At 69.8% G+C, this 56,415-nt stretch carries 53 protein-coding genes and 2 pseudogenes (1 of these 55 only partly in view); 35 read left to right on the top strand and 20 right to left on the bottom strand.

Annotated elements, in window-relative coordinates; all coding sequences use genetic code 11:
• A protein-coding gene (locus Acor_RS44375; RefSeq protein ID WP_246238699.1) for a hypothetical protein crosses the window boundary here: on the bottom strand, window positions 1-219 show its 5' portion. It extends 690 nt beyond the left edge of the window; 219 of the gene's 909 nt are visible here — the first part of the coding sequence; its start codon is at window positions 217-219; its stop codon lies off the left edge, out of view.
• Between the two features lie 7 nt (window positions 220-226).
• On the opposite strand from Acor_RS44375, the gene Acor_RS44370 reads away from it, so the two are divergent.
• Genes Acor_RS44370 through Acor_RS17145 form a run of 3 tightly spaced genes read left to right on the top strand, consistent with a single transcriptional unit; the run spans window position 227 to window position 1,253 of the window.
• A complete protein-coding gene (locus tag Acor_RS44370) occupies window positions 227-382 on the top strand; it encodes an LPXTG cell wall anchor domain-containing protein (RefSeq protein WP_246238698.1) in 156 nt (51 codons plus the stop codon).
• A 2-nt stretch (window positions 383-384) separates the two neighbouring features.
• Entirely contained in the window at window positions 385-1,080 is a 696-nt protein-coding gene (locus Acor_RS17150) for a class E sortase (RefSeq protein ID WP_155337666.1), read from the top strand.
• Entirely contained in the window at window positions 1,077-1,253 is a 177-nt protein-coding gene (locus tag Acor_RS17145) for a hypothetical protein (RefSeq protein ID WP_155337665.1), read from the top strand. The genes Acor_RS17150 and Acor_RS17145 overlap by 4 nt, the downstream gene beginning before the upstream one ends.
• Here Acor_RS17145 and Acor_RS17140 read toward each other — a convergent pair.
• Complete coding sequence (locus Acor_RS17140; RefSeq protein WP_155337664.1) at window positions 1,236-2,402, bottom strand: glycosyltransferase family 4 protein; 1,167 nt, start codon at window positions 2,400-2,402, stop codon at window positions 1,236-1,238. The genes Acor_RS17145 and Acor_RS17140 overlap by 18 nt on opposite strands.
• A gap of 277 nt (window positions 2,403-2,679) precedes the next feature.
• On the opposite strand from Acor_RS17140, the gene Acor_RS42240 reads away from it, so the two are divergent.
• From Acor_RS42240 to Acor_RS17110, 6 genes are read left to right on the top strand one after another with little or no spacing between them, the layout of a single operon-like run.
• Window positions 2,680-3,933, top strand: coding sequence for an Ig-like domain-containing protein (locus Acor_RS42240; RefSeq protein ID WP_170316968.1), 1,254 nt, complete (start codon window positions 2,680-2,682; stop codon window positions 3,931-3,933).
• A complete protein-coding gene (locus Acor_RS17130; RefSeq protein WP_170316967.1) occupies window positions 3,912-4,856 on the top strand; it encodes a sulfotransferase in 945 nt (314 codons plus the stop codon). The genes Acor_RS42240 and Acor_RS17130 overlap by 22 nt, the downstream gene beginning before the upstream one ends.
• Window positions 4,853-6,268, top strand: a complete 1,416-nt coding sequence (locus tag Acor_RS17125; RefSeq protein WP_155337662.1) for a hypothetical protein — start codon at window positions 4,853-4,855, stop codon at window positions 6,266-6,268. Before Acor_RS17130 ends, Acor_RS17125 begins: the two co-directional genes overlap by 4 nt.
• Window positions 6,265-7,650: an O-antigen ligase family protein gene (locus Acor_RS17120; protein WP_155337661.1), complete on the top strand. Its 1,386-nt coding sequence runs from the start codon at window positions 6,265-6,267 to the stop codon at window positions 7,648-7,650. The genes Acor_RS17125 and Acor_RS17120 overlap by 4 nt, the downstream gene beginning before the upstream one ends.
• The gene (locus Acor_RS17115) at window positions 7,647-8,906 is read left to right on the top strand and encodes a glycosyltransferase (protein WP_155337660.1); all 1,260 of its coding nucleotides are present in this window, start codon (window positions 7,647-7,649) and stop codon (window positions 8,904-8,906) included. The genes Acor_RS17120 and Acor_RS17115 overlap by 4 nt, the downstream gene beginning before the upstream one ends.
• Window positions 8,903-9,586 carry a class I SAM-dependent methyltransferase gene (locus Acor_RS17110; protein WP_218034338.1) on the top strand — a complete coding sequence of 228 codons (684 nt, stop codon included), beginning with the start codon at window positions 8,903-8,905 and terminating at the stop codon, window positions 9,584-9,586. Before Acor_RS17115 ends, Acor_RS17110 begins: the two co-directional genes overlap by 4 nt.
• Here the strand turns inward: Acor_RS17110 and Acor_RS17105 are convergent.
• Window positions 9,583-9,969, bottom strand: a complete 387-nt coding sequence (locus Acor_RS17105) for a cupredoxin domain-containing protein (RefSeq protein WP_155337659.1) — start codon at window positions 9,967-9,969, stop codon at window positions 9,583-9,585. The two genes, Acor_RS17110 and Acor_RS17105, sit on opposite strands and share 4 nt — an antisense overlap.
• Before the next feature lie 216 nt (window positions 9,970-10,185).
• Between Acor_RS17105 and Acor_RS17100 the strand changes: the two genes are divergently transcribed.
• On the top strand, window positions 10,186-11,373 hold the full coding sequence (locus tag Acor_RS17100) for a substrate-binding domain-containing protein (protein ID WP_155337658.1): 1,188 nt from the start codon (window positions 10,186-10,188) through the stop codon (window positions 11,371-11,373).
• A 71-nt stretch (window positions 11,374-11,444) separates the two neighbouring features.
• The gene (locus Acor_RS17095; protein ID WP_155337657.1) at window positions 11,445-12,311 is read left to right on the top strand and encodes a sulfotransferase family protein; all 867 of its coding nucleotides are present in this window, start codon (window positions 11,445-11,447) and stop codon (window positions 12,309-12,311) included.
• On the opposite strand, the gene Acor_RS45450 is transcribed toward Acor_RS17095, so the two are convergent.
• The 4 genes from Acor_RS45450 to Acor_RS17075 are packed head-to-tail and all read right to left on the bottom strand — an operon-like array spanning window position 12,253 to window position 19,125.
• A complete protein-coding gene (locus Acor_RS45450) occupies window positions 12,253-12,891 on the bottom strand; it encodes an acyltransferase (protein WP_281353233.1) in 639 nt (212 codons plus the stop codon). The two genes, Acor_RS17095 and Acor_RS45450, sit on opposite strands and share 59 nt — an antisense overlap.
• A gap of 2 nt (window positions 12,892-12,893) precedes the next feature.
• On the bottom strand, window positions 12,894-15,092 hold the full coding sequence (locus Acor_RS17085) for an MATE family efflux transporter (protein WP_155337656.1): 2,199 nt from the start codon (window positions 15,090-15,092) through the stop codon (window positions 12,894-12,896).
• Window positions 15,093-15,103: 11 nt separating this feature from the next.
• A complete protein-coding gene (locus tag Acor_RS17080) occupies window positions 15,104-16,531 on the bottom strand; it encodes a sortase domain-containing protein (protein ID WP_155337655.1) in 1,428 nt (475 codons plus the stop codon).
• Entirely contained in the window at window positions 16,528-19,125 is a 2,598-nt protein-coding gene (locus Acor_RS17075) for a hypothetical protein (protein WP_155337654.1), read from the bottom strand. The genes Acor_RS17080 and Acor_RS17075 overlap by 4 nt, the downstream gene beginning before the upstream one ends.
• A gap of 264 nt (window positions 19,126-19,389) precedes the next feature.
• Here Acor_RS17075 and pstC point away from each other — a divergent pair, with 264 nt between their 5' ends.
• From pstC to Acor_RS17050, 5 genes are read left to right on the top strand one after another with little or no spacing between them, the layout of a single operon-like run.
• Window positions 19,390-20,394, top strand: coding sequence for a phosphate ABC transporter permease subunit PstC (gene pstC, locus Acor_RS17070; protein ID WP_218034337.1), 1,005 nt, complete (start codon window positions 19,390-19,392; stop codon window positions 20,392-20,394).
• A gap of 1 nt (window position 20,395) precedes the next feature.
• Window positions 20,396-21,535 (top strand): phosphate ABC transporter permease PstA, encoded by a 1,140-nt coding sequence (gene pstA, locus Acor_RS17065; protein ID WP_155337652.1) that lies wholly within the window; start codon window positions 20,396-20,398, stop codon window positions 21,533-21,535.
• 50 nt (window positions 21,536-21,585) lie between these two features.
• Window positions 21,586-22,344, top strand: a complete 759-nt coding sequence (locus Acor_RS17060; RefSeq protein ID WP_281353234.1) for a phosphate ABC transporter ATP-binding protein — start codon at window positions 21,586-21,588, stop codon at window positions 22,342-22,344.
• A complete protein-coding gene (locus Acor_RS17055; RefSeq protein ID WP_155337651.1) occupies window positions 22,341-24,248 on the top strand; it encodes a phosphate ABC transporter substrate-binding protein PstS in 1,908 nt (635 codons plus the stop codon). Before Acor_RS17060 ends, Acor_RS17055 begins: the two co-directional genes overlap by 4 nt.
• Window positions 24,249-24,264: 16 nt before the next feature.
• Window positions 24,265-26,634 carry an Ig-like domain-containing protein gene (locus Acor_RS17050; RefSeq protein WP_155337650.1) on the top strand — a complete coding sequence of 790 codons (2,370 nt, stop codon included), beginning with the start codon at window positions 24,265-24,267 and terminating at the stop codon, window positions 26,632-26,634.
• Here Acor_RS17050 and Acor_RS17045 read toward each other — a convergent pair.
• A complete protein-coding gene (locus Acor_RS17045; protein WP_155337649.1) occupies window positions 26,612-27,472 on the bottom strand; it encodes a class I SAM-dependent methyltransferase in 861 nt (286 codons plus the stop codon). The genes Acor_RS17050 and Acor_RS17045 overlap by 23 nt on opposite strands.
• Before the next feature lie 196 nt (window positions 27,473-27,668).
• Between Acor_RS17045 and Acor_RS17040 the strand changes: the two genes are divergently transcribed.
• Entirely contained in the window at window positions 27,669-28,910 is a 1,242-nt protein-coding gene (locus Acor_RS17040) for a phytase (RefSeq protein WP_170316966.1), read from the top strand.
• Between the two features lie 32 nt (window positions 28,911-28,942).
• Here Acor_RS17040 and Acor_RS17035 read toward each other — a convergent pair whose 3' ends face one another.
• From Acor_RS17035 to Acor_RS17025, 3 genes are read right to left on the bottom strand one after another with little or no spacing between them, the layout of a single operon-like run.
• Window positions 28,943-29,596, bottom strand: a complete 654-nt coding sequence (locus tag Acor_RS17035; RefSeq protein ID WP_155337647.1) for a TetR/AcrR family transcriptional regulator — start codon at window positions 29,594-29,596, stop codon at window positions 28,943-28,945.
• A 10-nt stretch (window positions 29,597-29,606) separates the two neighbouring features.
• On the bottom strand, window positions 29,607-31,265 hold the full coding sequence (locus Acor_RS17030; protein WP_155337646.1) for a sugar phosphate isomerase/epimerase and 4-hydroxyphenylpyruvate domain-containing protein: 1,659 nt from the start codon (window positions 31,263-31,265) through the stop codon (window positions 29,607-29,609).
• A 1-nt stretch (window position 31,266) separates the two neighbouring features.
• Window positions 31,267-32,109: a shikimate dehydrogenase gene (locus Acor_RS17025; protein WP_155337645.1), complete on the bottom strand. Its 843-nt coding sequence runs from the start codon at window positions 32,107-32,109 to the stop codon at window positions 31,267-31,269.
• A 204-nt stretch (window positions 32,110-32,313) separates the two neighbouring features.
• Between Acor_RS17025 and Acor_RS17020 the strand changes: the two genes are divergently transcribed.
• The gene (locus Acor_RS17020) at window positions 32,314-33,657 is read left to right on the top strand and encodes an MFS transporter (protein WP_218034336.1); all 1,344 of its coding nucleotides are present in this window, start codon (window positions 32,314-32,316) and stop codon (window positions 33,655-33,657) included.
• 143 nt (window positions 33,658-33,800) lie between these two features.
• Here Acor_RS17020 and Acor_RS17015 read toward each other — a convergent pair whose 3' ends face one another.
• A complete protein-coding gene (locus Acor_RS17015) occupies window positions 33,801-34,418 on the bottom strand; it encodes a TetR/AcrR family transcriptional regulator (RefSeq protein WP_155337643.1) in 618 nt (205 codons plus the stop codon).
• A gap of 68 nt (window positions 34,419-34,486) precedes the next feature.
• Between Acor_RS17015 and Acor_RS17010 the strand changes: the two genes are divergently transcribed.
• On the top strand, window positions 34,487-34,879 hold the full coding sequence (locus Acor_RS17010; protein ID WP_155337642.1) for a nuclear transport factor 2 family protein: 393 nt from the start codon (window positions 34,487-34,489) through the stop codon (window positions 34,877-34,879).
• Window positions 34,876-35,085, top strand: a complete 210-nt coding sequence (locus Acor_RS17005; RefSeq protein WP_155337641.1) for a heavy-metal-associated domain-containing protein — start codon at window positions 34,876-34,878, stop codon at window positions 35,083-35,085. Before Acor_RS17010 ends, Acor_RS17005 begins: the two co-directional genes overlap by 4 nt.
• A 703-nt stretch (window positions 35,086-35,788) precedes the next feature.
• Here the strand turns inward: Acor_RS17005 and Acor_RS43295 are convergent.
• From Acor_RS43295 to Acor_RS16985, 4 genes and pseudogenes are all read right to left on the bottom strand, one after another.
• Window positions 35,789-36,461, bottom strand: a pseudogene (locus tag Acor_RS43295) (DNA-processing protein DprA).
• Between the two features lie 370 nt (window positions 36,462-36,831).
• Entirely contained in the window at window positions 36,832-37,677 is an 846-nt protein-coding gene (locus Acor_RS16995) for a hypothetical protein (protein ID WP_155337640.1), read from the bottom strand.
• 23 nt (window positions 37,678-37,700) lie between these two features.
• Complete coding sequence (locus Acor_RS16990; protein WP_170316965.1) at window positions 37,701-38,213, bottom strand: SigE family RNA polymerase sigma factor; 513 nt, start codon at window positions 38,211-38,213, stop codon at window positions 37,701-37,703.
• Between the two features lie 107 nt (window positions 38,214-38,320).
• Window positions 38,321-39,775 (bottom strand): amidohydrolase family protein, encoded by a 1,455-nt coding sequence (locus tag Acor_RS16985; protein WP_155337638.1) that lies wholly within the window; start codon window positions 39,773-39,775, stop codon window positions 38,321-38,323.
• Window positions 39,776-39,905: 130 nt separating this feature from the next.
• On the opposite strand from Acor_RS16985, the gene Acor_RS16980 reads away from it, so the two are divergent.
• From Acor_RS16980 to Acor_RS42230, 8 genes are all read left to right on the top strand, one after another.
• Window positions 39,906-40,706, top strand: coding sequence for an IclR family transcriptional regulator domain-containing protein (locus Acor_RS16980; protein ID WP_155337637.1), 801 nt, complete (start codon window positions 39,906-39,908; stop codon window positions 40,704-40,706).
• 85 nt (window positions 40,707-40,791) lie between these two features.
• The gene (locus Acor_RS16975; RefSeq protein ID WP_155337745.1) at window positions 40,792-41,940 is read left to right on the top strand and encodes a CaiB/BaiF CoA transferase family protein; all 1,149 of its coding nucleotides are present in this window, start codon (window positions 40,792-40,794) and stop codon (window positions 41,938-41,940) included.
• Entirely contained in the window at window positions 41,937-42,722 is a 786-nt protein-coding gene (locus tag Acor_RS16970) for a citryl-CoA lyase (RefSeq protein ID WP_155337636.1), read from the top strand. The genes Acor_RS16975 and Acor_RS16970 overlap by 4 nt, the downstream gene beginning before the upstream one ends.
• A gap of 9 nt (window positions 42,723-42,731) precedes the next feature.
• On the top strand, window positions 42,732-43,595 hold the full coding sequence (locus Acor_RS16965; protein WP_155337635.1) for a DODA-type extradiol aromatic ring-opening family dioxygenase: 864 nt from the start codon (window positions 42,732-42,734) through the stop codon (window positions 43,593-43,595).
• The gene (locus Acor_RS16960; protein ID WP_155337634.1) at window positions 43,592-43,954 is read left to right on the top strand and encodes a hypothetical protein; all 363 of its coding nucleotides are present in this window, start codon (window positions 43,592-43,594) and stop codon (window positions 43,952-43,954) included. The genes Acor_RS16965 and Acor_RS16960 overlap by 4 nt, the downstream gene beginning before the upstream one ends.
• Window positions 43,955-44,650: 696 nt before the next feature.
• Window positions 44,651-45,367, top strand: a complete 717-nt coding sequence (locus Acor_RS16955; protein ID WP_246238697.1) for a quinone oxidoreductase family protein — start codon at window positions 44,651-44,653, stop codon at window positions 45,365-45,367.
• A 312-nt stretch (window positions 45,368-45,679) separates the two neighbouring features.
• A complete protein-coding gene (locus Acor_RS16950; protein WP_155337632.1) occupies window positions 45,680-47,266 on the top strand; it encodes a P-loop NTPase family protein in 1,587 nt (528 codons plus the stop codon).
• Between the two features lie 96 nt (window positions 47,267-47,362).
• Entirely contained in the window at window positions 47,363-47,524 is a 162-nt protein-coding gene (locus Acor_RS42230; protein WP_170316964.1) for a hypothetical protein, read from the top strand.
• A gap of 47 nt (window positions 47,525-47,571) precedes the next feature.
• Here Acor_RS42230 and Acor_RS16940 read toward each other — a convergent pair whose 3' ends face one another.
• Entirely contained in the window at window positions 47,572-48,312 is a 741-nt protein-coding gene (locus Acor_RS16940; protein ID WP_246238696.1) for an isocitrate lyase/PEP mutase family protein, read from the bottom strand.
• Window positions 48,313-48,766: 454 nt separating this feature from the next.
• Window positions 48,767-49,360 (bottom strand): helix-turn-helix transcriptional regulator, encoded by a 594-nt coding sequence (locus Acor_RS16935; protein ID WP_155337630.1) that lies wholly within the window; start codon window positions 49,358-49,360, stop codon window positions 48,767-48,769.
• Between the two features lie 113 nt (window positions 49,361-49,473).
• On the opposite strand from Acor_RS16935, the gene Acor_RS16930 reads away from it, so the two are divergent.
• The 5 genes from Acor_RS16930 (at window position 49,474) to Acor_RS16910 (ending at window position 52,845) form a co-directional block, all read left to right on the top strand.
• Window positions 49,474-50,583 carry an NAD(P)/FAD-dependent oxidoreductase gene (locus Acor_RS16930; RefSeq protein ID WP_155337629.1) on the top strand — a complete coding sequence of 370 codons (1,110 nt, stop codon included), beginning with the start codon at window positions 49,474-49,476 and terminating at the stop codon, window positions 50,581-50,583.
• Between the two features lie 27 nt (window positions 50,584-50,610).
• Entirely contained in the window at window positions 50,611-51,129 is a 519-nt protein-coding gene (locus Acor_RS16925) for an SAM-dependent methyltransferase (RefSeq protein WP_218034333.1), read from the top strand.
• Between the two features lie 150 nt (window positions 51,130-51,279).
• Window positions 51,280-51,609 (top strand): ArsR/SmtB family transcription factor, encoded by a 330-nt coding sequence (locus Acor_RS16920; RefSeq protein WP_155337628.1) that lies wholly within the window; start codon window positions 51,280-51,282, stop codon window positions 51,607-51,609.
• Window positions 51,606-52,052: an SRPBCC family protein gene (locus tag Acor_RS16915; RefSeq protein ID WP_155337627.1), complete on the top strand. Its 447-nt coding sequence runs from the start codon at window positions 51,606-51,608 to the stop codon at window positions 52,050-52,052. The genes Acor_RS16920 and Acor_RS16915 overlap by 4 nt, the downstream gene beginning before the upstream one ends.
• Before the next feature lie 10 nt (window positions 52,053-52,062).
• A complete protein-coding gene (locus Acor_RS16910) occupies window positions 52,063-52,845 on the top strand; it encodes an alpha/beta fold hydrolase (protein WP_155337626.1) in 783 nt (260 codons plus the stop codon).
• Window positions 52,846-52,885: 40 nt separating this feature from the next.
• Here the strand turns inward: Acor_RS16910 and Acor_RS16905 are convergent, their stop codons facing one another.
• Window positions 52,886-54,079 carry an AraC family transcriptional regulator gene (locus Acor_RS16905; protein ID WP_218034332.1) on the bottom strand — a complete coding sequence of 398 codons (1,194 nt, stop codon included), beginning with the start codon at window positions 54,077-54,079 and terminating at the stop codon, window positions 52,886-52,888.
• A gap of 128 nt (window positions 54,080-54,207) precedes the next feature.
• Here Acor_RS16905 and Acor_RS16900 point away from each other — a divergent pair, with 128 nt between their 5' ends.
• Complete coding sequence (locus tag Acor_RS16900) at window positions 54,208-55,323, top strand: Gfo/Idh/MocA family protein (protein ID WP_155337625.1); 1,116 nt, start codon at window positions 54,208-54,210, stop codon at window positions 55,321-55,323.
• Window positions 55,316-56,164, top strand: a complete 849-nt coding sequence (locus tag Acor_RS16895) for a DUF6807 domain-containing protein (protein WP_155337624.1) — start codon at window positions 55,316-55,318, stop codon at window positions 56,162-56,164. Before Acor_RS16900 ends, Acor_RS16895 begins: the two co-directional genes overlap by 8 nt.
• Here the strand turns inward: Acor_RS16895 and Acor_RS42225 are convergent.
• A pseudogene (locus Acor_RS42225) lies at window positions 56,156-56,415 on the bottom strand (hypothetical protein); the annotation flags it as partial. The gene Acor_RS16895 and the pseudogene Acor_RS42225 overlap by 9 nt on opposite strands.

Genomic DNA, 56,415 nt, shown 5'->3' with positions numbered 1-56,415 from the left:
TGCTTCAGCCAGTGCGAGCGCTTCAGTTAGTGCCTCGGCCAGTGCGAGCCCGTCCGCGAGCGCCAGCCCGTCGCCCAGCGCCTCGCCCTGTGTCTCGCCGTCTCCGTCGCGCTCGAACTCGCCTTCCCCCTCCCAGTCCAATACCTCGACCGGCACCCCGACCCCGTCGGCCACCCCCACCCCGAGCAGGTCCACGCACACCTCGACGGAGACGGTCACCGCCCCGGTGGCCGCCGGCGACGACGAGGAGCTGCCCAAGACCGGTGACGGGTTCGTCGCCCCGCTGACCCTGCTGGGCGCCATCCTGGTCCTGTTCGGCGTGTTCACCCTGCGGGTGTCCAGGCGAGGCGGCTACGCCGGGTACGCCACGGGCGAGCTCTGACCGTGATCACCGGCCAGACGGCCTTGCCGTACCAGCAGGAGGACGACCTCTGGGAGCCGCCGTCCAGGCGGCTCGCCAGGGGGGCCGGCGAGCTGATGGTCACGCTCGGCGTGATCGCCCTGCTCTTCGCCCTGTACGCGGTCTACGGCAAGGCGTGGCAGATCGAGGCGGAGCAGCGCCTGGTCGAGGAACGCCTGGACCACGCGTGGGCGGCCGCGGGCGAGCCGGCCGCCCCGGTTCCCGGGCAGCCGCTGGCCCGCCTGCACATCCCGAAACTGGATAGGAAGTGGGCCGTCGTCGAAGGGGTGACCTCGGCCGACCTGAGCAAAGGTCCCGGCCACTACCCGAAGACGGCCCGGCCGGGCGAGATCGGCAACATGGCCGTGGCCGGGCACCGCATCATGTCGGTCTTCTGGGACCTGGACCGGCTCAAGGCCGGGGACGTGATCGTCGCGGAGACCAGAAACGCCTGGTTCGTGTACCGGGTGACCGAGCACCGGGAGGTGCTGCCGACCGCGGTCGAGGTCGTGGCCCCCACCCCGAACCAGCCCGGCGTGCCTCCGGAGCGGGCGATGCTCACCCTGACCACATGTAACCCGAAGCTGCAGAACTGGCAGCGCCTGGTGGTCTTCGCCGAACTCGCCCGGTCGCAGGCGAAGTCGGACGGGCGGCCACCCGAACTGGGGGCGAAGAAGTGATCTATCCCTGGATCTGGGCCAAACTGCCCGGCGGCCGGTTCACGCGGGCCGCCTGCGCGGTCCTGCTGCTCCTGGCCGCCGTGGGCATCCTCTGGTATGTCGTTTTCCCGCTGGCCGACGCGCTGCTCGGCCTCGACGACGTGACCATGGAACCGTCAGCGGGCCAGCCGTAGGTAGAGCTCCTCGGTCAGGTCGGTGGCCCGATCCCAGGAGTAGCGCCGCAGGATGTCGTCCCGGCGGACCAGCGCTGCGGCGCGCTCTTTTTCCTGGTCGGCCAGCACGTGCGTGAGCGCCGCCAGCAGCCCGGCCGGGTCGCCGGGGCGGAAGATCCGGCCGCCGGGGCCCTCGGCCGCGATGATCTCGCGGTGGCAGCCCAGGCCGCTGGCGATCAGGGGGAGACCGTGCGAAGCGGCCTCCAGCAGCGCCAGCGGCAGGCCCTCCAGGTGCGAAGGCTGCACGTAGGCCCCGGCGTGCTGGTAGAGCGCGGCCAGGTCGTCGCCGTACACGTAGCCGAGCAGGTGGATGCGCGGGTCGCGGGCGGCCAGCTCGCGCAGGCCGGTGACGTAGTCGTCGGTGTAGGCGGAACCGCCGGCGACGGCCAGCTGAACATCGCCCGGCAGCCGGCTGAACGTGCGGAGCAGCAGGTCGACGGCCTTCTCCGGAACCAACCGGCCGACGAACAGGACGTAGCCGCCAGGCCGCAGGCCGCGGGCCAGCACGGGTTCCGGGCTGAGACCGTCGGGCGGGCGCTCGACGCCGTTGGCGATGTAGGTGGCCGACTCGCCGTACGCGTCGCTGATCTCGCGGGAGACGCCGATCACGGCGTTCGGCACCCGCTGGCTGACCCACCGACCGGCGCGCAGCACCCGCTGCGCGAGCCCGCCCCACTTCGCCCGGAGATCGTCCCAGCCGTGGATCGTCTGCACGACCCGGGACCTGGTCAGGTAGCGCGGAACCGGCGCGAACAGGCCGGGGCCGAGGGCGTGGTAGTGCACGATGTCGTGGCGTCCCGCGGCGGTCATGGTGGACGTGAGGCTGTGGGTCAGGGCGTCCAGGTGCTTGGTGCCCAGGGTGGGCAGATGGCGCAGGCGCATGCCGTCGAGGCGGTCGTGGCGCTCGTCGGTGTAATTGGTGCGGCAGAACACGGTGATCTCGTGGCCGCGGGCGGCCAGTCGCCGGCCGATCTGGGCCACGTGGTGTTCGATCCCGCCGTAGGTGGCGGGCAGGCCGCGCTGGCCGATCATCGCGACGCGGAGCGCGCGTCCGGCGCGCCCGGCGGTGATCGTTGACGTTGTTGATGTTGAGGTCTTTACGGCACTCATGGACGCCCCTATATGACAACGCAAAGAACGCGCTTCCGGGCTGGACGCTAAGGAATTGCCGTTCGAGCGGAAAGGGGTGGCGGGGGTATTCCCGCACTCTTAACCACCGGTTGGCCTCTTTGTCCCGCTCGCTGGGCGGGACCCCATCCGTTTGCCGCGAGTTCATCTTCGGGATCGGCCGCGTTGGTGCTATGCACACTGATTCATAAGGTAATTCGCCGGTATAAATATCAGACCAATCGGATATAGCTATATTTCATGACCTGGCGGGGGTCTGATGAAACCGTCCACGAAAACCCCTCTCTTCGTCACCGGGTTCCTGCTGGCATCGGTGATCATGACTCAGCCCGCCGTCGCGGCGGCCCCGGCCGTGCTGATGAGCGCGCCGGTCGTCGGCGCCTCGGTCAAGCCAGGCCCGGTCGCGCTGCGCGGCACGGCCACGGACGACGTCGCCGTCACCGAACTCTGGCTCGGCATCCAGGACCGGTCCACGCTGCTGTGGTGGCACCCGGACGGAACCTGGGGCGCGTTCGCCCGGGTGCCGGTGACGATCACCCCGGGCGCCGCCGCCGCATGGGCGTACGACTGGACGGCTCTGGCCGCGGGCGAGTACGGCGTGACCGTCTTCGCCAAGGACGCCGACGGCGCGATCTCCTCCGCCTGGCGCTCGTTCACGGTCGACAACCTCGCCCCGGACGCGGATTTCACCCAGCCGCCCATCAACGACGAGGTCTACGGCCTCCGCCCGCTCACCTTCAGCGGCTGGGCCTCGGACGACCGCAAGATCGGCGAGGTCGGCTTCGCGGTGAGCGACCGCACCACCGGCCAGTGGTACCGGCCGGACGGCACTTTCGGGGACTACCAGCGCTACCCGACCCAGAGCACCTCGACCGGTGAGAAGACCGCCAACTGGCAGTTCACCTGGACTCCGCCCCGGGCCGGGCAGTTCTCGCTGCAGGTCGTAGTGCTGGACAAGGCGGGCAACCCCGACGCGGCCATTCCGTTCCGGCGGATCAATGTGGACAACACCGAGCCGGACACCGTGCTCACCGTCCCCGCGACCGCCGTGACCACGCCACCGAACACCCCGGTCACCTTCAGCGGCACCGCCACCGACGACTACGGCGTGACCGGCCTCTGGCTGGCCGTCCAGGACCAGGCCACCCGCTCCTGGCTGCGGCCGGACGGAACGTGGGGCGCGTTCGCCCGGGTCCAGATCCCGGTGGACCGCGTCGGCTCCCCGACCACCCCATGGTCGTACGTCTTCCGCCCGCCCGCCACGGGGGCGTTCGTGGTGCAGCTCGCCGCGATCGACCGGGTCGGCCTGGTCGACCAGGACAAGCCGTTCCGGGTGGTCACCGCCGCGGTGCCGCCGAGCCCCAGCCCCAGTCCCAGCCCGAGTCCCAGTCCCAGCCCGCGCCCGTCGAGCCCCAGGCCGACACCGAAGCCCACCCCCACGCCCACCAAGATCAACAAGCCGGTATGCGCCTGGGAGTACCACCGATCGAGATGGCAGTGGGTGTGCAAGTAACCCCCGCTCCGGTCATCGTTCTGCACATCGCCGGAACCGGGCGAAGCGGCAGCACCCTGTTCGGAAGCCTGCTCGGTCAGCTCGGCGACTGCTTCGACGTCGGCGAGCTCGGCTACCTGTGGGACCGCGGCCTGCGCCAGGACGGCAGGTGCGGCTGCGGCAGCCCGGTCAGGACCTGCCCGGTCTGGCAGCCGATCCTCCGGGAGGTCTTCGGCCCGGCCGGCCCGAGCGAGGCGGAGGTGGCGCGGCTGGCGGTGCTGCATCGCGCCACCGCCAGGGGCCGCGACGTGGCCACGCTCTGGCTGCGCGGCCGCATCCAGTCGGAATCCCCCGAATACCGGGACATCCTGGCCCGGCTGATCCGGGCCGCCGCGTCCGTCTCCGGCCGCCGCGTGGTCGTCGACTCCACCAAACCCGTCTCGTACGGCCGCCTCCTCGACGACCTCCCCGGCATCGAACTACGCGTGATTCACCTGGTCCGCGACCCCAGAGCCGTGGCCTGGTCCTGGCTCCGCCACAAGCCCGGCACCGGCGCCGACACCATGAGCACCCGCCCGGCGCTGACCACGGCGATCATGTGGAACCTGGGCAACCTGGCGGCCATGGGCAGTTGGGCCGGCGACCCCCGCCGCTACCTGCTGATCCGCTACGAGGACCTGATCGGCGACCCGGCCCGCTGGTTGCGCGCCGCCGCCGCGCTGGCCGGAGTCGACGCCGACGAACTGCCGCTGGTCGGCGATTCGACGGTCAAGATGAGCCCCACCCACACCGTGGCCGGCAACGTCGCCCGGCACCAGTCGGGCGAGATCGAACTCCGCCTGGACACCGAATGGTCCAGGGCGCTGCCCCGGGCCCAGCGGGTCCTGGTCGAATGCGCCACCTATCCACTCCGTAACAGGTACGGCTACGGGAGGGCCCGGTGACCCGGATCACCCGCGCGCTCGCCGCGATCCTGCTCTGCGCGGCCTGCTCGACGGCCCCGGAACCGCCCGCCGACCCGGCCCCGCCGGTCGTTGAGCGGGGCAATCCGTTCGGCCTCAAGTGGGACGGCTACCAGCACCCGCCCGAATACGACGCCGACATCGGCGCGTACGCGGGCGGCGGCACCTTCCACGACATCGTCTGGTGCGCGGTCGAACCGGCGCGGGGCGCCCAGAACTGGGCGCTGGACGACCGCGTGGTCACCGACCTGATCGCGGTCGACTACCAGGTGATGCTCCGGATCAGGATCGGCGCCTGCTGGGCCACCGGCGACCCCGCCGACCCCAAACCCCGGGCCGCCGCGTCCCGCCCGCCCGCCGACCTGGCCGGCTACCAGCGGTTCGTCGAGGATCTGGTGCACCGGTACGCCGCCATGGGCGTACACCAGTACGCGATCGAGAACGAGATCGACGCGGAGAACTTCTGGTCGGCCGACCCGGCCGCCTACGGCGAGGTCGGCCGCGCCGGCGCGGCGGCCGTCCGGCGCGCGGACCCGACGGCGGTCGTCACCGACCCCGGGCTGTCCAGCTCCAGCTACGGCATCGCGGTGGCGCACGCCTACGACCTGGGCACCCGCCCGGCCGACGCGCTGAGGATCTACGCCGACTACTACGTCAGGCGGGGCACCAGGCGGTTTCCCCCGGCCGCCGACACGGCCGCCCTGCGCGCCGCCTTCGAAACCCCGGCCGGGCGGCGCGCGATCGCGGCGCACCAGGCCGTGCACGCGCTCGACAAGGACGGCGTCTTCGACGTCTACCAGCTGCACTACTACGACCCGTGGTCGCTGCTGCCGGAGATCCTCGACTACATCGAGCACGACCTGGCCGACACCGTCAGGGTGGAGGCGTGGGAGGTCGGCACGTTCTGGCCCGGCGAGGACTACGACGAGGACACGCACGGCGCGGAGACCGCCAAGCTGGTCGTCACGCTGCTGGCGGCCGGGGTGCGCCGGATCGTCTACCTGCCCCTCTACTACCGTCCCGGCACGATCGCGCCCCGCGAGACCTGGCGCGGCCTGTACGGCGCCGACGACAGGCCACGCCCGGCCAAGACGGTGTTCGACCAGCTCAGGCAGCGCGCGTCCGGGGGCGGATGGCTGCCGCTGGTTCGGCGCGGGGTGTCCGGCGGCGCGGTCGACCTGGGCGACCGCACCGCCTTCGTGGTGTGGAGCGCCGACGGCGCCGTGGTGCCGCTCGCGTTCGGCGAGCCGGTCGGCGCGGCCGAAGTCGTCGCGCTGCCCTCGGGGGAGCCCAGGATCTGGGGGTCGGGACCGCTCCAAGTAGGCCCAGACCCGCTGCTCGTCACCCTGCCCACCCCGTTCGACCGCGTCAAGCGGTGGCTGGAGTCCCCATGAGTCACACCCTGGCCGGGTCCGCGCGCGCGGGCGCCGGCTGGATCGCCGCCTTCGCCGCGGCGGCCGTGCTGGCCGCCTACAGCGGGATCACGTTCGCCCTGGGGGAGCCGAGGGCGACCGTGGTCATCCCGGTGGCCGTCGCGCTCAGCCTGGCGCTCGGCGTGATCGCGCTGACCAGGTTCTTCGTCTTCGTGCTGATCGTGCTCGGGGCGCGGGCCAGCCTGGACGCCACCAAGCTGGCCGGGTCGATCAGCGCCTCCGGCGGCGGGGAGACGGCGGCCAGCTGGCTCGATCCCTCGTCGATGCTGGGCGCGCTCTTCATCGTGGCGGGGCTGGCCTGGCTGATCGCGCAGGGTCCGCGGACGGGCGCCGCGCCCCGGCGGTTCCTGCTGGCCGCGGCCGTCGCGTTCCTGGTGGCCTGCGTGCTGAGCATGCTCGGGTCGCTGTACCTGGGCACCAGCGCGGGGGAGGTGGTCAGGATCGGCGCCGTGCTCGTCATGATCTTCGTGGTGGAGCGGCTGGTCGACCAGGATCCGACCCGCGTCCCGCAGCTGCTGATCGCGGTCTTCGCCGCCGCCTTGCTGCCGTCGCTGGTCACCATTCAGCAGCTGCTGACCGGCTCTGGGCTGGTCGAACTGAACGGGTCGCTCCGGCCGCACGGCACCTTCTGGCATCCCAACGCGCTCGGCATGTTCTGCTACGTGCTGATCGTCGCGGGGGTGGCGCTGTTCCCGCACGTCGAGAACCGCGCCAAGATCGCGATCGGGTCGGTGCTCGCGCTGACCGGGATCGCGTTGCTGGGCAGCGGCGCGCGGGGCGCCATGATCGCGGCGCTGGCCGGTCTGGTGGTGGTCGGGCTGCTGCAGAACCGGCGGCTGCTGGTCGGGCTGGGCGCGCTGGTGGTGGCGATCGTGGTGGCGGTGCCGGCCGTGGTGGACCGGTTCGCCGATCTCGCCGAGATCCGGACCGAGGGCGGTCTGGAGGCCAACTCGCTGGTCTGGCGGTTCGACCACTGGGGTCAGGCGCTGGAGTTGCTCGGGCTCAATCCGGTCACCGGGACCGGGCTGGGGACGACCCGGCTGATCATCTACAAGGAAGTGCACAACGACTATCTGCGCGCCCTGGTGGAGAGCGGCCTGCTCGGCCTGCTCACCTACCTGGGGTTGCTGGCCGCGCTGGTGGTCACCGCCGTCCTCGCGCTGCGGGCCACCGGGCCGGTACGCGGCCTGGAGCGCGGTTGCGCGGTGGCGTTCGCCGGTTGCGTGGCCGCGCTGCTGGTCTCCGCCGTCTCGGACAACGCGATGACGTCGGTTGTGGTCATGTGGTATTTCGCGGTGTTCGCCGGGATAGCGCTCCGGCTTGGAGTGGGAGCGTCCCGATGAGGATCCTGCACGTCAACAAGTTCCTGTACCGCCGCGGCGGGGCCGAGTCGTACATGCTGGACCTGGCCGAGCTGCAGGCCCTGCGGGGTGACCAGGTGGCGTTCTTCGGCATGGCCCACCCGGAGAACATCCCCACCGGCTACGACCGACATTTCCCGAAATTTATTGACATGAATCCGATGCCGCGCGGGCCGATCTCCCAGGCGCGCGGGGTCGGCCGGATGATGTGGTCGACCAGCGCGCGGCGCGGCATGACCAGACTGATCCAGGAGTTCCAGCCGGACGTCGCGCACCTGCACAACATCTACCACCAGCTCTCCCCCTCGGTGGTGGCCGCGCTCCGCGACGCCGGGGTGCCGATGGTGATGACCCTGCACGACTACAAGCTGGCCTGCCCGTCCTACTCCTTCCTCGACCACGGCCAGATCTGCACCGCCTGCGTGGACGGCGGCCTGGGCGAGCCGATCCGCCGCCGGTGCAAGGACAACTCGCTGGCCGCCAGCCTGGCCCTGGCCACCGAGACCTGGCTGCACCGCAGATTCGGCGCGTACGACCCGGTCAGCGTCTTCATCAGCCCAAGCAAGTTCCTGGCCAAGCAGCTGACCAGGGCGGGGATCTACCCCGACCGGCTCCAGGTGCTCGACAACTTCGGCGATCCGGCCTCCACCGCGGCCAAGACCGAGCCGGGCGGGCCGCTCGTCTACGCCGGACGCCTGCACCAGGGCAAGGGCGTGGACACGGCGATCCGCGCGGTCGGCCTGCTCGGCGCGCAGGGCCGCCTGATCATCGCGGGCGACGGACCGGAACGGGCGGCCCTGGAGGCCCTGGCCGAACAGGTCGCCCCCGGCCGGATCACCTTCGTCGGGCGGCTGCCCCGCGCGGAGGTGCTCGACCTGATGCGCTCGGCCACCGCGCTGGTGCTGCCCTCGCGCTGGTACGAGAACCAGCCGATGACGATCCTGGAGGCGTTCTCCTGCGGGGTCCCGGTGATCGGCACCTCGATGGGCGGCATCCCCGAGCTGGTCACCGACGGCGCGACCGGCCGCCTGATCACCGCCGACGTGCCGATGGAGCTGGCCTCGGCCGCGCTCGCCCTGCTCCGCGATCCGATGAACGCGATGGCGATGGGCCAGGCCGCGCGGTCGCTGGCCATCCAGCGGTTCGTGCCGGAGGGCCACACCAACCGGCTGCGCGAGTTCTACGCCGAGGCGACCCGGCAGACCAGGAAGTCCAGGGAGAGCAGGAAGGCGTCATGACCACCGACCAGCACCAGCAGCCGGACCTGGGCCGCCGGATCAGGCAGCGTTTCATCGGGCGTCCCGACTCGGTCAACACGAAGCTGCGGACGCGCCGTTTTCACCTGTTGCTTGAGCGGTTCCCTGATCTGCCCGACATGGAGGTCATCGACCTGGGTGGGTCGGTGCGCACCTGGACCAGGGCGCCCGCCCGGCCGGCCCACGTGCACCTGCTCAACATCGAGCCGCCGGTGGACGAGCCGCCCGACTGGATCACCGTTCAGCTCGGCGACGCCTGCGAACTGCCGTCGAACCTGGTCAGCCGCCGCTTCGACCTGGTGTTCTCGAACTCGGTGATCGAGCATGTGGGCGGTCACGAGCCGCGCCGCCGGTTCGCGGCCAGTGTGCACCGGCTGTCGGAGCGGCACTGGGTGCAGGCGCCGTACCAGTATTTTCCGCTGGAGCCGCACTGGCTGTTCCCGATGTTCCAGTTCCTGCCGCTGCCGGTGCAGACCGCGATCGCCGCCCGGTGGCCTCTGTCGTGGGGAGCACGGCCGAGGAACCGGGCGGAGGCGCTGCCGAAAGTGCTGGAGATCGAGCTGATGACCCGCACGCTGATGCGTTATTACTTTCCCGACTCCGAGCATCTCTCCGAACGCCTCTTCGGGCTGCGGAAATCACTCATCGCCGTGCGGGATTAGCTGGCCGGCTCCTGCGGGAGGACCTCGACGACACCGGCGGGGTCCGCGTTATCGGCGAATGTGTAGGCGAAAGTCCCGGCGGTCGTGAATGTGTGGGTGAATACGTCGCCGGGCTTCAGCGCGCCCGAGGGCGGGGTGCCGTCGATCAGCCGCACGGTCACCGGGGCCTCCGAGTCGTTCCGCCACGCGACCGATTCGCCGACGCCGGACACGAGCATCTTCGGGATCGCTCCGGTGCTGGTTATCCGTACTTCGTGACCGAAAGCGGTGTCGGCTGTCACGGCGGGGGCGGGGGTGGCAGGGGCGGTGACGGCGGGCGTGGGTGCGGCGGAGCAGGCGGTCGTGACGGCGAGAGCCGTACCGAGGGCCAGGAGCTTTCTCATGGCATGGCAGTGTCCGCAGTCCAGATGCATGCGGGGCCGACGTGAAATGCCGTAAGGGTAAACAGAATACGAAGAGCAATAGCCAGCCGGATTCCCCGAAATGTCGCCTTTAGGCAGGGTATTCGTTTCCCTTTCCGTCGTTCCGGGTTTGTTGGCGGAGGGCGGATGCCTGGCAATATCGCCGGTGTCAGTAAGCCCAAGAGGATAGAGGGTTCCATGTCCACCGAAATCCAGTCAGGCGCCAAGGGGCGGCTGCGCCGCCTGGCACGGCGCTTCGGCGTCGCCGCCGTGGCCGCGGTCACCGTGACGGCGCTCGCCACCCCCGCCTGGGCGCTTCCCGACTTCGCCGACGGCAAGATGAACAGCGTCATCCGGGGCGCGGGTTCCGACACGACCTATTTCGCCATGCAGGCCATGGACGCGGTGTTCAACAGCTCGCCCGGCTGTGACCTCGTGGTGCCGCCCGCGGTGCCGCAGTTCACCTGCCTGCCCGACTCGCCCACCACCGTGCTGACCGAGAACTATGACCACGAGGTCGGCCTGAGCCAGTTCCCGCAGGGGTCCGGGGCCGGCCTGCGTCAGCTCTGCCAGCAGAACGACGGCCTGGCCGGCGTCTCCCCGCTGAGCTACGCGCGTTCCTCCTCCGCGGTCAGCAGCATCCCCTCCCAGTGCAACGCCGGCGACCAGCTTCGCTACGTCGGCTGGGCCAAGGACGCCATCGGCATCGCCAAGTGGCTCGGCGGCGCCTCCGGCCCGGTGACCAACCTGACCCACGCGCAGCTTCAGGAGATCTTCCGGGACGTCTCCGGTGACGGTTGCGCGGAGGACTGGGGCGACTTCGGCGGCACCGCCGGCACCCCGATCATCGTGCACGGCATCCAGACCAGCTCCGGCACCTACGCCACCATCACCTCCTTCCTCGGCGGCGACGTGAACGCCTGCGTCGCGGCCACCGGTGGCCAGGTGCTCTTCGAGAACGACTGCACCGAGATCAACGCCCTGAGCGCGGCCGCCAAGGGCGCCTCGCTCTGGCCGCTCTCGTTCGGCAAGTACAGCACCGGTGCCGCCAACTGCACCGACGCCGCCACCGACCTGATCAGCGTCGGCGGCATCGCGGCGGCTCCGACCACCATCCAGAACGGCACCTACCAGTACAACCGCACGCTGTACAACGTGTACCGTCGCGGCGGCCCCGGCTGGATCGAGGGCTACATCGGCGAGAACGGCTACATCTGCAAGCCGAACGCCACGCACAGCAAGAAGACCGGCGACACCAACCCCGGCATCGCCAACCCCAACGTCGACCGTAACTGGGGCCTCGCCGTCGACAAGGTCATCACCGACGCCGGTTTCGTCAAGGTCAACCCGACCGGCAACAAGTGCAACTTCGTGAACTTCAACTAAGCCATCCTCCCAAGCCGGACCCGGTGAGCGTCGCCGGGTCCGGCTGCCCCCTTTTCCCCAGGAGATCGTCGATGCTGAGCTTCGTGGTGGGCACCGGGCGCTGCGGATCCACACTGGTGCACGAGGTGCTGGCCCGCCATCCCGACGTCGGCTTCGTCTCCAACCTGGACGACAGGTACGCCCGCTGCCCCGGCCCGATCCGGCGGCGCGGCGGCCTGATCTACCGCAGGACCCCACCGTGGCTGAACGCCAAAGGACGGCCCCGGTTCGCTCCCTCCGAGGGATACCTGGCACTGGCCAGGGAAGTCGGCCCGCTGCTCGTGGACCCCGAGCGGGACCTGCGCGCCGACGACGTCACCCCATGGCTGGCCGCCCGCCTCCGCGCGTTCTTCGACGGCCGCGCCGCCGCCGAGGGCAGGCCGCACTATCTGCACAAGTTCACCGGCTGGCCGCGTACCGGCCTGCTGCGGGAGGTCTTTCCGGCCGCGAAGGTCGTGCACATCGTCAGGGACGGCCGGGCCGTGGCCAACTCGTTCCTCCAGATGCCCTGGTGGCGCGGCCACCTGGGCCCGTCCGGCTGGCACTTCGGGCCACTGCCCCCCGAGTACGCCCAGGAGTGGGAGAACGCGGACCGCTCTCAGGTGCTCCTGGCCGGCCTGGCCTGGAAACTCCTGCTGGACGCCTACGACCGGGCCCGCACCGGCGACTGGCTGGAAATCCGGTACGAGGACGTGCTGGCTGGCCCCAGAAAGCACTTCGAGATCATGCTCGACTTCCTCGGCCTGCCCTGGACGCCCGCCTTCGAGCGCGGCTTCGCCCGCCACGCCTTCACCGGCTCCCGCGCCGACGCCTACCGGCGTGACCTCACCGCCGCCCAGCTCAGCCTGCTGACCGGCTCGCTCCGGGAGCAGCTGGAAGCGCGGGGCTACCCGCTCTGACCCGCAACACTCTGGCGGGCACGCCGCCCACCACGGTCTGCGGCGGCACGTCACGGGTGACCACCGCCCCGGCGGCGACGATCGCCCCCCGGCCGACGGTCACGCCGCGCAGCACGGTCGCGCCGTGGCCGATCCACACGTCGTCCTCGATCACCACGGCGGCCGTCTCGATGCCCTGCCCGATCATGGGCGCGTCCAGGCCGGCCGCACGATGGTCGGTGTCCCGGATGGACACCGCCTGCGCGATCATCACGTTCGCGCCCACCACCACGGACTCGTTGACGCCGATCACCGACAGGCTCCCGACGAAGGAGTTCGCGCCCAGGACGAACCGCCCGCCGCCCTGAACGATCACCGATCCCTCCAGGTGGGCGCGCGGCCCCAGCTCGATCCTGAGCATGTCGTCCCTGTTCCGGCCGTCCCTGAACCAGAACGGCCGCAGCTTGACCGGCCCCCAGACGCTGCTGGTCGGGTGCATGCGCACGAACGGCGCGTACCGCACCCGGAACAGCAGCGTCCAGCAGCCGATGCCGACCAGCCGCCAGGCCCGGTACCAGCGCCGCACCAGCGCCCGATACATGATCAGACCCGCTCGGGCAGCTTCTCGAACTCGGCGGGCGGGACGTACTGCTCGCGCCGTCGCGGCCGCAGCATCTCGCGCAGGCCGACGGCGACGATGGCCAGCAGCACCCCGATGCCCGCGCCCATGGCGGCGGCGCGCAGCATGACCGGGCCCTTCGCGAGCGCCTCGGCCTCGGTGGTGAGCGGCACGATCGACGCCCGCGCCTGGGTCAGCCGGGAGTCCACCTCACGGAACTTGGCGGTGGTGTCGATCAGCGAGCGGTTCGCCTGGTCGGCCCGGTTCTGCAACATCATGAACGGCACGACCTGCGCGGAGATGGTCTTCTGCTCGGCCTCCCGCTCGCGCAGCGCCCGCGCGATCACGCCGCGCCTGCGGTTCCCCGACGGCGCGATCAGCTCGGTCTTCAGCCGGGTGATCTCGCCGAGCAGCACCCGGTACCGGTCGGGCACCAGGCCGTTGGCGGCCATCGCGTCCGAGACCGCCTTGGCCCGCTCGTCGGCGGCGGCCTGGGCGCCCTCGACGTTGCTGCGGGCCCGCTCGATGTTGGGGCCGAGCAGCTCGTTGGCGGCGGTGACGGCCGCCGCGGTGGTCACCTTGGGGGCGGTCGCCGCGTCGTCGCCGGTGAACACGACCTGGACCACGTTGCCGCGCTCCTTGTCCTCGGACGGGCGTTCCGTGCTGAGCCCGGCCCGGATGACGGCCGCGTCCACGCCGGTGTCCCTGGCGACCGCGTTGACCACCGCGGGCGAGTTGATCAGGCTGCGGAAGCTGGCCACGCTCTGCTCGGCGGTGGCCGCGCTGGCCGCGTCGGAGGGCGCCGGGATCTGCAGTTCTGTGATGTGCCGGTAGCCGGTCGGCTGGAGCGCCGCCCAGCCGAGCCCGCCGCCCGCCGCGATCAGCGGCACCAGGATGAGCGGCGCGAGGATCCCGCGGTGCCGCCGGCCGTACTCGTTGAGTTCCATTGAGGTTCCTTGAAGAGAGGGTGGGATGTGCAGCAGGGTCCGGAACTGGGCGATCCACAGGATCAGCCCGACGAGGTGGGCGAGCCCCAGGCCCAGGACGGCTCCCGCCGCCCCCGCCAGGTGGGCTCCCGCCACGCTCGAAGCGATGTAGAGCGGCACCAGCAGCAGCCGCACCGCGGCGCTGCGCCGGGCGTCGCCGAGCGCGCGCAGGCCGACCACCGGCCCGGTGATGGCGGCGATGCCGGTGTAGAGCAGCGCCTGCGCGAGCAGCACCTCTTCGGCCAGCGTCCAGCTCTGCCCGACCAGCGCCCGGCCCCAGTCGTCAGGGACCAGCAGGATGACCGCCGAATAGGCGAGTGAGAGCAGCACCAGCAGCCCCGACTGGGCGAGCACCGCCGCCCGCAGCGCCGCCGCCGATTTCCGGTACGCGCCGACCGCCTGCGGGATCGCGACCAGATAACCGGCCTGCAGCACCACGTTCAGCCCGCCGAAGAGCACCTCGGCCGCCCGGATCGCGGCCAGCGCGGGCAGCCCGCCCACCCAGCCGACCGCCAGCAGAGTCAGGTTCCGCCCACCCGCGCGGGCCGCGAAGTCGACCACGTAACTGGGCAGCAGATCCCGGTGCTCCCGCACCCACCGCCCGGCCTGCCACGGCGACGGCGCCAGCCCGGCCTGTACAGCTCCCGCCACGCACGCCACCACCGCCGACAACCCCCAGGCGGCCACGAACCCCCCGACAGACCCCCCGCCGGACAGCAGCACCCACCCCACGCAGACCACCTGCGCGACCGCCCACACCAGGTCGTTGACGATCGCCTGCCCCGGCCGCTCCGCCGCCAGGAAGACGAACCGCCAGGCGTCCTTCAGCAGCAGCGCGGGCAGGAACACCCCGAGCGGCGCCACCGCCTCCGCGATCGCCCCGCCGACGGCGAACGCCACCACCACCAGGCCCGCGCCCCCCAGCACCCCGATGATGATCGCCAGCCCGGTGGACCGCCGCGCGCCCTCCCGGTGCGACCCCACCGGCACATGGCTGTACCGGACCAGCAGCGGCTCACTGGCCACCGCCCTGGACAGCCCCACCGCGACCAGATAGAGCGTGTACGCCACCGCGAACGCCCCCAGCGTCCACGGATCCACCTCGCGGGCCACCACGACGGTGAGCGCGACGTTGGTGGCGCTCGCGACCGCCTGGTCGGCGAACCCCGCCAGCGACTTCAGCCCGTTCCTCGCCATCTCGACACGTCTCAGTACGTCGAGGGGATCAGCCGGGCCAGCGCCTCGAACCAGAGCAGTCCTGCGGCCAGCAGCGGCGGGGTCGTGATCAGGTAGGTGGCGGTGCGCCGCCACCGGCGGTAGAGCTGGATCGTGCCCGCGAGCAGTGCGAACAGCGCCAGCCCCCAGCCGATGGCGGGCCACCAGGCGGTGCCGTCCCGTCCCAGCCCGAGTTCGTCGGACTTGGGCTGGGAGGGGTCCGCCGTCTTGAGCGAGGCGGGCTGGCCGTCCAGCCGGGAGACCACGGCCAGCCGGCCGCCCTGCCCGCCGTCCGCCGCGGTGGTGAGCAGCGTCAGCCGGTTGACGAAGGTCTCCTGGCCGAGGAAGTCGTCCTTGCCGGTCCCGGCCTCCTCGACCAGTTCGACGGTGAAGGTGAACCGGCCTTCCTGGGTGGTCGCCACGATCTTGTCGCCGGGGGTCATCTCGGCGAGCCGGCTGAACGGGCTGCCGTAGAGGTTGCGATGCCCGGCCAGTACGGCGTTGCCCGACTGGCCCGGCATCGGGGCCGGCCGGTAGTGCCCCACCGCCTTCTGCAGTTCGGCGGTGCCGGTGCCCTGCACGACCACCTCACGCAGGCCGAGCTTCTCGATCTCCAGCAGGGCGATGGGCTTGCCGCGCGGCGGGAGCGCCGAGAGGTCCTTGTCGGTGGCCTGGGGGGCGGCGGCGATCGTGGCGGCGGCGGTGAAGTCCTCGTTGAGCTGGTCGAGCATGATGCGCTGGTTGCGTTCGTACATCAGGTGGCCGAACCAGGACGCGTACACGGAGAACGCGATCAGCAGCACGCCCATGATGGTGATCGCGCTGATCGCGGCCCGGCCCATGCGTTTGACCTCGTCGGGGAGGCCGCCGAGGGTTTCGGAGAGGCCGCGCCGCCGCCTGACGGGCGGGGCCGGCATGGGCATCGCCATCGGATGAGGCATCTGATGGGTCATCGTCGGGGCCGTCATCGGGTGTTGCATGAACGGTTGCGTGGCCGTCGGCGCGAACTGACCGGGCGGGGCCAGCGGCGTGGGGCCCATGGCCCCGGGCGGGGTCCAGGGCGCCGGGCCCATCGCGCCGGGTTGGACCCAGGGCGCGGTGCCCATGACCGGATATTGCGGTGGATACGCGGGCGGATAGGGATATGGCGCGGCACCCGGGTATGCGCCCAGGCGGATCAGCGCGCTGTCGTAGCGGATGCGCAGGCCGGTGGCGTGCGCGCGGAGCGCCTCGTCGTCCCGGGGGGCGGCGAGTTCCAGCTGGCCCAGCAGGACCGACGCGGAACCGGCGATGACCAGCGCGTTGGCGTGCTCATGCGGAGCCCGGCCGCTGGCCGCCAGCGCGACGCTGGCCTCCAGGCGTTCGATCGTGCGGGCCGCAGTCTCGACCGCGACCAGCAGCGCGGGGTCGTTCGTGGTCATGCCGGCGTGCCCGTCCCGCCCGGCTGCGGCCGGGGCTGAGCCAGCGGCTTGGGCTTGAGCTCGCGGCGAGCCTGGAGCACCTGCCAGTACTGGTAGCCGCGCCACGATCCGCCGACCATGACCCCGAGCAGGCCGAGCACCAGCAGCACGCTCAGCGGCACGACGGACGCGCCCGCCGGGATCCGGCCGCCGCGCACCGCGTTCGCGTCCTCGCTGAGGTTGACCGGCTCCGAGGACGGCGTCACCGTGGGCAGCACCGCGGCGGGGTCGCTGGGAGCGGGATCCACGGGAACGTCGCCGGGATCTTGGGCGACCGGCTCCTGACCGCCGGTGTCGCCGTCGCTGCCACCACCAGCATCGTCCCCGCCACTGCTGCCGCCGTCATCGCTGCCGCCGCGGTTGGACGCGGCGTCGTCCCGCGCGCCCAGATCGGGGGAGGCTGGCGGGGTCGGCTTGGGCGTCGGGCTCGGCGTCACGGTGACGCGCACGGTCACCGGCGGCTGCCCGTCGAGGATGTCGGCGTCGTCCGCGGGCGGCTGCCGCTCACCGGTCTCGATGTAGTTGCGGGGCCCGGTGTCCTCCGGGTCCCCGTCGCTGTTGCTGTTGTCGTCGCCGTTGTCGGCCGGGGGCGTCGGGCTGCCCGAGGAGGTCGGCGTCGGCGACGGCGAAGGGGTCACGTCGGTGGCCGATTCCAGCTCCCCGGCGATGGCGATCGTCTGCGCCTTGAGCGCTTCCGGCAGCTTGGTCCCGCCGAGTTCGGCCACCCTCGCCTGGGCCACGTCCCCGACCACGTACCGGAGGAACCCGGCGATGGCCCGGCGCTTGCCCTCGGGCAGCACGTTGCCGCCGTCGCTCCCGTTCGCGGGGACCGCCAGGTAGTGCACCATCGGCATCGGGTACGCGCCCACCGCGGCCGGCGCGTCGAACTTGGGCGCCCGCGTGCCGTCCGGCCGTTCCGTCATCAGCCCGAAGCCGGCCAGGATCGAGGTCGTGTTCGGCGCCACGTACGCGCTGGCCGCGTTGCGCAGCGGGGACACGCCGAGCGGGAAGCCGCGTTCGGCCAGCGCGCCCACCTCGGTGATGTCCAGGTAGCCGAGGCCGCCGGTCTCGCCGCGGACCCGGGCGGCGTTGGGGTCGTCGTCCTTGACCGTGCCGTACCGGCTGGCGACGCGCTCGCCGGCTTCCCAGCCGAAGATGTAGCCGCTGTATCCGGGGTAGAGCGGGACCAGGCGGGTGCTGCCGGGCGGGGTTTCGAAGAGCTTGCCGTACTGGTCGCTGGTGAGGTTGGCGGACAGCCACTGGGAGAGCAGCTGGCTCTGGCCGGAGGCGCCGAGCCGGACGCCCCGGTTGACGGTCTTCTTGGGCGGGAGTTCGCAGCCGCGGTTGTGGGTGGAGAGCAGGGTCGGGCGGGTGGGGCCGCCGAGCCAGCCCCAGCCGGGGACGTGCGTGGTGGTCTCGCCGGAGTCGCCGTTGAACATGCGGGCGACCGTGTCGGCGTCCAGGCGGGCGTCCCGCACGATCGTCCCGGCGTACTCGGCGCTGTTGGCGATGGCGAGCGCGGTGAGGGAGATCGGCGCGTACGCCACCCGGCCGGAGACCGCGTCGCTGTCCGGGGTGTCGAGCGCGTCGAACGGGACGCTGGTGACGGTGAAGTCGGCGCCGCGGGCGAAGGAGCTGTCGAAGCCGGCCTTGAGGCTGGCCGCGCCGAGTTCCGAGGTGGAGCGGGTGACCGAGATGTCCACGTGCTGGGGGAGTTGGAGGGCGCCCTCGGTCCAGGCTTCTATGACCGCGGCGATGTTGCTGCTCCCGGAGAGGCTCACCGGGTCGCCGAGGCGGGGGGTGGTGGGCGGGTCGGGGAGGGGCGGGATCTCCGGTTCCGGCACCGGTGGGGGTTCCAGCGGCGGGATGTGGGTGTTGATCGGTGCGCCGGCGGCGTCGTTCTTGAAGCGGAGGAGGCCGCTGACGGCGGCGACAGCCGTACCGGCCGGGTCGCCTGGCGCGGTGGCGCGGGTGCGGGCGATCGGCGGGGCGGGGTCGGGCACCAGGTCGAGCGGCTGGCTCCACTCGCATTCGCTGACCACGATCGTGCAGGTCAGCTCCTGCGGCCTGGTCTTGTTCTGGCCGTTGCACGGGAACGGGAGATTGGCCGCCCGGCCGCCGTTCTCCCACTCGGAGATCACGCTGGCGTCCAGGATGCCGACCCGGATCGGGAACGCGGCAGAGCCGGTCCCGTCGGGCCCGGTCAGGCCGCGGACGCGGGTCTGGTGGGCGCAGCCCTTGCGGTCGTCCCAGATCGGGAGCTGGCCGGTGATGCTGAAGTACATCCGGGACGGGTTGATGCACTGGGTGAGCGAGACCGGGGTGTTCGGCGCGAAGTTGCGCCACCGGACCGTCACCGTCTGGTCGGGGTCCAGATCCACGACGCCGGGGCCGTCGGCGCGGGCGCCGCCCGTCGGAGCGGTCCACACCTCCACCGTCGGAACCTCGGCGGCCACGGCGGCGCTGGTCGGCGTCGGCGGCGGAAGGGTCAGTACGGCCGCGGCGACCGCGATCGCCCCCAGAGCGGCGATGGTTCTGCGCGGCGCTCGCAACACGGTGCTCTCCCACTGAGAAATGGCACTAATCCCCCAAAAGGAAAGCGTTCGGGCTGCCCCCCGGCAATGGCAAAGCCCACCCGACATGAGTGTTCACTGGCCTGTCGCATCGTGGACATTGGCCGCCCGGCGAAATTCACCTGACCTCGGAATTCGCCGCGACTGGCAATTCCCGCGCCGGTTCTAGTTCACCCGGGATTGGCGTGCAGGACAGCTCCGCATGGCGACACTTCGCACTGTCATATGCCCGCGAAGGGGAGCACGGTGGAAGCGAACGACTCCGAGGAACCGACCGGCCTCGCCGTCCTCGGGTTCGGGGAACCTGCGGATGAGGCGGGCCCGCGCCGCATCGAGGCCAGGCTGAGCGGCAGCGACCGCTTCTACCGGGCACTGGCCAGCACGGGCGCCGGGATCACCCTGCTGATCATCGTGCTGATCGGCGTCTTCCTGCTGCTGGAGGCGCTGCCCGCGTTCCGGGCCGCCGGTTTCGGCTTCCTTACCACCCAGCGCTGGGACCCCGACTCGGCGCCGCCCGAGTTCGGCGTGGCCGCCATGATGTTCGGCACCGCCGTCACCGCCGTGGTGGCCATGCTGGCCACCGTGCCGCTGGCCCTGGCCACGGCGCTGTTCATCAACGAGTACGCCCCCCGCGTCCTGCGCGCCACGCTCACCTCGCTGGTCGACCTGATGGCCGCCATCCCCAGCCTGGTCTTCGCGCTCTGGGGACTGTTCTTCCTGGTCCCGTGGCTCCAGCCGATCGAGGGCTGGCTGGTGGCGCAGCTGGGCGGCACGCTGCCGTTCATGCGGGCCATCGCCACCGGTTCCTCGCTCTTCAACGCGGGCCTGGTGATCGCGCTGATGGCGATCCCGATCACGACGTCGATCATCCGCGAGGTGCTCTCGCAGGCCCCCCGGCACGAGTGCGAGGGCGCGCTGGCGCTCGGCGGCACCCGGTGGGGGATGATCACCACGGTCATCCTGCCGTTCGGGAAGACCGGCATCATCGGCGGGTCGATGCTCGGGCTCGGCCGGGCGCTCGGCGAGACCATCGCGGCCACCCTGATCCTCAACATCCGGTTCGAGATCAAGCCGCAGATCCTGGAGACCGGCGGCATCACCGTGGCCAGCGGGATCGCGGTCGAGTTCTTCGACGCACAGGAGCTGGGCCTGAGCGCGCTGATGGCGGCCGGGCTCTCGCTCTTCCTGGTGACCATCGTGATCAACCTGGTGGCCGCGGTGGTCGTCGAGCGCGCGAAGGCGGCGGGCTGACATGGCCGCCACCCGGGCCCTCGGCCCAGCACCCAGCAAAACTCCGGATAAACCCACAGACGCGGCAGGGCAGGCGCCGCGACGGCGGCCCCGGGCCTGGCGGTGGGCCGACATCGCCGAGTTCGCCGGCTCCGCCGCCTCGGCCCTGCTGCTGACCTGGCTGATCTTCGACAGGTTCCTGCCGTTCCGGATCCAGGGCGTGGCGTTCTTCGTCGCCTGGTACGCGCTGACCCTGCCCATCTACTGGCTGGTCGTCAGGGATGGCCACGGCCCGGTCGCCGCCCGGGACCGGCTGGCCTCCGTCCTGGTCACCACCGGCGCGGCGGTGGCCCTCTCACCGATCTTCCTGGTGGTCGGGTACGTCACCTACCGGGGCTGGTCAGTGATCGACTTCGGCTTCCTGGCCGAGACCATGGAACTCACCGGACCGCTCTCCGGAGCCGACGACGGCGGGCTGCTGCACTCCCTCATCGGCACCCTGGAGCAGCTCGGCATCGCCACCCTGATCGCGGTCCCGCTCGGCGTGCTGACCGCCGTCTACCTGAGCGAGATCTCCGGTCCGCTGGCGCGGCCGACCCGGCTGGTGGCCGACGCGATGACCGCGCTGCCGTCGATCGTGGCCGGGCTGTTCGTGTACTCGATCGTGGTCATCCGCACCGGATGGGGGTTCTCCGGGTTCGCCGGCAGCCTGGCGCTGACCATTCTGATGCTGCCCACGGTGACCATCGCGGCCGAGCAGGTGCTCCGGGTGGTGCCCGGCAGCCTGCGCGAGGCGGCGCTGGCGCTCGGCTCGCCGTACTGGCGGAGTGTGCTGCTGGTGGTGCTGCCGACCGCGCGGGCCGGGCTGGCGACCGCGGTGATCCTGGGCATGGCCCGGGTGGTCGGGGAGACCGCGCCGGTGCTGCTCACGGTGGGCGGGACCAACATCCTCAACGTCAATCCGTTCTCCGACTACCAGGACAACATTCCGCTGTTCGTGTTCAACCAGATCAGAAGCTCCAAGGAGTCTTTCGTGGATCGTGCCTGGGGTGGCGCGCTACTGCTGCTCGCCCTCGTCCTGGTGCTCTTCGTACTGGCCCGCCTGGCGGGCGGCGCGGGACCCGGCCGCCGGAGCCGCCGCAAGAAGGGGGCGGCCAAGTGACCACCCAGGAGAGCGAGGCCCCCGTCACCGGGCAGCCGGTCGGCGGCACGTTGCGCGGGGTCGGAGTGTCCGCGTGGTTCGGTGCGCGCAAGGTGCTGGAAGGCGTCGACATCGACATGCGCGCCGGGGTGGTGACGGCGCTGATCGGCCCGTCCGGCTGCGGCAAGTCCACCTTCCTGCGGATCCTCAACCGGATGCACGAGCTCGTCCCGATCGCCACGCTGGGTGGGAGCGTGCTCCTGGACGGCGACGACATCTACGGCACGGCGCTGCCCATCACCGAAGTGCGGCGGCGGATCGGGATGGTCTTCCAGAAGCCCAACCCGTTCCCCGCCATGACCATCGGCGACAACGTCATGGCCGGGCTGCGGCTCACCGGCCGCAAGACCGCGAACCGGGAGCAGCTCATCGAGGAGAGCCTCCGCCGCGCCGGCCTCTGGAACGAGGTGCGCAACCGGCTCGGCGCGCCCGCCGGCGGGCTCTCCGGCGGCCAGCAGCAGCGGCTCTGCATCGCGCGGTCGCTGGCCGTCCGGCCCGACGTGCTGCTCATGGACGAGCCGTGCTCGGCGCTGGACCCGACCTCCACCCGCCGGATCGAGGAGACCATCCTCGAACTCAAGGACCAGCTGACGATCGTGATCGTCACCCACAACATGCAGCAGGCGCAGCGGGTCTCCGAACACTGCGCGTTCTTCCTGGCGGCCGAGGACGAGCCCGGCCGGGTCGTCGAACAGGGCGAGACCGAGCACATCTTCGGCTCCCCTGAAGACCCGCGCACCGCCGACTACGTCAACGGGAGGTTCGGATGAACCGGGTGCTGGTTTCGCTGCTGATGGTGCTGGTCGTGGTGGGGATCGGGCCGGCGCCCGCGCGGGCCGCGGACCTGCCGACCGTGAACGGGGCCGGGTCTACCTTCGCGTATCTGGCGATCCAGCAGTGGATCGTGGACGTGCGCCGGCAGGGGCTGTCGATCAACTACCAGCAGGTGGGGTCCACCGCCGGCCGGGACCGGTTCGCGAAGCGGGAGAACGCCGACTTCGCCTCCAGCGACGTGTCCTACCGGTTCCCGGAGGGGCTCGGGACCGAGGCGGTGCCGGCCTTCCCGTACACGTACATGCCGCTGGTGGGCGGTGGCACGGCCGTCATGTACAGCATCAAGGACAACGCCGGGCAGCCCATCACCGGGTTGAAGCTGTCCGGGCCGCTGCTGGTGAAGATCTTCACCAGCGCGTACTACACCCAGTACCGCGGCGAGGCCGAGATGTTCTGGGACGACCCCGAGATCAAGGCGGAGAATCCCGAGATCCAGGCCCGGCTGCCGCACCAGCCGATCTACCCGGTGGTCCGCAAGGGCGGTTCCGGGACGACGTCGGTGTTCACCGAGTACCTCAGCAAGCAGGCGGGGGACCGCTGGCGCGGCTACATGGAGGGCGGCTGCACCCGGGCCGAGGGCTGCCCCGGCCTGCCGCCCGCCTCGCCGTCGGAGGACTGCAAGGGCAACAACTGCGGCGCGACCGACGAGTGGCCGGAGAACCGGGGGTCGGGCGTGGAGTACAAGAGCGGCTCCGACACCGTCGCCATCACCGTCCAGCAGGGCCAGGCCGGCAAGGGCGCCATCGGGTACGCCGAGTACGCCTACGCGATCCAGGTCGGCCTGCCGGTGGTCAAGCTCAAGAACGCCTCCGGCAACTACGCCGAGCCGACCGCCTGCAGCCAGGCCATCGCGCTGACGGCCGCCCGCCGCAAGGGCGACGGCACCTACGACCTGACCGACGTGTACGCGCATCCGCACGCCAACGCGTACCCGATCTCCAGCTACAACTACATCATCGTGCCGACCGACGGATACGACGCCGCCAAGGGCGAAGTGATCAGCAAGTTCACCCTGCACGCGATCACCGAGGGCCAGAAGAACGTCGACCAGATCGGCTACTCGCAGCTCCCGACCGAGCTCATCAACCAGGGCCTGAGCGCGCTCGCGTCGGTGCCCGGCCATCCGACCCTGCCCACCGCCGGCGACCAGTGGGGCCAGTACTACAAGAGCCTCGCGCTGCCGAACGGCCAGAAATGCGGCGAGGAAGGCGAGCAGGCGGTCGAAGAGAATCCGCCGAGCAATAACAACAACGAGAACAACAACAATACTAATAACAATCAAGAGCAGAACAACAATAACAATTCCGGCAGCCCGAGCCCGAGTCCCAACGGCAGTTCCACTCCGACCGCCAGCCCGTCGCCCGGGGCGAGCAATCCCGCCGGTGGATCGAGCAACAACCCCACCCAGCCGGGCGGCAAATCCTCTCCGACCGCCGGCTCCGGCAAGTCGGGCTCGGGCGGCTCCAGTGGCTCCGGTGGCGGGAACTCGACGTCCGGGAACGACGACGACGGCGGCACTGATGACGGCGGCGGCGAGACCGGCGGCCCCGGTACGGCGACCGGCCAGGACCCATCCACGGTCACGGACAACGGCGACGGAACCACCGGCGTCCTCGCCACCGACGGGCAGGTCCTCCCCCTGACCACCGGCTCCGGCGGCGGCAACACCAGCATCGACCCGCAACTCGCCGGGGGCGCCGCGACCGAGGTCAAGAAGGTCGCGGAGGCCGCCGGCCGGCCCTGGACGCTGCTCGCGCTGGTCCTCGCGCTGATCGTGGTGGTCTTCGGCCCGGCTCTGGCCGGGACGATCGCCCGCCTGCGCCGCTCCCGCCAGCACTAAAGACAGGCATCGAAGCATGAGAATCCGACGGCTGGCCGTCGCAGTCCTGCTGGGCGGCTCGGCCATCGTGCTGCCGCCGTTCGCCGGGAGCGCGCTCGCCGCGCCCGCGGCGCAGATCACCGCCCCGGCGGAGGGTTCGCTGCACTCGCGCGCCCCCGTCACCGTCAGCGGCACCGCGACCGGGGCGGTCTCCGTCCGGGTCGGCATCCAGGACCGCGTGGGCAAACTCTGGTGGCGGCCGGATACCTGGGGCGAGTACAGCGCGCGGAGCGTGCCGGTCGGCCCCGGCGGCGCGTGGAGCTACACCTGGCCGGGCGGGGAGCCGGGCGACTACCTGGTCCAGGTCGTGGCGACCGCCGCCGACGGCTCCACCGACCCGGCGCTGCCGTTCCGCCGCTTCACCGTCACCGAACTGCCCGCCACCGTCGAAGCCCAGCCGAACGCGGCCATCGCCGAACCCGCCAAGGACGTGATCGTTCCCCGCGGCCGGGAGTTGGTCCTGCGCGGCCTGGCCACCGACGACCAGGCGATAACCGACATCCGGGTGGCCGTCCGGAACGTGGGCACCCAGCGGTGGTGGCACCCCAACGGCACCTGGGACACCACCTACGAGGCACTCCAGGCCACACCCTTTACCGGCACCGGCACGTTCGCGTGGACGTTCAGGTGGACCCCGCCCGAGGACGGCCAGTACACCTTCGCCGTCAAGGTGCGGGACGCCGCCGGCGGAACCCGCGACCTCAGCCGCACCTTCTTCGCCGACGCCGACGCGCCCGCCACGACCGTCACCACCACCCGCAGGGCCTTCCCGGGCGGCGGGCCGGTCAAATGGGAGGGCGTCGCCGACGACGCGCGCGGCGTCGCCGCCGTGGCGGCGGCCGTGCTCGACCGCGGCACCGGCAAATGGCTGCGAACCGACGGCAACTGGGGCGCCTACCAGCGGCGCCTGGTCACGCTGACCGGCCCGCGCGACGACGGCCGGGCGTCGGTGGCCAACGGGCAGCAGCTCTTCACCCGCACCGGCTGGTCCTTCGCGTGGACGCCTCCCGGGCCCGGCAGCTACCAGGCCGAGTTCACCGCCGTCGACGCGGCCGGCCTGGAGGACCCGGCCTACCCCCGGGTGCCGTTCACCGTCGGCGGACCCGACTCGGCCGCGTTCGCCCCGGAGGTCGCGATCACCGCGCCGGTCCTCGGCAAGGGGTACCCGGCCGGCCCGATCACCCTCACCGGCACGGCCACCGACGACACCGCGGTGAGCGACGTGCGCCTCTCCGTCGTCAGCCGGGACACCGGCCAGTACTGGCAGCCGTCCGGCGCCTGGGGCCCGGCCTTCGCCTTCTTCCGGCCGGTACGGCAGGGCGCGGCCTGGTCGGCCACCTGGACCCCGCCGGCGTACGGCAACTTCATCCTGCGCGCCGAAGCCGTGGACGACCGGGGCCTCACCGCCACGGCCGCCGTCCCGTTCAGCCGGGGGAGCGCGGGCCCCGGCTACGTCACGCTGCTCGCCAGCCGATCCCAGCTCGGCGCGGTCGACCAGAACTGCCAGCCCAGGCGCGGCTCCGTGCCGCTCTTCGGCGACCTCGCCGACGACCTGCGGACCAGGGGCATCCCGGTGACCGGCTCGGTCGTGGTGCGCTACGCCGACGAGAACTTCTGCGACCCCACCCTGGCCGACTACGCCGGCTGGCCGGACACCGAACGGCTCCGCGACGAGTACGGCTGGAGCTTCGTCAGCCACAGCGCCGGCTACCTCAACCTGACCCCGCCGGCCGGGCAGCCGCAACCCTCCCCGCAGACCCTGCGCGCCGAGACGTGCGGCTCCCTGGACGCCTTCGCCGCGCACGGCCACACCCGCGCCTGGGGCCTGTTCCTCTACCCCGGCTACGCGGGCAGCCCGCCCACCACGGCGGTCCAGCTCGACCCCGTGTCCACCTGCTTCGCCTACGCCCGCCAGTACGGCTACGGCGTCAACCTGCGCGAGCAGACCGTCTCGCCGTACTTCGTGAGTGTGCAGGGCCTGGCCGGGAACTGGTGCAACGACCCCGCCCTCACCTGCTACCACTGGGTGCCGGTGCTGGGCGCGCGCACCGACGGCGCCCGCTACACCCCGCCCGACCAGGTGGCCGCGATGCTGTCGGGGGTGCCGGGGCAGTGGCGCATCCTCCAGATCTACAAGTTCCTCCGGGGCAAACGCCTGGGCGGCACCGGCACCCAGTGGGACTGCACCGGAGCGGACTGGCGCGCCCACTGGGCCAGCGACGGGGAGTCCTACTGCGCCGGCGACTTCGCGGTCGCGCTCAACCAGGCGCGCGGCGCCACGTACGCCGATCCGGTGACCGTGGCGACCGCGTGGGGCCGTGGGGTTAGCGCTCGCACACCACACTGAAGGTCAGCGTGGCCAGGTCCGTCCGATCCCGGTACGGCCTGGCCAGGCCTGGCCGTACCCGCGCCAGGTAGGAGTCCGTCGCGACGCGGTCCTGCACTATGCGGGCCCGCCAGCCGGTTCGCTCGGCCGCCGCCAGGTAGTCGCCGGCCCGCAGCCGGTTGGGCACGCCGGGGAAGCTCATCCGCCGGTAGGTCCAGTCCGAGTAGCGGAGCAGGTTGAGCGGGTCGCGGGGGCGGATGCCGCGCATGTGCACCATGCCGTCCACGTGATGGGTCATGGTCGCCCCCGGCGCGGCCAGCTCGGCCAGCCGCGCGAACGTGGCGGTGACGTCGTCGAAGTGCTCCAGCGCGGCGCTGCTGACCACCACGTCGTACGGTCCGGCCAGGTCGGGCAGCCCAGGGAAGTCGGTCACGTGATAGCCGATCCGGTCCAGGTCCACCGGCGCGCCCAGGCGTTCGGCCAGCGCGTCGTAGTATCGCGGGCTGGCGTCCCCGGCGAGCGGGAAGCGGTCCGCCGCCGTGTACGAAGCCGCGCCGCGCGAGAGGATCACCGCGCCGGTCCCCAGATCGGGCCCGGGACCGAGTTCGAGCACGCGCAGCCCCTGCCAGTCGGCGACCCCGTCCGCCTCCCACCGGTCGACCACCGCGACCACGTAGTCCACGCTCCGCTCGACCTCTTCGGTCGGGTACGGTCGCGGCGAGCGGTAGCCGCGGCTCCGGTGTCGTACCGCGTTGGCCAGGCCGAGGCCTAGGCCGAGGGTCCACCAGACGGGATTGGGATGGCGTTCGGCGGTGAGGCTCAGCCGTCCGGGGCCGATGATCGGCGTGCTCGCGTTCATGATGGATTCCTAGCGAGGCCCCGCCAACGGCGGCGATCCCGCCGGGGAACAGCGAGAAAACAGCGGTATCCGGGCCTGGCGCGGAGTTCTTCATCGGCGCATGTGTGGTTGTTGTCGCGGCGTTCGCCCCGGGTTCTTCCTGCTTCGCCATGCTCAGCCGCCCTGTGAGATTCGCCGACGAGGTGGAGTGCCCGCTGTGAGAAGGCTGCCGATCGCCGGGGCCGTCGTGGTCGCCGTCGCGCTGACGGTGGTTCTCTCCACCCACGCGAACCTGACCACCGCCGAACTGCGGGCCGACCCCGAGGTCGACATCGTGGTCGCCCCGACCGAGGAGGCGCCGAGCGCGGCCCCCACCCGCGACCCGTCGGCCGCGCAGCCCCCTCCCGACGCTTCGGCCCCGGGGCAGGTCTATGTCCGTCCGGCCGCGTTCGCCAAGGTCACCGGCTCGCCGGCCGACGTGGCGATCTGGCGGCACCCGACCGACCGGCGCAAGAGCGTGGTCCTGGGCGCGGCCCTGGACGGCGGGATCGCCGCCTACGACCTGGCCGGTCGCCGCTTCCTGACCCTGCGCGGCCCGGGAGCCCGGCCGACCGGCGTGGACGTGCTCTACCGGTTCCGGTTCGACCCGGCGTGGACCAACGACATCGCGGTCGTCACCGACGGCGCTACCGGGCGGTTGCGCGCCATGGCCTTCCGGCCGGTGGCCGCGGGTTTCGGGAATCCGCTGATCGAGGAGGTCACCGCGCCCGACGTGCCAGTGATCTTCGCGGACGGGATGCCGCGCGACATCGCCGTCTGGCAGGACGGCACCGGTGCCTACGCGGTCGTCGCCCAGGACGGCACCGCCCGGCTCGCCCTGGTCCGGCTGACGCCCGCGCCCGGCCGCAAGGTCGCCTACGAGGTCATCCGCACCCTCGACCTGCCCACCGACCTGGTCACCCACGACCTGACCCCGTGGACCCCCTGCGGCCCGGCCCCCGTCATCGGACTGGTGGCTGACGCGTCCGCCCTCTACGTCGCACAGCGCGGCGTCGGCATCTGGCGCCTGACCCCCGACCTCACCGGCGAACCCACCTTCGTCGACGTCGTCTCCCAGTTCGGCGCCACCCCCGCCGCCGACGGAACCTGCGGCCCGGGCGAAGGCAGCGACCGCCTGCCCGACGTCGGCGCACTGGCCCTCTACCCCGGCCACCTCCTCGCCGCCACCCCCGGAAACGGCCGCTTCGCGGTCTACACCCGCCAGCCCGTCCAGTACGTCGGCAAGTTCCGCCTGGTCGGCGTCCCCGCGACCGGCGGCCTGGCCGTCACCAACCTGGCCCTGGGCGCCCCCTACGGCGGCGGCCTGCTGGTCGCGGGCGGCGGCGGGAACACGTTCGCACTGGTGCGATGGGACGGCCTGGCCCGCCGGTTGGGCCTACCGGTCGACACCCGAGGCTGACCAGGGGTGGACGACGACCATCACGCCCATGATCAACTCCCGCGCAGGTAGGCGACGACCATCTCGCCCACCATCCGGCGCTGCTTGGCCCGATGCTCCGGTGCGGTCATCTCGCGGCCGAACAGCGCGCCGAACGTGTGCTGGTTCGCCACCCGGAACACGCAGAACGCGCTGATCATCATGTGGATGTCGATCGCGTCGGCCTCGGTGACGAACTCCCCGCTGGTACGGCCCGCTTCCAGGATCCGGGTGATGATGTCCAGCACCGGTGTGCCGAGATTGGCCAGCACCTCGGACTTGCGGATGTGCTCGCCCCGGTGGATGTTCTCGATCGCGACGAGCTTGATGAACTCGCGGTGCGCGTCATGGTGGTCGAAGGTCAGCTCGGCCAGGGTGCGGATCGCGGCGGCCGGGGCCAGGTGGGCGACGTCCACGGTCCGTTCGATCGTGCGGACCTCGGTGTAGGCCTTCTCCAGGACCGCGATGTAGAGCTGTTCCTTGCTGCTGAAGTAGTAGTAGATCATCCGCTTGGTGGTGCGGGTGAGATCGGCGATCTCGTCCACCCGGGCGCCGGCGTAACCGTCGCGGGCGAACACCCGCTGGGCGACCTCCAGGATCTCGGCGCGGGTCCGGTCGGCGTCACGTTGGCGTGTCGCGCTCGGGCGCGTACCGGACGGGGAGGTCATGCCGCCCATCCTACTGAGCGGGGGCATTACCCTCCCGGGCGTGCTGGGCGTGCTGAGCCTCCCGGGCGTGCTGGGCGGCCAGGCGGACGGGGGCGTTCACGGCGCCGTAGCCTCGGTAGCCGCCGATGCGCTGGACGAGTTCGAAGAAGACGCGGCCGACGGTGATCGTGTAGAGGTGCAGGAACTCGCCGTGGTCGTCGCGGTCGTACATGATGCCGAGCGCGCGGAGTTCGGGGTCGAGGTCGTAGCGGGCGTCGAGGTCGTCGTAGTAGTTGGGTGGGATGGAGAGGAGCAGGTCGGGGGGCAGGGTGCGGGCGGTGGCGAGGAGGTCGTCGCAGGCCAGGGCGATGTGCTGCCAGCGCACGCCGACGTTGAGGACGATTCTGACCGGGCTGGCGTGCATGGCGCGGCTGCGGAGCAGACCGTACGGGTCGGGGACGTCGAGGCTCTGCTGCGGGCCGAGGGCGAGGACGGTCCGGTAGAAGAGGGCGGCTTCGTCGTAGTGGTGCCAGGGCTGGGTGAGGGCCACATGATCGATGCGAGTGATATTTCCGGATATCGGCGGCGCTTCGTGTGGGCGGCAGAAGGTGATCCGGGTGCCGTCAGGGGCCGTGATGGTGTTCTGCTCGGACGGGGCCAGCAACGATTCCGCGCGTCTGACGGATTCCTCCGGGTCAGGGCCTTCCAGGCCGATCGCGGTCAGCGCGGGATCGCCGTTTCCGCGCAGGACAAGGCGGGCGTCGCCCTGCTCCCACAGCTGGCCATCCGTGGACACGAACCCGAGCGAGCGGACCAGATCACGTAGTCGATCATCCGCGGTGAGCTCGGCGAAGGCGAATCCGGTCGGAACCACCTGCGGTGGGACGGAAGAGTCGCCCAGAGCGATCAGTGAACGCATGCCGTCCCGTGCGGTGCGGCCCGCGTCGGCCTGCCGGAACACGTCGTTGAACACCTCCAGCGACAGCGGTCCGGTGTATCCGGCGCGGACGACGCGAGCCACCAGATCAGGCAGATCGAACATCCCCTGACCGGGGAAGCACCTGTAGTGGCGACTCCACTGCAGGACGTCCATGGCCAGCAGCGGCGCGTCGGCCAACTGCAGGAAGAAGATCTTCTCGCCGGGGATGGCCTCGATGCCGATGGGGTCCGATCCGCGCGACAGGATGTGGAAACTGTCCAGGCACACACCCAGAGCCGGGTGATCGGCCTGCTGCACGATCCGCCACGAATGCAGGTAGTCGTCCACGTGCCGGCCCCACGCGAGAGCCTCGTAAGCGATCCGGATGCCGTGCTCACCGGCCAGGGACGCCAGCTGCCGCAATTGGTCGGCGGCCAGTTCGTCCGAGGCGATCGCCGCCGGGGACACGTTCGAGCAGACCAGCAGCAGGTTCGCGCCGAGTCGCTCCATCAGGCGGAACTTGTGCCCGGCCCGGCGCAGGTTCGCGGCGAGCAGGTCGGGGGGCACGGCCTCGAAGTCGCGGAACGGCTGGTAGAGCTCGATGGTCAGGCCGAGGTCCGCAGCCCGGAGGCGTACCTCCGACGGGGACATCGGGGAGGCGAGCAGGTCGTTCTCGAAGATCTCGACGCCGTCGAATCCGGCGGCGGCGATGGCGGTGAGCTTCTCCGCCAGGGTGCCGCTGATCGAGACGGTCGCGATGGAGGTGCGCATCTCAAGCTCTGATCAGGTCGGTGAAGTGGGCGAACATGCGCTCGGTGTCCGGTTCGAGGCCGGTGAACAGGTGGAAGGCGTCCGCGGCCTGGAAGACGACCATGCCGCCGCCGTTCAGGGTCCGGCAGCCGCGCCGCCCGGCTTCGTGGAGTAGTTCGGTCACCATCGGGCGGTAGACGATGTCGGCCACCCACAGATCGGGACGAAGCAGGCCGGCGGGGAGGGGCATGCCGGGGGAGTGCGCCATTCCGGTGGGGGTCGCGTGCACGAGTCCGTCCGCATTCCGTACCAGATCGGGCAGTTCGGAAGGGTCGGCGGCTTCGACCCGGGCGTTGCCGAGGCGCTTCACCAGCGCCCTGGCGCGGCCGGGTTCGGCGTCGATCACGCTGACGTGCTCCGCGCCCAGCGTGCCCAGCGCGTACGCCACCGCCGCCCCCGCACCCCCCGCGCCAAGCTGGACGACCCGCCGCAGCGGCGCGCCCGGCAACCCCCGCGTGAACGCCCGCGCGAACCCCGTCCAGTCCGTGTTGTGCCCGATCGTCCTCCCACCGGCGAAAAGGATGGTGTTGACCGCGCCCAGCGTGGCCGCGTCCGAGGCCAGCTCGTCCACCTCCGTGAGCACGGTCTGCTTACACGGATGCGTGATGTTGAACCCATCGAACCCCAGCCGCCGCCCGGTACGCACCAAGTCCCCCGCCGCCTCCGCGTCCACCCCCAGCACGTCGATGTCGATCACCCGGTAGAGGTAACGCACCCCGTGGCAGTCCGCCTCACGCTCGTGCAGCAGCGGGCTGAGCGACAGCCCGATGCCCGAGCCGATCAACCCGATCAAATAGGAGGCCATCGCCACGTCCTTCTGTACGAACTGGTGAGTTAGTTATACCTCGTCACAGCCACGATCACCCCAACAGTCCTCATAAGACCAGTTCAACAGGGAAATTTCAGCTCTTGACAGTGAAGGGTGGTCGCTGCACCATGCAGGAATCGAACCTGTTAATGAACTATCCGGTTCGTAACAATGCTGGATCACACCCCCCAGGGAGCAGTCGTGACTGATCATCCATCCGGCGTCCAGCAAGGCACGCCGCGCAAGGCGGCCGTCGCCGCCTGGATCGGTAGCGCACTGGAGTACTACGACTTCTTCATCTACGGCAGCGCCGCCGCCCTGATCTTCTCGAAGGTGTTCTTCGACACCTCCGACCCCGCGACCGCGACCCTGCAATCACTGGCCACCTTCGGCGTCGCGTACGCGGCCAGGCCGGTGGGCGCCTTCGTCCTCGGCCACGTCGGCGACCGCTTCGGCCGCAAGAAGATCATGGTCTTCACGCTGATCCTGATGGGCGTGTCGACCTTCCTCATCGGCTGCCTGCCGACCCGGGAGCAGATCGGCGGCATAGCTCCCGTTCTGCTGGTGCTGCTGCGGGTGCTCCAGGGTCTGTCGGCGGCGGGGGAGCAGGCCAGCGCCAACTCGATGACCCTGGAACACGCGCCCGCCGACAAGCGCGGCTACTACACGAGCTTCACCCTGAACGGAACGCAGTTCGGGCAGATCCTGGCCACGCTGGTCTTCATCCCGGTGGCCGCGATGCCCGAGGACCAGATGCTCAGCTGGGGTTGGCGTGTCCCGTTCTGGCTGAGCGTCGTGGTTGCCATCGCCGGATACATCATCCGCCGCCGCGTCGAGGAAACCCCCGCCTTCACCCAGTCGCTGGCCGACGGAACCGTCGCCAAGATGCCACTCGCGCTGCTGTTCCGCGACCACTGGACCAGCGTGGTCCGCGTCGTCTGCGCCGCCCTCATCGCCACCGTCAGCACGATCTTCACCGTCTGGGCCCTCAGCTACGCCACCAGCGACGAGATCGGCCTCGACCGAGCCACCATGCTCTGGGTCAGCAGCGCCGCCAACGCGGTCGCCCTGATCGCCATCCCTCTATGGGCCAAACTCTCCGACCGAATCGGCCGCAAACCAGTCTTCCTGATCGGCGCCATCGGCAGCCCCATCATGATCTTCGCCTACCTGGCCGCGATCAACTCCGGCAACTACCCCCTCATCTTCCTGGTCGGCATGGCCACCCTGGGCATCGTCTACAGCGCCTCCAACGGCATCTGGCCCTCCCTCTACGGCGAAATGTTCAGCACTCGCGTCCGCCTCTCCGGCATGGCCATCGGCACCCAAATCGGCTTCGCCGTCGCCGGCTTCGCCGTAGCCTCCGCCGCCGGCATCGTCTCCCCCGAAGGCTGGCTCGGCCTCCAAGGCTGGCCCGGCGTAGGCATCTTCACCGCCATCCTGTGCGCCATCAGCGCCATCGCCGTAGCCACCGCCCCCGAAACCTTCCAAACCCCCACCGAAGACCTAGGCCACACCCCCACCAAAGCCGCCACCTCAGCCTGACCAGAACCCCACGGCGGCCAACGATCCCCCAACGTGATCACAACCTCCGTGGGGTTCCCCACGCCCCTCCGCACCAGAAAAGCGAAGGTCCTGCACCGCGCGGATCAGAATCCCTGTGGTCCGCGCCAAATGCCCAAGGAGGCTCACGCGGAGCGCGGATCAGAATCCTTGCGGCTCTGCCGTACCGGCTCCGCGCCGAAGAGCCGAAGGATGCTTACGCGGAGTGCGGTCAGGGCCTCCGCGTGGGACATGCGGCCCGAAGCGACCTCGGCGCCCGCGGCGTGGCCGATGCCGATGAAGGCGGCCACGAGCCAGGTGGGTGCGAGGTCGCGGTCGAATTCTCCGGCTTCCTGGCCTCGGCGGATCAGCCGGTACAGGCGGTCGCTGATCGGTTCGTGGCGGTCGACCTCGTCCTGGGGCGTGGCCGATCCGGCGTGCATGAGGACGGGGTAGTTCTCCAGGAGTCGCCATGAGGTGTCGAGAAGGCGCAGCAGCGCGGCCGGGGCCGGGCCTTCGTCCAGGGCGGCCTCGTCCAGAGCCGCGAGGATCTCCTTGGTGACCAGGTCGATCACTGCGTCCAGGAGTTTCTCGCGCGTGGGGAAGTGCGCGTAGACGGTCTGGCGGGTCACTCCGGCGACGGCGGCGACGTTCTCCAGGCTGGCGTCCGGGCGTTCACCGAAGACCCGGATCGCGGCCTGCAGGATGGCCGCCACGCTGCGCTCGGCGTCGGCACGACGACGCCTAGGACTTATCTCTTGCATCGTTGTCAAATCTTACGCGATGCGGATATCTTACATACATGTAAGAGTTACTGACGATTGGAAGTGACATGGATCTTCTCCCAGGCAGCACGCCCGAACGATTCCTGCTCGACTTCTTCACCTCGTTCACCGAAGAGATCGTCCGCGCCGACACCGACCCCGAAACGACCGTCGACCGCTACTTCACCCCCGACATCGTGCAGATCAGCGACGGCGCCACACTCGACCGCGCCAAGTTCGTCGCCCACCTCCGCCCCGCCCGGACGAATCTGATCGGCTGCCGATACGAGATCCACGAAGCGATCCTGAGCGGCGACCGGATCGCCGCCCGCCTGACCATGCACGCCGAATTCCGCAAGGGCAGACACCTCTCCACCGACATCCACCTCTTCGGCCAACTAACCGAGGACGGCAGGCTACGCCGTACCACCCAGCTCACCCGAACCCTCCCCGAATCATGACAAGCGCCTCCTACGTGGTCGCCGGAATGGTCTGCGCCAACTGCGTAACCTGGATCACCGAAGAACTCGCCCAACTCCCGGGCGTTACGGCCGTATCGATAGACCTCCCCACCGACACGGTCACCGTGACCAGCGACCACCTTCTCGACATAGCCGACATCCGCCGAGCCGTCGAAGAAGCGGGCTACACGCTGGTCAGCTCGTGATCCCCTTCTGTTGCTGCCGTAGCTGGGATTGATCCAACGCGCGGCAACCATGATGGACACCTTGGCCGCCCCGGCTCTTCGAAGCGCGAGGGCGGCGGACTGGGCGTGGCCACCCTGCGCCCAGGTGTCATCCATGAGGAGAACGTGCGAGCCGGGCGGGAGGGCAGCGGACGCGCGAAAATGATCGACGTTGAGCGTTCGCGGGTACGGCGCCTGCGGCGCGGCGATTAACGGGGCGGCGACCAGCGGGACTTCAACGCCACGCGCGGCCCGCGAGGCGATCTTCAGGAACGGGTGTTCACCCGGTTTGGCCGGGAGCGACGGTACAACGGTACAGAGGACCAGGGCGTGAACGGGAATCCGACGATTCGTTCGGCGCAGCCAGAGTGGAGGGAACTGCCCAGCTCCAGAAGCGCGATCATGACCGCGTAATGCTGATCCAGACGGGACTGAACTTTGTACTGGCGCATCAGGTAGCCAGACTGGGTATCCCGTATGGCGTAAGTGAGGGCACAGACGAGGTCGGCGACACCGGGAGTTCTGCTGTGATACCCGCACGGGTCGCAGAAGACGTTGCCATCGCTAGGAGTGGCGCAAACGGCACAAGTCACACCGACTCTGCGGATGGGATTGCGCAGGTAGCCACCTGCCTATGTCACCAGTGCCGCCGCGACTTGGTCGAGGTCCTCGCGGCTCCATGGGGTCAAGCCATAACCAGCTTCTGCAAGGTGCCGCCGGCGACCCGATCAGTCTGGACGAGGTTGTCCACCACAGCCATGACCTCGTCTATACCCGTAGCCACATGGACGTCTGGACGCCCGACGAGCGCCTTGGCCCACTGGTTGCCGGTTACGACGAGATCGGTCAGGATCACCGGCCGGCCATGTTCCACGGCCATCCTGGCCTGGGCTCGGGCCCCGCTTGTCTCCCCGGCCTCCACGACCACGGTGGCAATGCCGTACCCAGACATCGTGGCGTTTCGCATCAGGAAGGTGTGCTTCTGTGGCGGTGCGTCCGGCCAGAACTGCGACAGGAGCAAGCCCTTCTCGGAGATTTCCTCGTGGCGGGCATGGTTCGCCGCCGGATACCTCTTGTTGATGCCGGTGGCTATGACGGCGACGGTGCGTCCACCGGCGTCCAGGGCGGAGCGGTGCGCGGCGGCATCGATACCGAGGGCCAGACCCGAGACGACGGTCACCGAACGAGCGGCGAGTTCGCGAGCGACGTTAGTGGCAATCTTGAGGCCTTGGCTGGAAGCGGCGGGAGCCGACAACCGAGACTCCGACGTCGCCTGGGCTCAGGGATCCCCGGTAGAACAGAACGGGCGGCGCCTGATGAACCCCCCGCAGCCGCTCTGGGTAAGCAGGGTCGAGCACCGTCAGGAACGCGTTTCCCTCCGCGGTCCAGCGTTCGATCTCTTCGGCGGATGACAGCAGAGGATCCGGCCGACCAGGGGGATCGATCAGCGCCGCCGGCTCATGCCGCTCCCACACCTGGACCGCACTGCCCGTCTCCAGAACCTTGGCCGTGATCTCCGCCAGCTCGCGCCCTTCGTCTGGGCGCGCAGCAGCGCGATGAGCGCTGCGCGTTCCTCAGAGCTGGTCGCTGTCATGAGACCAGAATACGAGTCCATCCCTCCGCACTCCACACCCCGCCTCCAAGAAAATGAAACGTTAGTTCGAATATACCGGCGGCCTGGGAAAGCGGAGAGGCCCCCGAAGGGGCCTCTGAGGGGATTTGTCAGGGCTACTTGGTTGGCTTGTCGGCTTCGCCGATCGGCTTGCGGGTGAGTCCGTCCTTGCTGATCGGCTTTTCGGTGTTGGGATTGGCCGGTTCGGTCTGGTCGGCGGGGGGTGCGGTGACTGTTACCGGGGTGCCGAAGTCGCTGATGTCCAGGATGTTGGTTTGGCCGTTGTCGGTGAAGGTGACTTCCAGGTGGCGGACGCGGCCCTGGTCGTCCACGTCGACGAGGCCGGAGGCGGCCATGGATTCGCCGCCGATCTTTGCAGGGTGGAGGTTGCCCGCGTCCGCGAGGGAGAGGGTGTAGCGCTGGCCGGTCCAGCCGGTGCCGGTGGCGGGGCCGCTTTCGTGGACGTCGGTGGCGGAGCGGAGTTCTTGCAGGGCTTCCTGGGGGTCGAGGGGGGCGAGTTTGACCAGCGCGATGGCTGCCGGCGCGTCCTCCATGATCGCTTGGTCGCGTGGCGCGACTGTCCACTGGTCGGTGTTTTCCGGCTTGATGTACACCAGGTCGCCGATGAACCGGGTTTCTGCGCCGTCGTTTCTGGTGATGACGCCCACGTGCTGAGCGGGGTCGAAGGCGCCCTCGAAGGTCTTGGCGCCCGAGGTGGTGTGAATGCGGTAGCTCTCCTGGCCGGTGTTCTCGATGGCGGCGATCACCTGGGCCTGCGCGGAGGGCTGGCCGCCGGGGAAGACCAGCACGATCAGGCTCACCGCGGCGGCCACGGCCAGCGTGGTGAGGGCGGGGATCAGGACCCGGGCCGGCTTGCGCCTGATCACCGGCATCGGGTCGAGGCCCGGCGGCCGGTCGTCGGTGGCCTTGATGAGTAGTGCGCGGAATTCTCGCTCGTCCATGAACGGCTCCTCGTCTCGGTGTCTCACCGGCTCACACTCCCTTCCTCCTCGGTACGGTTGACCAGCAGCATCAGCTGCCGCATGGCCCGAAGCCCCCGATGCGTGTGCGTCTTGACGCTGCCCACAGAACACCCCATGAGCTCGGCGGCCTCCGCCTCGGACAGATCGACGAAATACCGCAGCACCAACGCCGTACGCTGCCTGGCCGGTATCTTCGCCAGCGCGTTCCGCACGTCCTCGGCGACCGCCCGTGCCTCCCCCAGGTCACCAGAAACAGGGAGATCAGGCAGTTCCGCCCGCGGGATCTCGCGCCGCCAGCGCGCCCGCCACCAGGATCGTTGCGTGTTGACCATGATCCGGCGCAGGTAGGCGTCCGGTTCGCTGCCGGTGTCCAGCCGGTGCCACACGCCGTACAGCTTGGCCAGGCTGGACTGCACCAGATCCTCGGCCGCGTGCCAGTCCCCGGTGAGCAGGACCGCCGTCCTCAGATGGTGATCTCCCCGCCGTCGCACGAAGTCCACGAAATCCGCGTCCACCCGGTGTCCTTTCGCCCGTGAATGCCACCCCTGACACTCCCCGAGCCTCACCTCAGGTTGACCCTAGAACGCAAAGAGGCCCCCGAAGGGGCCTCTAACGGGAGAAGTTACTCCTTCCACTGCGCGCCGCGTGCGTCCCATTCGGTGTACGTGTACGGGTTGTCCTGGATCTTGGTCGCCGGGATGTCCGGGTTCATCCCGGCTGCCCAGGACTCCTCGCCGAGCTGCTCCCGCAGGTAGTCGACCGTGCCCTCGACGGCCCGCCGCGCGGCGGCCAGGTCGATCCCGACCAGCCGGTTCTCGCTCTTCACGATCCGCCCGTTGACCAGCACGGTGTGCACGTCCCCGCGCTGCGCCTGGAACGCCACATGCCCGTACGGATTGAGGATCGGGAACATCACCGGCGACGCGTCGTTCTTGAGCAGAACCACGTCGGCCTTCTTGCCCGCCTCCAGGCTCCCCACCGCCGAGTCCAGCCCGAGGGTACGGCTCCCGCCCCGGGTCGCCCAGTCCACGACCTGCTCGGCCCGCAGGTGGCAGTGGGTGATCGTCTCATTGCGCCCGTGCGCGTCCATGTGCTCCCGGGACCGGTCGGCCCCGAGCGTGGACCGCATCGCGGAGAACAGATCCCCGCTCCACCACACGCTGGTGTCCATCGACAGCGACACCGGAATGCCGTGCCGCCGCAGCTGCCACGTGGGCGGGTAGCCCTGCCCGGCGCTCTGCTCGCTCTCGGTGGAGACCGAGACCGAACCGCCGGTCGCCGCGATCCGCTGGTACGAATCGGGCGTCAGCGTGGCCGCGTGCACGTACACCGACTGCGGTGTCATGAAGCCGTTCTCGTGCATGAGCCGGATGCCGTCGTCGTTGGTCGCCCCCCAGACCCCCGCGTGGGTGGTCACCGGCGCGCCCAGCTCACGGGCGACCTCGAACGCGGCACGCTCGGGAAACGCCGGGTCACCGGTCACGTCGAAGGCCATCTGGAAGCCGAGCATGTCGCCCCGGCCGTGGATCCGCCGGGCGACGAAGTCCCGGAATTCCGGCGAGGTCGCCCACTCCCACGGACCCTGCTGGATGTTGCCGTAACCCAGTACGAAACGTCCGGGGATCGCTTCGAGCGCGTCCACGGCCGCGTCCGCGTGGTCGACGGTCTGCAGGCCGTGCGACCAGTCGACGGTGGTGGTCACGCCGGCGTCGAGGGCCTCGATCGCGCCGAGCAGGTTTCCTGCGTACACGTCCTCGGGGCGGAAACGCTTGCCCGATTCGAGGTAGTACCAGACGAAGTACTGGGTGAGGGTCCAGTCCGCGCCGTAGCCGCGCATCGCGGTCTGCCAGAGGTGGCGGTGGGTGTCGACCATGCCGGGCATCACGATGCCGCCGGACGCGTCGATCTCCAGCGTCCCGTCCGGCACCGCCAGGGCGGGCCCGACGGCCTCGATCCGTTCGCCGACGATCAGCACGTCGGCCGCCCGGTGCACGGTGTGGTGGTCGTCCATGGTCAGGACCATGCCGTCGCGGAGGACGACTGGCCGGCCGGGCTCGTGGGCGGCGGTTGCGCTCATGATGCCTCCCTTATGGCGGACGGATGTCCGTATGGCGGTCAACGAAACGGTGATGCAACAATGAGAGCGCCTGGGCCAGATGTCAAGGCAAAGCGGGACCCCAGCCGCACGGAGGGAACTGATCACCCGAATGGCACGCAAGGACACCGGCCCCGACTTCATCGAAGCGCTGGCCCGGGGCCTGGACGTGATCAAGGCGTTCCAGCCGCGCCGTCCCGTGCTCTCCCTGACCGAGGTCGCGGCCGCCGCCGAGCTGGCCCGCCCGACCGCCAGGCGCATCCTGCTCACGCTGGAGGAGCTCGGCTACGTCCGCCCGGAACGCGGCGGTTTCATGCTCACCCCCCGGGTCCTCGAACTCGGCGTCTCCTACGTGCACGCGATGGGCCTGTGGGAGGTGGCCCGCCCGCACCTGGAGCAACTGGTCGCGCTCACCAACGAGTCCTGCTCGATCGCCCAGCTGGACGGCTCCGACATCGTCTACGTGGCCAGGGTCGCGGTGCCGAAGATCGTCACACTTTCGGTGAGTATCGGGACCAGGTTCCCGGCCCTGCCGACCTCACTCGGCAAGGTCCTGCTGGCCGCCCTTCCGCCGGAGGAGGCCGATCGGGTGCTCGCCCTGCCCAGCCGCTCCGGCATCGTGCCGCGCTGGCAGCCCGGCGAGGACGAGCGCCGCGCGGCGCTGCGGTCGGTGCGGGCCAGCGGGTGGGCGCTCACCGACGAGCAGTTGGCGTACGGCATTCGCTCGGTCGCGGCGCCGCTCAGGGACGGCCACGGCCAGGTGATCGCGGCGGTCAACGTGAACGCGCACGCGGCCGAGACCTCGATGGCCAAGCTGACCGAGGAGTACCTGCCCTCGCTGCTCAGGGCGGCCGGCGCGATCAGCGCGGATTGGGCGCTCTGTGAGTCGATTCCGCAGGTGACCGCCTCCTGAACTTGACATCGTCCGCCGGCGAGGCAGAGACTCTGGAACGGCGGACATCTGTCCGTCCAGCGGACGAAGGGATTGATTGTTCTCCATGCCCGGCACTGGCCCGCTCGCGGGCGTTCTCGTCGCGGACTTCTCCCGGGTGCTCGCGGGGCCGTACGCCACGATGTTGCTCGCGGATCTCGGGGCCGAAGTGGTGAAGGTGGAGAGCCCCGGCGGGGACGACACCCGGTCCTGGATGCCCCCGGTTCGGGGGGATGTGTCCACGTACTACCTGGGCGTCAATCGGAACAAGCGCTCGGTGGTGCTGGATTTGAAGGACGCGGGGGATCTGGGGCTCGCGCGGGAGCTGGCCGGGCGGGCCGATGTGCTGGTGGAGAACTTCAAGCCGGGTGGGCTTGCGGCTTATGGGCTGGATTATGCGGCGGTGAGTGCCGGTAATCCGGGGGTGGTGTATGCGTCGATCACCGGGTTTGGGACCACTGGTGGTGCGCATCTGCCGGGGTATGACCTGATTGTGCAGGCTGTGTCGGGGTTGATGAGTCTTACTGGGGATCCGTCGGGGCCGCCGTACCGGGCTGGGATTTCGGTTTTCGATGTGATGACCGGGATGCATGCCGTGTCGGGGGTGTTGGCCGGGCTCTATGAGCGGGCGTCGTCCGGGCTGGGGCAGCATGTGGAGGTCAATCTGCTGTCGTCGGCGCTGTCGGGGCTGGTCAACCATGCCAGTGCGGTGGTGGCCGGGGGAGTCGTGCCCTATCGGATGGGGAATGCTCATCCGAGCCTGTTTCCGTACGAGCCGCTGCCGGCCAAGGATGGCGAGTTGGTGATCGGGGCAGGGAACGACGGGCAGTTCCGGCGGCTGTGCGGGGCGCTGGGAGTGCCGGAGCTGGCGGATGATCCGCGGTTCGCGCGCACCCCTGATCGCACGGCCAACCGGGAAGAGCTGCGGCCGTTGCTGGTGGAGCGGCTCGCGACGCGTACCCGGGCGGAGTGGTTCGAGGCGTTGAGCGCGGTGGGTGTGTCGTGCGGGCCGATCAACACCGTGGACGAAGGGGTGGCGCTGGCCGAGAAGCTGGGGCTCGATCCGGTCGTCGAGCCCGGCGGGGTGCCGTCGGTGCGCAACCCGATCGGATTCTCGCGGACCCCGGCGAGCTATCGGCTGCCGCCGCCAGGCCAGGATGAGCACGGCGCGGAGATCCGGGCCTGGCTGGCGGCTCCTACCACGGGGGAATCATGACCGAACAGTTTCGGACGGCCATCGGGGCTTCGGACGCGACGCGCATCCGCCTGCTCGGGCAGGACGTCGCGACCGACCTGATGGGGAAAGTCGGCTTCGGTGAGCTGGCGTTCTGGCTGGTCGCCGGTGCGCGACCGACGCCGGGGCAGACCAGGGTCTTCGAGGCGGTGCTGGTCGCGCTGGCCGACCACGGGTTCACGCCCACCGCGATCGCGGCGCGGCTCACCTACCTGAGCGCGCCCGAGTCGGTGCAGGGCGCGCTGGCCGCGGGCCTCCTGGGTGGGGGTTCCCGGTTTCTCGGGGTGACCGAGGACGCCGGGCGGTTCCTGGCCGAGGTGCTCGACGGCGGCAACTGGGACGGGCTGGACGAAGCCGCCTGGGACAAGGTCGCGCTCCGGGCCGTCAAGGGCGCTCGAGCCGCCGGTCGGTTCGTGCCTGGCTTGGGGCATCCCGTACATAAAGAAGAGGATCCGCGGACTCCGGCGCTGCTGGCCATCGCCGAAGAAGAAGGGCTGCGGGGGCCGCATCTGCGGCTGTTCGAGGCGATCGGGCGGGTTCATCCGCAGGTGCTCGGGCGGCAGTTGCCGCTCAACGGCGCCGGCGTGTGCGGGGCCGCGCTCGCCGACCTCGGGCTGCCCGTCGACCTGCTCCGCGGGTTCGCCCTGCTGGCCAGGGCCGCCGGACTCCTCGGCCACCTGGCCGAGGAACGGCGCGACCCGATCGCCATGGACATCTACCGCACTGTGGATCGCAACACCATCTACCTGCCTGACCAGGAGTAAGGAGGCACCATGGCCACGCTGGCCGCGGTCATCGCGTCCACCCACCACCCGTTCTACTACCGCGCCAGTACGGCTCCGCCGGAGGAGCGGCCGCCGTTCGCGGACGCCTGGGTGGCGAAGATCCTCGCCTTCCGGGAGACGCTCACCCGGGCCAGGCCCGACGTGCTGGTCATGGTGGGATCCGACCACTTCCACCAGCTCTGGCTGGACAACATGCCGCAGTTCCTGGTGGGGAAGGCGCCCTTCTACGACGCCAACTTCTACAACGAGGAACGCGAGTTCGGGCTGCCCAAGATGACGCTGCGCGGTTCCGAGGAACTGTCCACGCACATCCTGCGCGGCGGCCTGGACGAGGGCTTCGATCTGGCCTTCAGCAACGAGCTGCGGATCGATCACAGCATCACCTGCCCGATCATCACGCTCCGGCCGGAGGCGGACCTGCCGATCGTGCCGGTGTACACGAACATTTTCGCGCCGCCCATGCCGCAGCCGTGGCGGTTCGTCGAGCTGGGGAAGGCGCTGCGGCGGCTGGTGGAGTCGTGGCCCAGTGAGCTGCGGGTCGCGGTGATCGGGACTGGGCACCTGTCGCTGGAGCTCGGCGGTCCCCGGCAGTTCGGGCCGCACGGGCCTGATCCGGAGTTCGATCGCAAGGCGGTCGAATGGATCGCGGGCGGGGACATCGAGCGGGCGCTGGCCGAGGTCAGCCTCGAAAGCCTGTGGAATCCGGGGAACGCGACGCACGGGTTCATGGACTTCATGCTGATGATGGGCGTGGCCGGGGAAGGCGCCAAAGCCGATCACGTGGACACGCTTGATTTGTTCCACACCATGGAGGCGTATTTCACCTGGTATCCGGAAGGGGCGCCGGCATGAGCAAGTATCTGCTGAACAAGTTCCTCTTCACGGTGGACCGGGATCCGGAACTGGTCGAGCGGTATCGGGAGGATCCGGTCGGGACGGTGGCCTGGTGGGAGTCGTCGATGGCGAACTCCATTCTGAACTGTCACAGCGGTGAATCCAGCACGTGGCTGGCGTTCGAGCCGGGCGAGCGCGAGGCGCTGAGCTCGCATGACTACATCCGGCTGTTCGAACTCGGCGCGCATCCGTTCCTGACGCTCACCCTGTTCATCGCGCTGTTCGAGCGCGACTATGCGGAACCGCTCGCTTTCCAGAAGGAGTACGGCGCACGCCTCGCCCGCTTCTCACTCCCTTATCCCGATATTTCGACTTAGAGCTTACAGAGAATTAACTTGCGCGCCCACAAAGGGTTTATTGAGGTCGGAGACCTATGAACCTACGAGTTAATTCTCTGTAAGCCCTTAGAACCACTAACAGAATGGGCCGCGCCTTCTTGGCGCCAGCGCCGGTGGAAGCATCACCTGCGTTAAAGGCGACCGACCCGGCAACTCGCCTATTCCGTTAGGAGTTGTTAAAGCGGCGAGGGCTGTCGGCGGCATTCGCAGTCGCGGTGGCGTGGCCGCTGCTCTGCGTGAAGGGTGGCGTACGGAGTCGTGGCGGTGCGTCGCGATCTGGATCTGGGGTTGCCGACGACGATCGCGTAGGCATGGCGGTGGCGTGATGTTGCCGTACGGGTAATGGTGGCGTGCGCCGCCGCAGTCGAACGAAGCCCTGCCGGGGTTGCAGGGGTTCGCAGGAGGATGTTCATGAGAGCTGCTGTTGTGCAAGCCTGCGGGATTCCGCCGGTTGCGACTGAGTCGCCTGAGCTGGTTCCTGGCGAAGGGGAGACTCTGGTTCAGGTGGCGGTCGCGCCGATCACGCCCTTGGATGTGTTGTGCGCGAGCGGGACGTCGTATTTCGGTGCGCCCGCCTTGCCGTATGTGCCGGGGGTTCAGGGCGTTGGCTGGCTGGCGGATGGCAGCAGAGTGTGGTTCCCCACCCAGGCTGGGATGCGCCCCGGGGACGGGAGCATGGCCGAATTGTGCGTCGTTCCCACCGGTGACCTGGTGCCCATCCCGGACGGGCTTTCCGACGAGACGGCCGCCGCGCTCGGGCTGTCGGCGGTCGCGGCCTGGATGTCTCTGACCTGGCGGGCCGGCCTTCAGCCTGGGGAGCAGGTGCTGGTCCTCGGCGCGGGCGGCGCGGTCGGCCAGGTCGCCGTCCAAGCGGCCCGCCTCCTGGGTGCCCGCCGCGTCGTCGCCGTCTGCCGCTCACCCGAAGCCCAGAAACGCGCCACTGACGACGGCGCCGACGTGGTCGTCCCGCTCCACGACTCCGACACCCCCGCCGACCTGGCCGAACGCCTCCGCCAAGCACTGGACGGAGGCGTCGACGTCGTCATCGATCCCGTCTTCGGTATCCCCGCCACCGCCGCCACCCACGTCCTGGCCCCCCACGCCCGCATCGTCAACTTGGGCGGCGCCGCCTCCGAATCGGCCACCTTCACCTCCGCCTCCCTCCGCTCCACCTCCGCCTCCCTCCTCGGCTACACCAACAACGCCCTCACCCCCGCCCAACGCCGGCAGGCCCTCACCGAAATCTTCAGCCACGCCGCCAACGGCGCCCTCCACGTCGCCCACACCGTCACCCCTCTCACCGACATCACCTCAACCTGGTCAACCGGCGCCGGAACCCCCGCCAGCCGACCTGTCATCCGCATTGGGACAAAGCCCAACACGACAGGGTGACCATCCGCACTTCCGCGTAGAACCCGCCTATTCGATGCGACTCGGGAGTTCACTGCTCCCACCCTGGAACGCGCCAATCAAGCCGTTACAGAGGACAACCTTTGGGGCGGAATGGGCGTCGTTACTCGTGATCAGTCATTAGGTCGTTCTCAGGAGTTCAGTTGGCCGGTGAGCCGATTCTCGCTGTCGACTTCGGGACGAGTTCTTGCTGGTGTGTTGACCACGGACCTTCGCCGGGTCGATGGGCCCCCCGATCTCGGCGATCGCGTTGCTCCGAGCCGTCCCGCACCCAGCTACGCCTGATCGCTGATCATGCTTCGTGACCGGGCGGATGCCGCCTTCAACACCGCCAGGACGGTTCTGGCCCGGGTGCCCACGCTCGCCCCCGCGGCCGAAGCCGTCGCCGCCGCGCACGACCGCCTCGCCTCGGCGCTTCGCGTGGCCCTGGTCGGTCGGGTCGGCTCGGGCAAATCCACGCTTGCCAATGCTCTGCTCGGTCGGGTTGGTTCGGGGGAGTTCACGCTTGCCGATGGTCGGGTTGGTTCGGGTCAGTCTGCGGTTGCCGATGCGCTGCTCGGGGAACGTTCCGCGGCGACCAGGGTGCAGGAACTCGCGGTCAAGGTCACCTGGCTCCGGCATGGGTTGCCCGCGCTTACCGCGCACTTCACTGATGGCCGTCCGCCGGAGGCCCGTGACCTGGCCGAACTGGAGCGGCTGGTGGTCCGGGCCGATGGCGCCGAGGGCTTGGCGGGCTTTCTGCGAGGGATCGACTATCTGGAGGTGGCCGACCCCAATCCGTACCTGCGGGCCTTTGACCTGGTGGACACGCCTGGACTGGACACCCCGTTCGGCGCCGAGACAATCGCGCGGTTTCCGGGCCGGACATCCGCCGGTGTGCGCGCGGCCTCGCTCGAACACGCCGGCCGCGCCGACGCGATCGTGTTGGTCCTCGCTCCGGGCTTGGCGGCGGCCGAGGAGGAGCTGCTGGAGGATTTCACCGCGGCCGGGTTCAGCACGGCCACCCCGATCACCACCATCGGCGCATTGACCAAGATCGACTTGTTCTGGCCGGAGCATGCTGACCCGATGGCGGAGGGCGAACGTGTCGCCGCCCGGCTGATGCACGCGGCCGGAGCCCGCCGATACCTCTACGATCTGCGCCCGCTGGCCACCCAGGTCGGCGTGGCGGCCGACACCTTCGGCGAGAACGATTTCGCCGACCTGACCACCCTGTCCCAAATCGAGCCGGACACCCTGACCGCCAAACTACGACACGGCCCGATGCATCCCGACCTGGGCGTTCCACCGGAACGAGGGCAGGCCCTGTTCGCCCTCTTCGGCGGATACGGCATAGCCCTGGCCTGCGCCTTGATCCGAAACGGCATCGACAGCATCCCCGAGTTACGCACCGAACTGCTCAACCGAAGCGGCCTGACCGCGTTCCGTACCCTCCTAACAGACCACTTCGGCAACCGCGCCGACCTGATCAAGCTCAGTCGAGCCATCCAGGACGTCCGCCGCCTCCCCGCACTGGCTGGCCCGACCGGCCCCCGCGAACGCATGGCACTCGATCAGGCCATCGCAGCGATCACCCAACTCGAATTCCAGGAACACGCCCTCGCCGAGTTCGCGGTACTACGTAACCACTACGACGGCCTGCTCACCTTCAACGGCCCCCAGGTCGCCGAACTACTGCGCCTCACCGGCCAACACGGCCTGCGGCTCACCGACCGCCTCGACCTGGACCCCGCCGCCGACCCCACCACCCAGGCGGCGAAGGCCCACGAACGGCTGATCTACTGGGCGGGCGTCGACATCGATCCATCCTGTCGGGGCGCGACCCGCCGAGCCGCACAGGTCATCAGGCAAAGCTACGAACTGATCATCAACGACCTGTAGGCACCGCAGTCCGCTGACGCCCCGGAGAGGGCGACCAGCTTGTGCCGGGAATCAGAGCAGAAATCGCCCGTCCATGCCGGAGCCCGTCGCTCGTCCATGCCGGAGTCTGTTGGCCGCGCCACGCTGGAGTCCGCTGGCCGCGCCATGCCGGAGTTCGTCGGCCGCGCCATGTTGATCGGCCAGTCGGACGCCATCGACCCGGCCGCGAGGAGCTTTCCACGCAGCCGGCGCACGCTCGGGCTGAACGGCGCCGGATAAAGACGAGTAGTCCGGGGATTCGCTCATTTCGTTAGGTGTTTCAGCCGTTAGGCGTTGTATGGGTCCTCGTCCGCCTGGATGCGGCGGGCCATGGATTTGAGGGCTTCCAGTGCGGTCAGGTATGTCATTGGGCCGAAAGAGACGCGGGCGACGCCGAGTGTGGCCAATCTGCCCACGGTCATTCCGGGCAGGCAGGTGACATTGATGGGGCCGGGGATGGCCTTGGCCAGTTCGGCGATGACCTCTTCCGAGGGGGCCAGGATGGGGAAAATGCAGTCGGCGCCGGCCTCCAGGTAGCGACGGCCGCGTTCGGCGACCTCCTCGACGGAGGGGGAACCGGTCAGGTACAGGTCGATCCGGGCGTTGATCACCAGGTCGGAGTTGGCTGCCCGGAGTGCGGCGATAAGCGAAGCCTGCGTGTCGACGTCACGGGGTCCGCCGGCCTTGTGGTCGGTTTCCTCGTAGTTGAAGCCGGCCGCGCCGATGGCGGTGAGGCGTTGGACGAGTTCCTCGGGGTGCAGGCCGTAACCGGCTTCGGCGTCCACGGTCACCGGAACATTTACGGCGCGGATGATTTTGGCCGCGATGTCGAGCATTTCGCCGATGGGCGCGCCCTCGTGGTCGTCGTATCCCAGCATGGCGGAGATCGACGCGCTGGCGGTGGCCAGAGCCGGATAGCCCGCATCGGCCACGATGGTGGCGCTCCCCACGTCCCACACATTCGGCAGGAGCAGCGGAGCGCCCGGCTTGTGGAGGTCGCGAAGCAGGGCGGTCTGGGCGTTCGGCATGAGCATTTCCTCACTTCTGGCTGGAGCGTCGCACTCACGACCACGCTGAACCTTGTTTCGTGACGGAGTCACCATGTGATTCACAGCACAGCGGGATCTTCCCTGCCTGAGCGCACCTCAGCGGAGTTCGACACCGAGCCACATTGACGCATCCGAATCTATGCGAACACCTTCGGGCTGAGGTCTGCGTCCAGCTTGGGCTCTCGCGTGTTGGCGTGTCTGTATCAACGCGACACCTTCGGGCCTAGGTCCGCGTCCAGCTTGGGCTCTCGCGTGTTGGGGCATTCGTACCGACGCGAACACCCTCGGGCTGAGGTTCGCGTCCAGCTTGGGCTCCCGCCTGTCGGCGCATCCGAATTTGCGATCACCCCCAGGCCGAGGCGCGCACCCGGGCTGGGGCTCTCGTTTGTTGGGGCTTCCGAATCCACGCGAACACCAGGCGCGGATGAGGGGATCAGCTGTTGGAGGGGCGGGCGCGGATGTGGAGGCGTTCGCCTTGTGGGCCGAAGAGGCTGAGGAGTTCTACTGGTTCGGGGCCTGGGCTGCCGAACCAGTGGGGGAGGTGCGTGTCGAACTCCGCCGCCTCGCCTGCCGTGAGGATCAGGTCGTGGTCGCCGAGTAGAAGGCGTAGGCGTCCGGAGAGGATGTAGAGCCATTCGTAGCCTTCGTGGACCCGTTGCTTCGGCTCGTGGCTCGGGTCATGGGCCGGGATGATCAGTTTGTAGGCCTGGAGGCCGCCGGGGCGGCGGGTCAAGGGGATGAATGTTCTGCCATGGCGGCTGAACGGGCGGCCGTGAATGCGCGGGTCGCCGGTCGTCGGGGCGCCGACGAGTTCGTCCAGGGGTAGTTGGTGGGCTCGGGCCAGGGGGAGCAGGAGTTCCAGGGTGGGGCGGCGCTGGCCGGATTCCAGGCGGGACAGTGTGCTGACCGAGATTCCGGTGGTCTCGGAGAGCTGGGCCAGCGTGGCGCCGCTCTGCTGGCGCAGAGCCCGCAGCCGCGGGCCGACGGCGTCGAGGACATCGTCAAGAGCAGGCGCGTCTTCATTCACCCGGCCAGTTTGCCGTCTTGGCAACGGTATTTGTCAAATCTGCCAATGGGGATGGATAGTCCAGCGCGGAGACGGTCGCCGTGGCCGTACTCACGAACGAAGGAGCGTCCACCATGGAGGAGAAATACGACGTTGTCATCGTTGGCGGCGGCGCAGCCGGGCTCAGCGCGGCCCTGACGCTGGCCCGGGCGCGCCGCTCAGTGCTGGTGGTCGACGCCGGTGCCCCGCGCAACGCCCCAGCGGGCCAAGTGCACAACTACCTGGCTCGCGAGGGCACACCCCCCGGCGATCTCCTGGCCATCGGCCGCACCGAGGTGACCGGCTACGGCGGCGAGATCGTAACCGGCAGCGTCGTCTCGGCTCGTCCCCTGGAGGACGTGGAGGACCTGGAGGGCCACGGAAGATTCCACGTGGAGAGCGTTGTCTCGGCCGGTTCCTTGGACGACCAGGAGGACGGTGGCGGATTCCGCGTGGAGCTCGCCGATGGGCGGGTGGTGGCGGCGCGGCGGCTGTTGGTGGCGACCGGGTTGGTGGATGAGTTGCCCGACGTGCCCGGGTTGGCGGAGCGGTGGGGGCGGGATGTTCTGCACTGCCCGTACTGCCATGGGTGGGAGGTTCGTGACCAGGCGATCGGCGTCCTGGCCACGGGGCCGATGGCGGTGCACCAGGCGATGATGTTCCGCCAGTTGAGCGCGGACGTGACGCTGTTCCTGCACACCGGGCCAGAGCTCACCGGCGAGCAGCGGGAGCAGCTCGCGGCGCGGGGGATCGCCGTCGTGACGGGCGAGGTCGCCGCCCTGGAAACGACCGACGACCAGCTCACGGGGGTACGGCTCCGCTCGGGCGAGTTCATTCCACGCCAGGCCGTCGTGGTCGCGCCGCGATTCACCGCCCGCGCCGACGTACTCGCCACGCTCGGGCTGGAGCCGATCGAGCAGCTGGTCGACGGCCAGGTCATCGGCAGCTACGTGCCCGCTGACCCCACCGGGCTGACCGCTGTCCCCGGGGTGTGGGTCGCCGGCAACGTCGCGAACCTTTACGCCCAGGTGATCGGTTCCGCTGCCGCGGGGCTGAACACCGCCGCGGCCATCAACGCCGACCTGATCGCCGAGGGCACTCGCCACGCCGTGGCCGCCCACCGCCGTCGGCACGAGACCTTCTCCGCCGAAACCGAGCGGGAGATCTGCGAGCAGGTCCTCGGCGCCAGCCGTCACGGCGTCTGAAACCAGCTATGCCAAGGAGTACAGATCATGTTCGATGAGCAGTCCTGGGAGGAGCGGTATCGTTCTCACACCGCCGTCTGGAGCGGGCGGCCCAACCCCCAACTCGTGGCCGAGGCCTCCGACCTGCCCGTCGGCACGGCGCTCGACGTGGGCTGCGGCGAAGGGGCCGACGCTCTCTGGCTCGCCTCGCGCGGCTGGCGGGTCACCGCGGTGGACTTCTCCACCACCGCCCTGGGACGCGCTGCCGCACACGCCGAAACCTTCGGCGCCGACGTGGCCGAGCGCCTGCGCTGGCTGCACGCCGACGTGACCACCTGGGCCGATAGACACCAGTTCGACTTGGTCTCTGCGCACTTCATGCACCTGCCAACCGCCCCACGCGAAGCCCTGTTCGCCCGGATGGCCGCGCTGGTCGCCCCCGGCGGAACCTTGCTCATCGTCGGCCACCACCCCAGCGATATGCAGACCCCGATGCCCCGCCCCCAAATCCCCGAGATGTTCTTCACCGCCGAAGAAGTCGCGACCTCCCTCGACCCCAACCAGTGAGACATCCTCGTCACCGAAGCCCGGCCACGCCCCGCCAACGACCCAGAAGGCCGTGAGGTCATCATCCGCGACGCCATCCTGCGAGCCCGCAAACGTCCATTGTGAAACTAGATGGTTGTGAAACCAGCTGGTTGTGGATATGGTGACGTGGTGGCAGTTGATGAGTTAAGTCTGGTGTTTTCGGCGTTGGCCGATCCGACCAGGCGGGCGATCCTGGAGCGGCTGGCTCATGGTGACGCGACGGTGAACCAGCTCGCGGAACCCTTCGAGATGAGCCAGCAGGCGGTGTCGAAGCACCTCAAAGTGCTCGAACACGCGCGGCTGATCTCACGTAGCCGAACCGCGCAGTCGCGGCCCTGTGCTCTGGACACGGTGCGGCTCGACGCGGCGGTCGGCTGGATAGTGCGGCATCGGCAGATCTGGGCCGATCGCCATGATCGCCTGGACGAGCACCTGGCCGCCCTGCGGAAAGCGGAATGATGACAGAGACCGGCGAACTGACCTACCGGCGGGTGCACCAGGGATCGCCTGAGCTGCTCTTCGACTGCATGACCACCCCGGAGCACCTCACCCATTTCTGGGGCCCCACCGGGACGACGACACCGATCGGCGGCATCGTCATCGACCTCCGGCCCGGCGGTGTCTTCGAAACGACCATGGTCAACGACGCCGACGGCAGCGCGTACATCATGCGGGCCGTCTATGTGGAGGTACGTCGTCCCGACCGCCTGATCTGGATCGAGTCCGATGTCGAAGGCGGCATGCGTACCACGATCACTTTCGTCGATCTGGAGGACGGGCGGACCGAGGTGGTCACTCATCAGAGCAATGTGCCGAGCGCGTACCTCAGCGCCCAGGCCAGAGCTGGTTTCGCCACCAGCCTCGATCGTCTCGATCTCTACCTGGCCGCCCGGCAAGAGTAAGGAACACGAAATGCCAGTGATCACCTCACCCGACGGCACGGTCATCGCCTACGACCGCGCCGGCAGCGGGCCCGCGCTCGTTCTCGTGGACGGCGCCATGTGCTACCGAGCCGCAGGCCCGATGCGCCCCCTCGCCGCACTCCTGGAGAACACGTTCACGGTCTACACCTACGACCGACGCGGCCGGGGCGAAAGCTCGGACACCCCGCCCTACGCGGTCGCCCGCGAAATCGAGGACCTGCAAGCCCTCATCGCACAAGCCGGCGGCGACGCGTACGTGTACGGCATCTCCTCCGGCGCGGCCCTCGCCCTCACGGCCGCCGCAGCCGGATCCGGAATCACCAAACTGGCCCTCTACGAGCCCCCGTTCATGGCCGCGACCGGCGATACCGACCAGATCACGGAATACACCAAACAACTCCACGAACTCCTCGACGCCGACCGTAAGGGCGACGCCGTAGCCCTGTTCATGATGCGCGTCGGCATGCCCGCCCAGGCTGTCGACAACTTCCGCGCCCAGCCCGGCTGGGCCACCCTGGAAGCGATCGCCCTCACCCTCGCCTACGACGACGAAATCCTCACCGGCGGCCGAGTACCACGCGACCTGACCGCGAAGATCACCATCCCGGCCATAGTCCTCGCCGGCGGAGCCAGCCCTCAGTCCCTCCAGCAGGCGGCCAAGGCAACCGCGAACGCCCTACCGACCGCGGAACACCAGACCATCCCCGACCAGACACACGACGTGGCCCCCGACAAACTGGCACCCGCGCTGACCGAGTTCTTCGGCGCCTGACCTCTACACCTGAGCTGACCGCGCCCGGACGGACCGGCGGCTAATTCGGCCGGTTTGAGCGGTTGGCCCGCCGGTATTCGCCGGGGGACTTGCCGGTGAACTTCTTGAAGGCCACGCCCATGTACTCCGCGTGGCTGAAGTGGAGGCGTTCGGCGATCTGGGGCAGTGGCCAGTCGGTCTGGATCAACAGGTCGGCCAGTCGTTCCATCCGGACCCGGTTGATCTCCTCGTGCACGGTCCGGCCGAGGACCTGGATGAAGCGGTAGTCCAGCGACCGGCGGGACAGCCCGACGTGGCGCTGCACGGCCGCGACCGGGACGCCCTCGTCGGCCCGGTCCCGGATCAGCTGGAGCGCCTGCGCCACGAGGGGGTCGCCGACGGCCAGGATGTCGGAGGACTGGCGGGTCACGATCCGCAGCGGTTCGATCAGGTAGAGCTGCGGGTCGGGGGCCTGGCCCGACATCATCTCGTCGAGCAGGGACGCCGCCAGGAAGCCGGTGCGGGTGCTGTCCGGCTGGATGCTGGAGAGCGGCGGCGAGGTGAGGTTACAGATCAGCTCGTCGTTGTCGACCCCGAGCACGGCCACGCTGTCCGGGACCGCCAGGTTCGCGATCTTGCAGGCTTCCAGCAGTTCCTGTCCCGCGATGTCGTAGCAGGCCAGGACGCCGACCGGGGAGGGCAGGCCGAGCAGCCAGTCGGCCATCGCCAGCCGTTCGCCGGCGAGGGTGCGGGAGTGCTCCATCCGGAATTCGAGGGCGGTGAGCCCATGCTGGGCGGCGTGGGCGGCGAACCGGGCGCCCCGCTTCACCGACCAGCCGAACCGGGCGTCGCCGCAGTACGCGAGCGTCCGCAGGCCGCGGACCACGAAGTGCTGGACCGCCAGCCGGGCGATGACGTCGTCGTCGGTCTCGACGCAGGGCAGCTCGGGCGCCAGGTAGGCCGCGCTGAGGTCGACGGCGGGCAGGCCCAGCCGCCGGACGTGCCGGGCGGTCTCCTCGTTCTCGATGCGGGCCAGCACGCCGTCGCCGCGCCAGCCGTCCAGCCAGGACAGGTCGGTCTCGTGCCGGCTGTGTTCGCCCAGGTAGATGGACCAGCCGGGGTGCGTGACCAGGTATTTTTTGATGCCGACCAGGAGGCCCCTGGCGTAGGCGTTGGAGGTCTCGACGAGCAGCGCCACATGCCGAGTGTCCGTGCCGCGCCGCTGGGCTTCGACCAGGTCAGATGCTGTATCCACCGTCTTGTCCCCCGCTCCCGGATGACTGGCTCGGGAGTGTACTAAATCTAAGGACCGCAGCGAAATAGTTCATGGTCGCGCCGATGCTCTCTCCGTACCTTGGACCAATAGCGAAGAAAGGTCCACGAATGACGCAAAAGGTACGTATCGCCATCGTCGGCCTCGGGTTCGGCGCGGAGTTCATTCCGATCTACCAGGCGCACCCGAACGCCGAACTGGTCGCGGTGTGCCAGCGGTCCGAGGAACCGCTCAACCAGATCGCGGACCACTTCGGGATCGCGGCCCGCTACACCGACTACGCGCGGATGCTGGCGGACCCCGACATCGACGCGGTGCACATCAACACCCCGATCGAGGCGCACGCCGACCAGTCGGTGGCCGCGCTCGACGCGGGCAAACATGTGGCCTGTACGGTGCCGATGGCGGTCTCCCTGGAAGATTGCGCCCGGGTCGTCAAGGCCCAGGAGGCGTCCGGGAAGTCGTACATGATGATGGAAACCGCTGTTTACACGCGGGAGTTCCTCTACACCAAGCAGCTGGTGGACAGCGGGGAGCTCGGGCGCATCCAGTTCCTGCGCGGCGCGCACATGCAGGAGATGGCGGGCTGGCCGGACTACTGGGAGAAGATGGCCCCGATGCACTACGCCACGCACGCGGTGGCGCCGCTGCTCGCGCTCGCCGGGCGGGAGGCGCACTCGGTGCGCTGCCTCGGCTCGGGCCGGGTCAACGGCCGCGACCCGGTAGGCGGGCTGGCCTTCGCCGTGGAGAGCGCGCTGTTCCAGCTCCGGGACTCCGACCTGGCGATGGAGGTCACCCGATCCTTGTACGACGTCGCCCGCGAGTACGTGGAGAGCTTCGACGTGTTCGGCGAGCGCAAGAGCTACGAATGGCAGCAGCTGGAGCGCGAGCACCCGGTCGTGTTCACCGGCGAGGACGGCGAGCGGGTCGAGATCCCCGACTACGCCGACCGGCTGCCCGCGGAGATCCGCGAGTTCACCACCCGCGGCGTCTACGACGCGACCCAGAACCAGCACCTCTCGTTCACCCAGGGCAGCGGGCACGGTGGCTCGCACCCGCACCTGGCGCACGAGTTCTTGATGAGCATCCTCGAAGGGCGCGAGCCCTTCCCCGGCGTGCACGCGTCGGCGAACTGGACCAGCGCCGGCATCTGCGCCCACGAGTCGGCCCTCACCGGCGCCGAGGTCGAACTGCCGGTTTTCACGAACGGAGAGCACAGTGCCTGACGTCATCATCGAAACCGGGGCGGACCGGGTCAGCGTTTTCCGTACGGGGTCGTCGACGCCCGTGCTCGTCCAGAACGCGGCGGCCGACCGTCGCCCGTACATCCATCCGATCGTCGTGCCCGGCGGCACGGCGGCCGTCACCGAGGACGCCCCCGCGCACCACCCGTGGCAGCACGGTCTGTACGTCGGGCTCAACGACGTGAACGGGATCGGGTTCTGGATGGAGGGACTGCGGCCCGAGCGTGCGGACCAGGACGGGACCTTCCACCCGCGGCTGCTCGGCGCGCCGCGGGTGGAGGGGAACCTGGCGACGTGGGGGGTGTCGACCGAGTATCGGTACCCGTCGGGGGAGCTGTTGCTGCGGGAGACCCAGGAGTGGGAGTTCGCCGATCACGGCGACTGGTATGACCTGGATCTGACGTTGACCTTCCACGCCGACGAGCCGGTCACTTTCGGGCAGTACGCCTACGGGGGGCTGTTCCTGCGGATGCCGTACCGGGCCGAGGCAGGCGGGACGGCCTTCAACAGTGCCGGGCAGAGCGGCCCGGAGGCCGAGGGGCAGCGGGCGACCTGGGCCGCCGCCCGGATGCCCGTGCCCGGTCACGAAGGCGACGTGCTCGTGGTGGTCATGGATCATCCTTCGAACGCGGAGCATCCGGTGCCCTGGCGGGTGGACAACGAGCTCGGGATCGGGCCGAGCGTGTGCGTGGCCGGGGCCTGGCGGATCGGCGCGGGCGAGGCGCGGAGCTTCCGGCACCGCGTCGCGGTCTACGGCGAGCCCGTCGCGACCCCGGTCATCGAGGAGAACTGGACGTCGTTCAGCAAGCGAGGATCAGCGTAACGACAGCGCTCCATCCGGACTTCGGCTGGAACCGGTGCGGAGCCCGAACGCGATGACGATCGCGCCCAGGATCGCGGCGACGACCGGGACGATCAGGGCGGTCTGGAGGGCGGCCTGCGGTGAGATGCCCTCGCCGAGGGCCGCCACGTTGACGGCGGTCACCGCCGACAGGCCGAGGGCGGTGCCGAACTGGATGGCGGTGTACAGCAGGCCGCTGGCCAGGCCCAGCGCCTTGGTCCGTTGCGGTCCTT

The organism is Acrocarpospora corrugata, from assembly GCF_009687845.1.
In the GTDB taxonomy this organism is placed as follows: Bacteria; Actinomycetota; Actinomycetes; order Streptosporangiales; family Streptosporangiaceae; genus Acrocarpospora; species Acrocarpospora corrugata.
The sequence above is the reverse complement of the archived record's forward strand: the minus strand, read 5'-3'. Positions and strand labels throughout refer to the sequence as shown.

Excerpts from the sequence above, each read along its gene's own strand:
- Acor_RS17050 (WP_155337650.1), top strand. The coding sequence starts at position 24,265 with ATGAGAATCCGACGGCTGGCCGTCGCAGTCCTGCTGGGCGGCTCGGCC.
- Acor_RS16965 (WP_155337635.1), top strand. The coding sequence starts at position 42,732 with ATGGCCACGCTGGCCGCGGTCATCGCGTCCACCCACCACCCGTTCTAC.
- Acor_RS17140 (WP_155337664.1), bottom strand. The coding sequence starts at position 2,402 with ATGAGTGCCGTAAAGACCTCAACATCAACAACGTCAACGATCACCGCC.
- Acor_RS17035 (WP_155337647.1), bottom strand. The coding sequence starts at position 29,596 with ATGACCTCCCCGTCCGGTACGCGCCCGAGCGCGACACGCCAACGTGAC.
- Acor_RS45450 (WP_281353233.1), bottom strand. The coding sequence starts at position 12,891 with ATGTATCGGGCGCTGGTGCGGCGCTGGTACCGGGCCTGGCGGCTGGTC.
- Acor_RS17005 (WP_155337641.1), top strand. The coding sequence starts at position 34,876 with ATGACAAGCGCCTCCTACGTGGTCGCCGGAATGGTCTGCGCCAACTGC.
- Acor_RS16915 (WP_155337627.1), top strand. The coding sequence starts at position 51,606 with ATGATGACAGAGACCGGCGAACTGACCTACCGGCGGGTGCACCAGGGA.
- Acor_RS17030 (WP_155337646.1), bottom strand. The coding sequence starts at position 31,265 with ATGCGCACCTCCATCGCGACCGTCTCGATCAGCGGCACCCTGGCGGAG.
- Acor_RS17025 (WP_155337645.1), bottom strand. The coding sequence starts at position 32,109 with ATGGCCTCCTATTTGATCGGGTTGATCGGCTCGGGCATCGGGCTGTCG.
- Acor_RS16950 (WP_155337632.1), top strand. The coding sequence starts at position 45,680 with ATGCTTCGTGACCGGGCGGATGCCGCCTTCAACACCGCCAGGACGGTT.
- Acor_RS16940 (WP_246238696.1), bottom strand. The coding sequence starts at position 48,312 with ATGCCGAACGCCCAGACCGCCCTGCTTCGCGACCTCCACAAGCCGGGC.
- Acor_RS16975 (WP_155337745.1), top strand. The coding sequence starts at position 40,792 with ATGCCCGGCACTGGCCCGCTCGCGGGCGTTCTCGTCGCGGACTTCTCC.
- Acor_RS17010 (WP_155337642.1), top strand. The coding sequence starts at position 34,487 with ATGGATCTTCTCCCAGGCAGCACGCCCGAACGATTCCTGCTCGACTTC.
- Acor_RS17115 (WP_155337660.1), top strand. The coding sequence starts at position 7,647 with ATGAGGATCCTGCACGTCAACAAGTTCCTGTACCGCCGCGGCGGGGCC.
- Acor_RS16925 (WP_218034333.1), top strand. The coding sequence starts at position 50,611 with ATGTTCGATGAGCAGTCCTGGGAGGAGCGGTATCGTTCTCACACCGCC.
- Acor_RS17055 (WP_155337651.1), top strand. The coding sequence starts at position 22,341 with ATGAACCGGGTGCTGGTTTCGCTGCTGATGGTGCTGGTCGTGGTGGGG.
- Acor_RS17100 (WP_155337658.1), top strand. The coding sequence starts at position 10,186 with ATGTCCACCGAAATCCAGTCAGGCGCCAAGGGGCGGCTGCGCCGCCTG.
- Acor_RS16985 (WP_155337638.1), bottom strand. The coding sequence starts at position 39,775 with ATGAGCGCAACCGCCGCCCACGAGCCCGGCCGGCCAGTCGTCCTCCGC.
- Acor_RS17085 (WP_155337656.1), bottom strand. The coding sequence starts at position 15,092 with ATGGCGAGGAACGGGCTGAAGTCGCTGGCGGGGTTCGCCGACCAGGCG.
- Acor_RS16930 (WP_155337629.1), top strand. The coding sequence starts at position 49,474 with ATGGAGGAGAAATACGACGTTGTCATCGTTGGCGGCGGCGCAGCCGGG.
- Acor_RS17130 (WP_170316967.1), top strand. The coding sequence starts at position 3,912 with ATGGCAGTGGGTGTGCAAGTAACCCCCGCTCCGGTCATCGTTCTGCAC.
- Acor_RS16970 (WP_155337636.1), top strand. The coding sequence starts at position 41,937 with ATGACCGAACAGTTTCGGACGGCCATCGGGGCTTCGGACGCGACGCGC.
- Acor_RS17120 (WP_155337661.1), top strand. The coding sequence starts at position 6,265 with ATGAGTCACACCCTGGCCGGGTCCGCGCGCGCGGGCGCCGGCTGGATC.
- Acor_RS17105 (WP_155337659.1), bottom strand. The coding sequence starts at position 9,969 with ATGAGAAAGCTCCTGGCCCTCGGTACGGCTCTCGCCGTCACGACCGCC.
- pstA (WP_155337652.1), top strand. The coding sequence starts at position 20,396 with ATGGCCGCCACCCGGGCCCTCGGCCCAGCACCCAGCAAAACTCCGGAT.
- Acor_RS16900 (WP_155337625.1), top strand. The coding sequence starts at position 54,208 with ATGACGCAAAAGGTACGTATCGCCATCGTCGGCCTCGGGTTCGGCGCG.
- Acor_RS17110 (WP_218034338.1), top strand. The coding sequence starts at position 8,903 with ATGACCACCGACCAGCACCAGCAGCCGGACCTGGGCCGCCGGATCAGG.
- Acor_RS16995 (WP_155337640.1), bottom strand. The coding sequence starts at position 37,677 with ATGGACGAGCGAGAATTCCGCGCACTACTCATCAAGGCCACCGACGAC.
- Acor_RS16980 (WP_155337637.1), top strand. The coding sequence starts at position 39,906 with ATGGCACGCAAGGACACCGGCCCCGACTTCATCGAAGCGCTGGCCCGG.
- Acor_RS17015 (WP_155337643.1), bottom strand. The coding sequence starts at position 34,418 with ATGCAAGAGATAAGTCCTAGGCGTCGTCGTGCCGACGCCGAGCGCAGC.
- Acor_RS16960 (WP_155337634.1), top strand. The coding sequence starts at position 43,592 with ATGAGCAAGTATCTGCTGAACAAGTTCCTCTTCACGGTGGACCGGGAT.
- Acor_RS42230 (WP_170316964.1), top strand. The coding sequence starts at position 47,363 with ATGCCGGAGTCTGTTGGCCGCGCCACGCTGGAGTCCGCTGGCCGCGCC.
- Acor_RS16910 (WP_155337626.1), top strand. The coding sequence starts at position 52,063 with ATGCCAGTGATCACCTCACCCGACGGCACGGTCATCGCCTACGACCGC.
- Acor_RS17045 (WP_155337649.1), bottom strand. The coding sequence starts at position 27,472 with ATGAACGCGAGCACGCCGATCATCGGCCCCGGACGGCTGAGCCTCACC.
- Acor_RS16955 (WP_246238697.1), top strand. The coding sequence starts at position 44,651 with ATGGCCGAATTGTGCGTCGTTCCCACCGGTGACCTGGTGCCCATCCCG.
- Acor_RS42240 (WP_170316968.1), top strand. The coding sequence starts at position 2,680 with ATGAAACCGTCCACGAAAACCCCTCTCTTCGTCACCGGGTTCCTGCTG.
- Acor_RS17080 (WP_155337655.1), bottom strand. The coding sequence starts at position 16,531 with ATGACCACGAACGACCCCGCGCTGCTGGTCGCGGTCGAGACTGCGGCC.
- Acor_RS17095 (WP_155337657.1), top strand. The coding sequence starts at position 11,445 with ATGCTGAGCTTCGTGGTGGGCACCGGGCGCTGCGGATCCACACTGGTG.